Origin of the sequence: Candidatus Hydrogenedens sp. (assembly GCA_035361075.1) — a bacterium.
Lineage (GTDB): Bacteria > Hydrogenedentota > Hydrogenedentia > Hydrogenedentales > Hydrogenedentaceae > Hydrogenedens.
In genome coordinates, this window is the sequence record DAOSBX010000016.1 from 1 (window position 1) to 57,671 (window position 57,671).

Annotated in this window: 49 protein-coding genes (1 of these 49 running past the window's edge); 26 read left to right on the forward strand and 23 right to left on the reverse strand. The window is 36.9% G+C overall.

Annotated features, from left to right (window positions below):
• The first annotated feature begins 57 nt into the window (after nucleotides 1-57).
• The 5 genes from PLJ10_06555 (at nucleotide 58) to PLJ10_06575 (ending at nucleotide 5,546) form a co-directional block, all read left to right on the forward strand.
• Nucleotides 58-657: a hypothetical protein gene (locus tag PLJ10_06555; GenBank protein ID HOK09306.1), complete on the forward strand. Its 600-nt coding sequence runs from the start codon at nucleotides 58-60 to the stop codon at nucleotides 655-657.
• A 1-nt stretch (nucleotide 658) separates the two neighbouring features.
• Complete coding sequence (gene pilO / locus PLJ10_06560) at nucleotides 659-1,246, forward strand: type 4a pilus biogenesis protein PilO (GenBank protein HOK09307.1); 588 nt, start codon at nucleotides 659-661, stop codon at nucleotides 1,244-1,246.
• Nucleotides 1,247-1,248: 2 nt separating this feature from the next.
• Complete coding sequence (locus PLJ10_06565; protein HOK09308.1) at nucleotides 1,249-1,821, forward strand: hypothetical protein; 573 nt, start codon at nucleotides 1,249-1,251, stop codon at nucleotides 1,819-1,821.
• A 1-nt stretch (nucleotide 1,822) separates the two neighbouring features.
• Entirely contained in the window at nucleotides 1,823-4,483 is a 2,661-nt protein-coding gene (locus PLJ10_06570) for a secretin N-terminal domain-containing protein (protein ID HOK09309.1), read from the forward strand.
• A 190-nt stretch (nucleotides 4,484-4,673) separates the two neighbouring features.
• Entirely contained in the window at nucleotides 4,674-5,546 is an 873-nt protein-coding gene (locus PLJ10_06575; GenBank protein HOK09310.1) for a MaoC/PaaZ C-terminal domain-containing protein, read from the forward strand.
• Between the two features lie 99 nt (nucleotides 5,547-5,645).
• Here PLJ10_06575 and PLJ10_06580 read toward each other — a convergent pair whose 3' ends face one another.
• The 3 genes from PLJ10_06580 to acpP form a co-directional block, all read right to left on the reverse strand.
• Entirely contained in the window at nucleotides 5,646-7,703 is a 2,058-nt protein-coding gene (locus tag PLJ10_06580; protein HOK09311.1) for a sodium-translocating pyrophosphatase, read from the reverse strand.
• 40 nt (nucleotides 7,704-7,743) lie between these two features.
• Nucleotides 7,744-8,535 carry a ribonuclease III gene (gene rnc, locus PLJ10_06585; GenBank protein ID HOK09312.1) on the reverse strand — a complete coding sequence of 264 codons (792 nt, stop codon included), beginning with the start codon at nucleotides 8,533-8,535 and terminating at the stop codon, nucleotides 7,744-7,746.
• 147 nt (nucleotides 8,536-8,682) lie between these two features.
• Complete coding sequence (acpP, locus tag PLJ10_06590) at nucleotides 8,683-8,925, reverse strand: acyl carrier protein (GenBank protein ID HOK09313.1); 243 nt, start codon at nucleotides 8,923-8,925, stop codon at nucleotides 8,683-8,685.
• Between the two features lie 305 nt (nucleotides 8,926-9,230).
• Between acpP and PLJ10_06595 the strand changes: the two genes are divergently transcribed.
• The 11 genes from PLJ10_06595 to PLJ10_06645 all read left to right on the forward strand — a co-directional run bounded on the left by PLJ10_06595 (nucleotide 9,231) and on the right by PLJ10_06645 (nucleotide 20,104).
• A complete protein-coding gene (locus PLJ10_06595; GenBank protein HOK09314.1) occupies nucleotides 9,231-10,481 on the forward strand; it encodes a Gfo/Idh/MocA family oxidoreductase in 1,251 nt (416 codons plus the stop codon).
• 356 nt (nucleotides 10,482-10,837) lie between these two features.
• Nucleotides 10,838-11,458: a lysophospholipid acyltransferase family protein gene (locus tag PLJ10_06600; GenBank protein ID HOK09315.1), complete on the forward strand. Its 621-nt coding sequence runs from the start codon at nucleotides 10,838-10,840 to the stop codon at nucleotides 11,456-11,458.
• 106 nt (nucleotides 11,459-11,564) lie between these two features.
• Nucleotides 11,565-12,368, forward strand: a complete 804-nt coding sequence (locus tag PLJ10_06605) for a hypothetical protein (protein ID HOK09316.1) — start codon at nucleotides 11,565-11,567, stop codon at nucleotides 12,366-12,368.
• A 20-nt stretch (nucleotides 12,369-12,388) separates the two neighbouring features.
• A complete protein-coding gene (locus tag PLJ10_06610) occupies nucleotides 12,389-13,627 on the forward strand; it encodes an aminotransferase class III-fold pyridoxal phosphate-dependent enzyme (GenBank protein ID HOK09317.1) in 1,239 nt (412 codons plus the stop codon).
• Nucleotides 13,628-13,659: 32 nt separating this feature from the next.
• Nucleotides 13,660-14,505 carry a transketolase gene (locus tag PLJ10_06615; GenBank protein HOK09318.1) on the forward strand — a complete coding sequence of 282 codons (846 nt, stop codon included), beginning with the start codon at nucleotides 13,660-13,662 and terminating at the stop codon, nucleotides 14,503-14,505.
• Nucleotides 14,506-14,535: 30 nt separating this feature from the next.
• A complete protein-coding gene (locus tag PLJ10_06620; protein HOK09319.1) occupies nucleotides 14,536-15,552 on the forward strand; it encodes a transketolase C-terminal domain-containing protein in 1,017 nt (338 codons plus the stop codon).
• Nucleotides 15,552-16,331: a hypothetical protein gene (locus PLJ10_06625; protein ID HOK09320.1), complete on the forward strand. Its 780-nt coding sequence runs from the start codon at nucleotides 15,552-15,554 to the stop codon at nucleotides 16,329-16,331. The genes PLJ10_06620 and PLJ10_06625 overlap by 1 nt, the downstream gene beginning before the upstream one ends.
• 135 nt (nucleotides 16,332-16,466) lie before the next feature.
• Nucleotides 16,467-17,948, forward strand: coding sequence for a Na+/H+ antiporter NhaC (nhaC, locus tag PLJ10_06630; protein ID HOK09321.1), 1,482 nt, complete (start codon nucleotides 16,467-16,469; stop codon nucleotides 17,946-17,948).
• A gap of 6 nt (nucleotides 17,949-17,954) precedes the next feature.
• Nucleotides 17,955-18,938, forward strand: coding sequence for a polyprenyl synthetase family protein (locus PLJ10_06635; protein ID HOK09322.1), 984 nt, complete (start codon nucleotides 17,955-17,957; stop codon nucleotides 18,936-18,938).
• Nucleotides 18,939-18,966: 28 nt separating this feature from the next.
• Nucleotides 18,967-19,557: an RNA polymerase sigma factor gene (locus PLJ10_06640; protein ID HOK09323.1), complete on the forward strand. Its 591-nt coding sequence runs from the start codon at nucleotides 18,967-18,969 to the stop codon at nucleotides 19,555-19,557.
• Between the two features lie 55 nt (nucleotides 19,558-19,612).
• Nucleotides 19,613-20,104 carry a hypothetical protein gene (locus PLJ10_06645; protein HOK09324.1) on the forward strand — a complete coding sequence of 164 codons (492 nt, stop codon included), beginning with the start codon at nucleotides 19,613-19,615 and terminating at the stop codon, nucleotides 20,102-20,104.
• A 31-nt stretch (nucleotides 20,105-20,135) separates the two neighbouring features.
• Here PLJ10_06645 and PLJ10_06650 read toward each other — a convergent pair whose 3' ends face one another.
• Nucleotides 20,136-21,044 carry a metallophosphoesterase gene (locus PLJ10_06650; protein ID HOK09325.1) on the reverse strand — a complete coding sequence of 303 codons (909 nt, stop codon included), beginning with the start codon at nucleotides 21,042-21,044 and terminating at the stop codon, nucleotides 20,136-20,138.
• A 48-nt stretch (nucleotides 21,045-21,092) separates the two neighbouring features.
• Nucleotides 21,093-21,269, reverse strand: coding sequence for a hypothetical protein (locus PLJ10_06655; protein ID HOK09326.1), 177 nt, complete (start codon nucleotides 21,267-21,269; stop codon nucleotides 21,093-21,095).
• A 132-nt stretch (nucleotides 21,270-21,401) separates the two neighbouring features.
• Between PLJ10_06655 and PLJ10_06660 the strand changes: the two genes are divergently transcribed.
• The 4 genes from PLJ10_06660 to PLJ10_06675 all read left to right on the forward strand — a co-directional run bounded on the left by PLJ10_06660 (nucleotide 21,402) and on the right by PLJ10_06675 (nucleotide 29,113).
• A complete protein-coding gene (locus PLJ10_06660; GenBank protein ID HOK09327.1) occupies nucleotides 21,402-23,942 on the forward strand; it encodes a DUF2339 domain-containing protein in 2,541 nt (846 codons plus the stop codon).
• A 10-nt stretch (nucleotides 23,943-23,952) separates the two neighbouring features.
• Nucleotides 23,953-25,284: a CCA tRNA nucleotidyltransferase gene (locus tag PLJ10_06665; GenBank protein HOK09328.1), complete on the forward strand. Its 1,332-nt coding sequence runs from the start codon at nucleotides 23,953-23,955 to the stop codon at nucleotides 25,282-25,284.
• A gap of 115 nt (nucleotides 25,285-25,399) precedes the next feature.
• Nucleotides 25,400-27,712 (forward strand): DEAD/DEAH box helicase, encoded by a 2,313-nt coding sequence (locus tag PLJ10_06670; GenBank protein ID HOK09329.1) that lies wholly within the window; start codon nucleotides 25,400-25,402, stop codon nucleotides 27,710-27,712.
• A gap of 3 nt (nucleotides 27,713-27,715) precedes the next feature.
• Nucleotides 27,716-29,113, forward strand: a complete 1,398-nt coding sequence (locus tag PLJ10_06675) for a ribonuclease H-like domain-containing protein (protein ID HOK09330.1) — start codon at nucleotides 27,716-27,718, stop codon at nucleotides 29,111-29,113.
• Between the two features lie 16 nt (nucleotides 29,114-29,129).
• Here the strand turns inward: PLJ10_06675 and PLJ10_06680 are convergent, their stop codons facing one another.
• The 3 genes from PLJ10_06680 to ilvD are packed head-to-tail and all read right to left on the reverse strand — an operon-like array spanning nucleotide 29,130 to nucleotide 33,118.
• Nucleotides 29,130-30,557: a DUF2851 family protein gene (locus PLJ10_06680; protein HOK09331.1), complete on the reverse strand. Its 1,428-nt coding sequence runs from the start codon at nucleotides 30,555-30,557 to the stop codon at nucleotides 29,130-29,132.
• Entirely contained in the window at nucleotides 30,518-31,414 is an 897-nt protein-coding gene (locus PLJ10_06685; GenBank protein ID HOK09332.1) for a metallophosphoesterase, read from the reverse strand. The genes PLJ10_06680 and PLJ10_06685 overlap by 40 nt, the downstream gene beginning before the upstream one ends.
• Nucleotides 31,415-31,444: 30 nt before the next feature.
• The gene (gene ilvD / locus PLJ10_06690; protein HOK09333.1) at nucleotides 31,445-33,118 is read right to left on the reverse strand and encodes a dihydroxy-acid dehydratase; all 1,674 of its coding nucleotides are present in this window, start codon (nucleotides 33,116-33,118) and stop codon (nucleotides 31,445-31,447) included.
• A gap of 298 nt (nucleotides 33,119-33,416) precedes the next feature.
• Between ilvD and PLJ10_06695 the strand changes: the two genes are divergently transcribed.
• Nucleotides 33,417-34,361 (forward strand): hypothetical protein, encoded by a 945-nt coding sequence (locus PLJ10_06695; GenBank protein HOK09334.1) that lies wholly within the window; start codon nucleotides 33,417-33,419, stop codon nucleotides 34,359-34,361.
• A gap of 87 nt (nucleotides 34,362-34,448) precedes the next feature.
• Complete coding sequence (locus PLJ10_06700) at nucleotides 34,449-35,450, forward strand: hypothetical protein (protein ID HOK09335.1); 1,002 nt, start codon at nucleotides 34,449-34,451, stop codon at nucleotides 35,448-35,450.
• A 16-nt stretch (nucleotides 35,451-35,466) separates the two neighbouring features.
• On the opposite strand, the gene recR is transcribed toward PLJ10_06700, so the two are convergent.
• The 5 genes from recR to dinB form a co-directional block, all read right to left on the reverse strand.
• Nucleotides 35,467-36,069 carry a recombination mediator RecR gene (recR, locus tag PLJ10_06705; GenBank protein HOK09336.1) on the reverse strand — a complete coding sequence of 201 codons (603 nt, stop codon included), beginning with the start codon at nucleotides 36,067-36,069 and terminating at the stop codon, nucleotides 35,467-35,469.
• Nucleotides 36,070-36,111: 42 nt separating this feature from the next.
• Nucleotides 36,112-36,627, reverse strand: coding sequence for a peptide deformylase (gene def, locus PLJ10_06710; protein HOK09337.1), 516 nt, complete (start codon nucleotides 36,625-36,627; stop codon nucleotides 36,112-36,114).
• A 167-nt stretch (nucleotides 36,628-36,794) separates the two neighbouring features.
• On the reverse strand, nucleotides 36,795-38,174 hold the full coding sequence (gene dnaA, locus PLJ10_06715; GenBank protein ID HOK09338.1) for a chromosomal replication initiator protein DnaA: 1,380 nt from the start codon (nucleotides 38,172-38,174) through the stop codon (nucleotides 36,795-36,797).
• A gap of 52 nt (nucleotides 38,175-38,226) precedes the next feature.
• Nucleotides 38,227-38,637, reverse strand: a complete 411-nt coding sequence (locus PLJ10_06720; protein HOK09339.1) for a MazG nucleotide pyrophosphohydrolase domain-containing protein — start codon at nucleotides 38,635-38,637, stop codon at nucleotides 38,227-38,229.
• A 526-nt stretch (nucleotides 38,638-39,163) separates the two neighbouring features.
• Nucleotides 39,164-40,330: a DNA polymerase IV gene (gene dinB, locus PLJ10_06725; protein HOK09340.1), complete on the reverse strand. Its 1,167-nt coding sequence runs from the start codon at nucleotides 40,328-40,330 to the stop codon at nucleotides 39,164-39,166.
• A gap of 457 nt (nucleotides 40,331-40,787) precedes the next feature.
• On the opposite strand from dinB, the gene PLJ10_06730 reads away from it, so the two are divergent.
• Nucleotides 40,788-41,168, forward strand: a complete 381-nt coding sequence (locus tag PLJ10_06730) for a hypothetical protein (GenBank protein HOK09341.1) — start codon at nucleotides 40,788-40,790, stop codon at nucleotides 41,166-41,168.
• Between the two features lie 51 nt (nucleotides 41,169-41,219).
• On the opposite strand, the gene PLJ10_06735 is transcribed toward PLJ10_06730, so the two are convergent.
• From PLJ10_06735 to PLJ10_06750, 4 genes are all read right to left on the reverse strand, one after another.
• Nucleotides 41,220-42,524, reverse strand: a complete 1,305-nt coding sequence (locus tag PLJ10_06735) for a hypothetical protein (GenBank protein ID HOK09342.1) — start codon at nucleotides 42,522-42,524, stop codon at nucleotides 41,220-41,222.
• Nucleotides 42,525-42,966: 442 nt separating this feature from the next.
• Nucleotides 42,967-43,104, reverse strand: coding sequence for a hypothetical protein (locus tag PLJ10_06740; protein ID HOK09343.1), 138 nt, complete (start codon nucleotides 43,102-43,104; stop codon nucleotides 42,967-42,969).
• A gap of 61 nt (nucleotides 43,105-43,165) precedes the next feature.
• On the reverse strand, nucleotides 43,166-45,568 hold the full coding sequence (locus tag PLJ10_06745; protein HOK09344.1) for a hypothetical protein: 2,403 nt from the start codon (nucleotides 45,566-45,568) through the stop codon (nucleotides 43,166-43,168).
• Between the two features lie 430 nt (nucleotides 45,569-45,998).
• Nucleotides 45,999-46,514 carry a hypothetical protein gene (locus PLJ10_06750; GenBank protein ID HOK09345.1) on the reverse strand — a complete coding sequence of 172 codons (516 nt, stop codon included), beginning with the start codon at nucleotides 46,512-46,514 and terminating at the stop codon, nucleotides 45,999-46,001.
• A gap of 188 nt (nucleotides 46,515-46,702) precedes the next feature.
• On the opposite strand from PLJ10_06750, the gene PLJ10_06755 reads away from it, so the two are divergent.
• Nucleotides 46,703-46,837 (forward strand): hypothetical protein, encoded by a 135-nt coding sequence (locus PLJ10_06755; GenBank protein HOK09346.1) that lies wholly within the window; start codon nucleotides 46,703-46,705, stop codon nucleotides 46,835-46,837.
• 11 nt (nucleotides 46,838-46,848) lie between these two features.
• On the opposite strand, the gene PLJ10_06760 is transcribed toward PLJ10_06755, so the two are convergent.
• The 3 genes from PLJ10_06760 to PLJ10_06770 form a co-directional block, all read right to left on the reverse strand.
• Nucleotides 46,849-49,392 carry a hypothetical protein gene (locus tag PLJ10_06760; GenBank protein ID HOK09347.1) on the reverse strand — a complete coding sequence of 848 codons (2,544 nt, stop codon included), beginning with the start codon at nucleotides 49,390-49,392 and terminating at the stop codon, nucleotides 46,849-46,851.
• A 53-nt stretch (nucleotides 49,393-49,445) separates the two neighbouring features.
• Complete coding sequence (locus PLJ10_06765) at nucleotides 49,446-50,576, reverse strand: cellulase family glycosylhydrolase (GenBank protein ID HOK09348.1); 1,131 nt, start codon at nucleotides 50,574-50,576, stop codon at nucleotides 49,446-49,448.
• Between the two features lie 73 nt (nucleotides 50,577-50,649).
• Nucleotides 50,650-50,775, reverse strand: coding sequence for a hypothetical protein (locus PLJ10_06770; protein ID HOK09349.1), 126 nt, complete (start codon nucleotides 50,773-50,775; stop codon nucleotides 50,650-50,652).
• Nucleotides 50,776-51,380: 605 nt separating this feature from the next.
• Between PLJ10_06770 and PLJ10_06775 the strand changes: the two genes are divergently transcribed.
• A complete protein-coding gene (locus PLJ10_06775; protein ID HOK09350.1) occupies nucleotides 51,381-53,378 on the forward strand; it encodes a family 1 glycosylhydrolase in 1,998 nt (665 codons plus the stop codon).
• Here PLJ10_06775 and nadE read toward each other — a convergent pair.
• From nadE to PLJ10_06790, 3 genes are read right to left on the reverse strand one after another with little or no spacing between them, the layout of a single operon-like run.
• Nucleotides 53,375-55,306, reverse strand: a complete 1,932-nt coding sequence (gene nadE, locus PLJ10_06780; GenBank protein ID HOK09351.1) for an NAD(+) synthase — start codon at nucleotides 55,304-55,306, stop codon at nucleotides 53,375-53,377. The two genes, PLJ10_06775 and nadE, sit on opposite strands and share 4 nt — an antisense overlap.
• Before the next feature lie 10 nt (nucleotides 55,307-55,316).
• Nucleotides 55,317-56,798 carry a nicotinate phosphoribosyltransferase gene (locus tag PLJ10_06785; protein ID HOK09352.1) on the reverse strand — a complete coding sequence of 494 codons (1,482 nt, stop codon included), beginning with the start codon at nucleotides 56,796-56,798 and terminating at the stop codon, nucleotides 55,317-55,319.
• A gap of 36 nt (nucleotides 56,799-56,834) precedes the next feature.
• Nucleotides 56,835-57,302: an NUDIX hydrolase gene (locus PLJ10_06790; protein ID HOK09353.1), complete on the reverse strand. Its 468-nt coding sequence runs from the start codon at nucleotides 57,300-57,302 to the stop codon at nucleotides 56,835-56,837.
• A gap of 103 nt (nucleotides 57,303-57,405) precedes the next feature.
• Between PLJ10_06790 and PLJ10_06795 the strand changes: the two genes are divergently transcribed.
• Nucleotides 57,406-57,671, forward strand: partial view of a hypothetical protein gene (locus PLJ10_06795; protein HOK09354.1) — the beginning only. 1,075 nt of this gene lie beyond the right edge of the window; only the first 266 of its 1,341 coding nucleotides appear in the window; the start codon lies at nucleotides 57,406-57,408; its stop codon lies off the right edge, out of view.

Sequence of the window (57,671 nt, forward strand, 5' to 3'; positions counted from 1 at the left end):
TGTGTATAATTTATATAAAAACCCCTCACTCCTCTTGTTCAGAGGTCTCATATATCAATGTATCGCAAAACTGCCATATTACTCGCTCAAAAAAATAGTCTCCAAAAGGAATATGATTCTCCCACAGAACTAAAAAATGAGGATGGCGAATTTATTACCTTATCAGGAATTGTAAATGAATATAGAAAATTAGACAAGAAAAAACAATTACTTGAAAAAAGAGTTGCTGTTATTCAGGAAATATTAAGCGACCGTATTATCTGGTCTGAAAATCTTTTCCAGCTTGCGAATTTAACCCCTGAGAACGTTTGGTACGATCGTATACGTGTAACATTTCAAACATTTCGCGAAAAAGTTATAAAGACCGACCCCAAAACGGGCAAACCTATCCTTGACCCTAAAACAAAAGAACCTCTATCAGAACAAAAAAATGTAAAAAAACCTATTCTTGAGATTACTGGTTATGTTATCAGTGGAGAACAAGGTGAACGACAAATTTCTCCACTCATAGAAAACACAACAGACCCACAAAAAGCACCCGATTTTGTAAAACAGTTTTCATTATTGCGTCCCAAAATTGAAGATACTGAATTTAATGGATTTGCTGTTCGTAAATTTACTCTTGAATATTTAATCGAAACAACACCAGGAGTATAGAATGATAGACCTATTTCGAGGCAAAATAACGTTAAAAGACTGGGCGGTATTAGGTATAGCCATTGCCATAGTCATTGGACTGAGTATTGGTGCATATCTCTTTCTATTTATCCCACAACAAAATAAAATTACTACAATACAAAATGAAATCAAAGATTTAGAAAAGAAAATTAGGGATGCGAAAGAGACAGTCAAAAACTATGACAAATTACAAAATCAAGCCAAAAAAATGGATAATTTAGTTACCCTGTTTAATGAACGACTGCCCGAAAAGCGAGAAGTCCCGAAACTTATGAAACAATTTGAAAATATGGGAGATAGTTTAGGATTAAAAACACAACTTACACCGTTACCAACAACGGTTGATGCATCCAAAGAAGTCATCCCTTATCAGGTTGTTGCTAAAGGCTCATTCCATCAAATAGTGGCATTTATAAATTTATTAGAAAAAGACCAACGATACCTAAAAATTTCCGACCTTGATATTGGACCCGAAAAAGAAGGTATTTGTGAAGCAAAATTTGTGCTAAGCACATTTCGTTTTGTTGAACAAGAAGATAAAGGAACCCAAGAACAGAAGAAGTCATAAATATGCAAAACAGACAACAAATTATTATTGCTGGTGTATTACTTGTGGCACTCATAGGTGTACTCTTTTATCAATTTGTATTGAATAAACCAAAGCCACCAACCACATCTACAACCCCAACCACATCACAAACAAAAACAGAATCAACTCCTGTTACCACACAGCAAAAAACCACAATTACAGGAGAAATTAATCCGTCAATACAGACATTAGAACAAGATGTTGATAAAGTTATCGAAGATTTATTATCTGCTATTAGAATAGTTCAATTTGATTATCAACAAACTCCTCCATTAAGAAATCCTATGACACCTTTAGTAGGGGTGATAAAGAAATCAATATTTGAATCTGAAGTTCCTATACCTTCATCAGAAGTGACTCCAGGTCAAGTATTAAACAAAAAAATCTCTGCAATTATCTGGGATGAGTATCAACCTTTAGCCATCATCGATGGAAAAATAGTTCCTGAAGGTTATACATTCCCAGACAGAATACAGGTGTTTAGTATTGAACCAAACCGGATACTTTTCAAACTGGAAGACACTATTTTCCCAGTAAGATTAAAGGAGCAATAACATGCAAAAAAGGCTTTTCTATTCACCAAATTGTCAAAAAATTATTATTCATTACCATTTTAGAAATAAGATAAAATTGGTAAGTATTCTTTTCTGCATTTTACTCTTAAATATATTATCTTATTCACAAAATAATTATGCTAACTATATCTATTGGGTTGAACAGGATAATAGTTCAATATTTAAGATTAGCCCAAATACAGATATATCGTATTTTATATCTGAAAATAAAGAGGCAAATGAAATTAAACTTAAACTCATTTTCCCTGAAAAAACAGATATAACAAACATAACTAATGAAATACTTTCTCATACACCCAATTCAGTTCGCGCTACATGTACTAATGTTGATTCTGAAAGTTTAGAATATACATTTACCTGTCAAAACACACAAAGTTATGAAATCCAAAAAGGGGAAACAGGATTATCTATAATTTTCAAAAAAGATCACAATCCAAACACAGAAACACACACTGATATTAATCGTGTAATTGAAGATATCCAGCTCCTAATAGCAAAAAATAAACCTCTACAAGATGAAAAGTTGAACACACTCAACAATACTATTTCAAAATTAAGAGTAGAAAATGAATTAAAACTATCAAAGCAGGTCTCCCCTGCCCTTCTTCTACATGAACCACAACAAGCATTTGCTCAAGATACAGATGTAACAGGAACCCAATCACTTTCAGTAGGAAATGTAGGGAACCCCGAGAGAAAAATAGAAATCCGTGAAGCAGAAGCTGTTGAAGAACAGAAACCTGCCCCAGCACAAGAGCAAGAAGAACCTGAAGTAAAAAATGCCACAGAAGAAGAACAGAAAGAAGAGACCCCAAAACAGGAACAAAAAACAGAAGAAGCCAAACCTGAAGAAGAATCTGTTACACCTCCAATGCCCAGAGAGGAAGCTCCCAAACAATCCATAGACACTACTGCTCAAATTACACGGGAATTAAGACAGTTAGAGTCTGCGGAAGAGGACACAACTAATCAAATTGTCTCGATAGAACAAAAAGAAAAACCATCACAAGAAATAGCAAAAACACCGGAAACAAAACCTATAGAAGAAAAATCTTTGTCCGCTGAAGATGTGAAAATAAAGCCATCGCCTAAGGGATTAGATACGATTACGGACTTTCAATGCGAAGAAATGCCATTATCAAAATTGGTTCCTCTTTTAGCCTATAAGGCTGGTATTAACGTAATTGCAGGTACCGACCTTAAAGGAAATGTTACAATGAGCCTTAAACAGGTAACCCTTCGCAAAGCAATCGAAGCGGCTCTTAGAATGAATGGATTAGGATTACTTCAAGAAGAAAATATTTATAGAATTGTACCTTATGAAGATGCTATCGCAGGAGACAGAAGTACAACTATCGTTCGTTTACAAAATGCAAAAGCAACAGAAATAAAAAAAGTATTAGATGAAATATCCAAAGGTACAAAATGGAGTGAATTTATAACAATTAGTGCTAATGATACTACCAATGTTGTTATTGTTTCTGGTCCTGAAGAACATATTCAGGGACTTGCTCAAATGGCAAAAGAATTAGATATAGAAAAACCAGTTATCCCAACACAAACTGTTACCATTAAACTTAATTATGCTGACCCAGAAGAGTTAGCGAAATCCCTCCAAAAAATCCTTACTCCCAAAACGGGAAATGTATCTGCTGACCCAAGAGCAAGAAATATCATTGTAACAGATATTCCTGTTGTTATCGAACAAGTAAAGGAAATTGTAAAAGACCTTGATATGCCTGTCAAACAAGTTCTCATCGACACAATGGTTGTCGATGCTACACTAAATGATGAAGCACAAACAGGTATTGATTGGCTTTTAAAATCAGTTAGAGACCAAAGTTGGCGTGACTTCGTAATGTATGGTCCTGAAGGTCGTAAAATAGGAAATCTACAACAACTTGATTTAGCTGGTACTGCAACCACAAGTGACATGATAGGAAATTTAACCTTTAATATTTTAACAAACGAAATTGATTGGAAAGGCGTGATAAAGGCACAAATCCAGAACAGAAATGGTCACCTCATCTCAAATCCTGTTGTTGCAACAATTGAAAATAAACCTGCAACTATTACTATATCTCAGGAAATACCATACATTGACCTATCACAAACAAGTCAGGGTGGTGCTTTAACAAATACCCGATTCAAACAGATAGGAACTGTACTTGAAGTGACACCACGTGTTACTCATGATAACCACGTCATAGTGGATATAAAGGGTAAAGAAAGTACAATTGTCGGCGAATTTAATGGTGTACCGATTGAAGATCTGAGACAGGTCTCAAGTACACTCCATATTAATAGCGGACAAACCATATTTGTGGGGGGATTAAGAAAACGAAATGATAGTACAACTGTACAAAAAATGCCTATTCTCGGTGATATTCCCGTCCTGAATGTGGTCTTCAGAACAAATCAAAGAAAAGCACAAATCAATGAACTACTCATTTTCTTGACATGTTCGGTTTTAGAACAAGAATTGCCAGAATTAACACCTGAACAAAAAGAGACGTATGACGGTGCAAAAGAAGCCCCTATGAACGCCAATATTGGCAAATATATAGGCAACGACATTATACGACCCAACGAGTCATCAATCCCACCATATAAATGGAAGAGGGTTAAAAAAGAACAATAATTTCCTAATTAAAGTTTCCTGTTACTGTAATATAAAAAAGCCTATTTTTGTTCTCACCAATCAATAATTTTCACAAATAAGTTCAAGTAATTTGACGTCCAGTATTAAAGTAAAATTGAAACAAGTTTATTTGATATTATATAATTTATTGTATTTATTGAATATTAACTAAAAAGGGCACATTTCTTCTATGGAAACTATTCATCTTTATAACTTCAATCCTACATTAAAACTCTTTTTATTAATGAGAAAAAAGTCAGACTTAAAAAGTCTTTTAAAACCACCTCCTATTCAGATTTATGCATCACAATTAAATCTTTCAATAGCAAAATTGGATAAGTATTTGAAATTATTTGACTTACCTTCATCAGACTTTTTACCAATAAGTTATCCGTTTATTTTAACAATGCCTATGCAAATACAATTATTTAGCCATCCTTCCATACTTATTAATCCATTAGGTTTCCTTCATGTTAGTAATCATATAACATTAAATAAACCTATCCCTAAAGATAGTGTTATGGAAGCCTTTTGTTATATAGATTCCACCCAATTAGCAAAAAAAGGTATTGAAATCACGGTAAAAATAGTAATTAAAGTAAATTCCGAACCATCATGGGAATGTAAAAGCACCTATCTTAAATTTTCGAAAAAATATAGAGATGAAGCGGGCAATGGAAAGAAACTATTTTCTTTTGAATCGTATGATAAATATGATGAAGAACATCATTGGTATGTATCGAGAAAAGACGCATTTTCATATGCTCGTGTCTCTGGAGATTACAATTTAATCCATCTTTCTAAAATATTTGCCCGTATTACAGGATTACCCAAACCTATTATTCATGGGATGTTTTCAATTGGAAAGTGTCTCCATTATTTAAAATTAAATAGTCCAGATAAATTGCATTTTTACCATATATTCAAAGGACCTATTCCCTTAAATTCTAACTGCATTCTATGTATAAAGAACCTTCCACATGGTAAAAGATTTGACTTGTTTGCCGAAAACAATCCACGTCCCTGCATTCAAGGAATATTATCAGAATCCCCACTCGAATAGTAAAATCTTATCTCATAATTTCTCTTTTACAAATTTAAAAAATTAAAGGCACAGGAAAATGTTTCCTGTGCCTGACTTTATCTCAACCAATATTTTTTACTATATGAACAACGGGGCTAACACCAAAGCAATAACGCACATTAACTTAATCAAAATATTAATAGAAGGTCCGGCAGTGTCTTTTAATGGGTCACCATAAGTATCACCGACAACTGCTGCTTTATGTGCTTCAGAACCTTTACCACCGAAATGACCTTCTTCGATGTATTTCTTTGCGTTATCCATGGCGCCACCACTGTTTGCCATTTGAATACCTAACATCACACCCGTTGTAATAGCACCGACAAGGAAACCTGCCAGAGCAGGGGCTCCTAAACCGAATCCAATAACAACAGGGATTACAATGGCTAAAATACCGGGGACCATCATACCTTTAATAGCGGACTGTGTAGCAATATCTACACATTTCTTGCTATCAGGCATAACATCTTCTTTACCTTCTTTTAGTCCCGGTATTTCTTTAAATTGCCGTCTTACTTCAGCGATTATCGCATAAGCATTTTTACTTACAGCCCCGAATAATAACGAGCAAAAGACGAAAGGTATCATACCTCCAATCAAGCATCCTGCAAGGATTTTCGGGTCAATCAAGGATACTTTTGAAGGGTCTAATTTAGCAGATAACATAAACGCACTTAATAAACCAATAGCTGCAAATGCAGCACTACCAATAGCGAAACCTTTCCCGATAGCGGCTGTAGTATTTCCGACAGCATCTAAGTTATCTGTAATTTTACGGACACTGGGGTCAAGGCCTGACATTTCCGCAATACCACCTGCATTGTCTGCGATGGGTCCATAAGCATCTACGGATAAAACCATTCCTGTTGTTGCAAGCATACCTAAGGAAGCAAGGGCTACACCATACATACCACCCACTTTGTATGCAAGGATAACAGCAAGAGCAAGAACAACCGTAGGAATAGCAGTGCTTAACATACCTATAGAAGTTCCACCGACCACTGCAACAGCCGGACCAGATTGTGCTTCTTCTGCTAATTTCTGGACAGGTTTATATTTCCCAGAGGTAAAATATTCACTTGTAAATCCAACAATAACTCCTGAAATAATACCGAGAATACACGCTATTGGAGGTCCCCACCATTGATATGAAGTTCCATCTAATGTAAATTTTGTTCCAATCATATAACCCAATAAAAGAACACCGATAATTGTAAGTCCAGCACTTACATAGGTTCCCCACATCAAGGCACTTTGAGGGTCATTTTTAGCAAAGAATTTAACATAAAACACACCTATAACAGAGGCAACAATACCAACTGCTGCGGTAAGGAATGGGAACGAAGTAACATACATCGATTCACTCGCAGAGGCTTTAATAGTAATTATACTTGCTACCGCTAAACTCGCAATGATTGATTCAACATACGATTCTAATAAGTCGGCACCCAAACCGGCAACATCGCCTACATTATCACCCACATTATCTGCGATAACCGCAGGATTACGTGGGTCATCTTCAGGAATACCTGCTTCTACTTTACCGACAAGGTCAGCACCCATATCCGCACCTTTGGTATAAATACCACCACCAGACCGTGCAAAAAGTGCTACTAATGAGGCACCCATTGCATATCCATTAACAATTTGTGCTTGTCCATTAAATAATTTGTAAACGACAACTAAAAGAAAGGTCGCAATCCCAACTACACCTAATCCCATAACGGAACCACCACTGACAGCCACATCAATAGCCGCTTTTACGCCACCGGCACGAGCCGCTTCTGTGGTTCTGGCATTGGAACGGGTAGCAATAAACATACCTAAGAAACCCGCCATTGCACTGGCTACCGCACCTATGATAAATGCGATAGAAGTTTTCCACCCTAATGGCAAATCGGGTCTCATCTCACCCACAATGGCAATTAATACCGCTATTATCAACACAGTAGCCATCACATAGCGATATTCGCGTAACAGGAAAGCGAGGGCACCTTCCTGAACCGCTTTTGAAATTCGCGCCATTTTTTCATTGCCCTGTGATTTTGTCAGTACATACTGAATCATATAGGCAACGACTAACAATGCAAGAACTGACGCCGCTCCTGCAATTTTTAAATAACCTAATCCCATCATACAATATACTCCTTTCATCGTTTGTGTTTTTGTTTATACTTTATCTACGTTCTTTAAAAGACTTTCCTACTTTATCTCTATATTTTTCTTCATCCTTTTTTATTACTTTTTTATTATTTAGTGTCATTTGGTAAAGAGCCATCGCATTCTGGGCTGCATTATGAGATGCTATCTTCTTTGACTTACCTTCTCCAAAAGCAATCGGCTCATTATTTATAAAAACAACGACCTTAAATAATTTCTGATGTTCGGGTCCTTCTTCTTCAATAACCCTGTATTCAGGATTAGAAAAGTGATATTTATGACAGAATTCTTGAAGAACCGTTTTTGAATCTTTCTGCACCTCCAAAACCTTTTCTAACTGACTACGAAAAATTTTGTAAATAAACTTTTTAACCCGTGCCCAGCCTTGATCAATATATAAAGCTCCAACAAATGCCTCTAATGCATCTTCAAGGATAGAATCCTTATTTCTCCCACCTGAAGATTCTTCTCCCTTACTCATCAGGATAATATCCGAAAGTTTAATCTCTCTGGCTATATTACTTAAGGATTGACTTTTAATAATTGCAGTGTGCATCAAAGTCAATTCACCAGGAGATGAATTGGGTTTTAGTTTATAAATATATTCTGCAATTGCTAATCCCAAAACGGCATCACCTAAAAATTCTAATGATTCAAACATACATCTACCTGATAGATTTTTATTTGCATATAAAGAACTATGTGTAAGTGCCATCTTAAATAAGTTTACATCCTTGGGTTTGAATCTCAATTTTCTTGCCCAAGATAAAAATAAAGATTCCCAATTACCCTCGTTCTCTATTTCCATAATATTAATACTTATGAGATTAAAAACATAACTTCTATATTTTATCAGATTTAGATACACATATCCAACTTGGAAAACGAATACAAAATAAAATTGCCTGTGAATATCTATTCACAGGCAATTTACTTAACGTAAGATATATAACTTTTACTTCATTCTGGATTGAACATATCTAATCGCATCACCTACTGTAATAATCTGATTAGCATCATCATCCAATTGGATGTTAAATTCTTCTTCCAGTGTCATTAATAATTCAGTCAAATCGAGCGAATCCGCTCCAAGGTCTTCTATGAAACGCGCCTCATCCGTGACCTCGTCAAGTGAACGGTTCAAACGGTTGGCGATAATTTCCTTTATCTTACCAATCAAAATAGTTGTATCCGCCATCCTTACACCTCCTTTCATACTCTTTTAAGTTAAATAGGTTTAATCATAAATGCCCGTAACTATTCTAACATGGATATATGTTAAATGTCAAACATTTTAGTTTCTAACAATAATAATATTCATCACCTATTTGAACCTCAAATAAACAAAAAGGTTTCATTAAAATTCTGCTGATTGCTCGTTATTTTGTGTTATAACCGACTCTTATAAAACAATTAGGAGAGAGAGGTTGCATATTCACTTATTATTTAGTATTATTGTAATAACAAATTTAATTTAAACCCTCAAAAAATAAGGAGAATTTTATGAGCAATTTCAAATTAGGGTTTATCGGTGCAGGTTTTATTGCCCGTTTTCAGACAAAAGCATTACAAAGCGTTCGCGATGTTGAACTTGCTGGAGTTTATGCATTAAAAGGTGCCTCTGAACTTTCTACATTATCAAAAAGACTCGGAGTCGGAGATTGTAAAGTATATAAAAATATAAAAGACCTCTGCTTTAATGCAGATGCGGTGGCTATTTTTGCCCCCAATTTTGCAAGGTTAGAAATTATGGGCAACATTGCCGAAGCTGTAAAAGCGGGCGCACCCATTAAAGGAATTATCTGCGAAAAACCATTAGGAAGAACGGTCAAAGAGGCTGTGGAGTTAGTATCTATTGCTAAATCAACCAAATTACCGACTGCTTACTTTGAAAATCAACTACATATGAAAGCAATCCGTAGTCAAAAATCACAATTAGCCCATGTAGAATCTGTAATGGGACCTATTGCCTTAGCACGTTCATCTGAAGAACATTCTGGACCTCATGAAGGATGGTTCTGGGACCCAACAAGACAGGGTGGTGGTGTCCTTTGTGATATGGGTTGTCACAGCATTGCTTGCTGTTGGTATGTTTTAACACCTCAAGGAAAACCTGTTACATATCTTAAACCCATTAGCGTCTCCGCAGAGGTAGGTTTACTTAAATGGGGTTTGCCTTATTGGCGTAAACAATTACTAAAAAAGACAGGCGTTGATTACAGCAAAACACCTGGCGAAGATTTTGCAACAGGCATTATTACCTTCCAAAATCCAAAAACAGGTCAATTAGTTAAAGGGCAATTTACGAATTCCTGGATGTATGACAAACAAGGGTTAAGACTTATGATGGACGGTTTAGGTCCAGGATATGCTTTTGAATTTAATTCACAAATGTCATCTTTGCAAGTATTCATTGGAGACTCTGCAGCAGAAGCAGTGGCAGATGCAGAATCAGCCCTTGAAAAATCCACTGCAAGCCGAGGCCTATTAATTGTAGAACCCAATGAACCCGACTTATACGGATATGTAGACGAAATTTGTGACGCTGTAAATGCATTTCAAAAAGGAAAGGACGCCTTCTTAAATTTCGAGTATGGATTAGAAATAACTAAGCTTTGCCAAGCGGCCTATATGTCTGCAGAACAAAAACGAGTCATCGACCTTACAGATAAAAATACCCAAAAAGACCTACAAAATTACGTCTCACTTATCGCACAGGGAAAAGGTAAAGAAGTGTTACCTATCATTGATTAAAATATTTCTTATTTAATCACTAACTCTAAAAATAATAATTTAAAAAATTATCGATATAAGACATCAACATACAACCCAATAAGTAATAGAAGATTTACATTTTTTTGTGTTCATTCGTTTGTTACGAATAAAGCTATATATCCAAAGTTTACAAATGTTTTTAACATTGATAAACAAATCGTAGTTTAGTTCCATATATTCCTAAAATCCTTACAAAGATGTAATTTAAACTACAAATAAAAACAGGCATTCAACAGTGAGGATGTATCTATTTAATAGTTGAAATGTTAAGAAATTGATTGTTTATAATATAACTGTTAGGTGTCAAACTATTGTTAATTTATAAAGGATATGTTATGGTCAAGGCACGTACGGGAAAAGTGAATATCATATTATGTCTTGGTGCACGGTTTATATTGTGGTGTTTAGGTTGGAAAGCTCAAGGTCCTCCACCTCCCTATCCAAAATATGTCGCTATTTTTGCACCACATACATCAAATTGGGATGGTATTGTAGGAATTTTGTGCACATTTGCGTTACGAGTTCGTGGCAACTGGTTAGGAAAAGGTTCCCTGTTTAAAGGTGTATTTGGATGGTTTCTTAAAAAAATAGGTGGAATTCCTGTTGAACGTTCTTCTCCTCATCGGCTGGTAGAGGTTGCAGTAGAATTGTTTAATAACAATGATAATTTTGTTTTAGGTATTGCACCAGAAGGAACCCGTTTTTTTAGTGACCATTGGAAAAGTGGATTTTATCAAATAGCATACCAGGCAAAGGTTCCTATTGTATTAGGCTTCTGGGATTACCGAACAAAACGAGTAGGAAATTCTGGCATTGCATTCATTCCAACAGGAAACGTTGAAGAAGACCTAAAAATTATCCGCGAGACATATGACAAATTTCTTCCTAAATATCCAGAACATCGAAGTATTATTCAATTCAAAGACATTTCAAAAGATAAGCCAAAAGAAACGTAGTCTTATTTTCCACAAACTAAAAACTCAATAAAAACTTGTAAAATTAGTTATAAATTTGTAATATTATTACTCTGTAAAACCAATTTTAATTAAAAGGAATCAGATTATGAGTGTGACCACCTGCCCTTTTTGCAATACTGATTCACAGAAACTTAATACGGACAGTATAAAAGCATCTCTTTATTTAAGGGCTATATTTCCTGGCTTATCTGACCTTGTTAATCTCGACAGTAAAGCAAAAGAGATTATTGCCAATGCAAATCAAAAAATTTTATTTTCCCTTCGTACCGGTGAAAAGGCATTTTTAAAAATTAAAGATGGGACTGTAACATATTCACCCGAGAAAGATGAGAGTCCGACCATTCATCTCCTCCTTCTCAATCCGACGCATGCAGTTCAAGTTTTTGAACAGGGTAAAATACCTATTCCCTTAAAAGGTTTCACCCATATTTCATTTCTCAAAAAGGGCTTTGATGCTCTAACAAAAAGATTAGAATATTATCTAAAAAGTGGACAAAATTATTCAGAAGAGGAACGGAAAATATATGCGATACTTCAATTAAAAACCGCATTAAGAGCAGCAGAAGTTCTTGCTGAAAAAGATGACATTTCAAAGAAAATTCTTGCAGGCACTCCCGCAGGGATACTTAAAATTTCCATTGAAAGTATTGGTTTTTCTGCTTATTTTGGATATATTCAAGGTCGCTGGCAATTTATAGATGAAATATCTCCTCAAGGAGTTACATCAACATTAAGTTTAAACGACTTAGAGACTGCCGAGCTTCTACTCAACAACAAATTAGACACCTTTGCAGGATTAGGTCTTGGAAAGATTCATATTTCAGGGATAATCCCAATTATTGACAATGTTGGTCTTGTATTAGGAAGAATCACAGAATACATTTCATAGATGGATAAGGAGCCTGATTTATGCAAGTATATGAATATCATCAAAATCAAACGTGGTTTGAACGAGCAGTTCGTGTTATTCCATGCGGTGTTTATGGGCATTTCAGCCCTGCACCCTGTGTTCCCACCAATGCCTATCCCTTTTTTAGTACGAAAGCTGATGGCTGTCGTTTTTGGGACGTAGATGGAAATGAATTTATTGATTATATGTGTGCTTATGGTCCTATGATTCTTGGCTACCACAACCCCGTAGTAGACGAGGCATTCATTAACCAATTAAAGCAAGCAGATGTAAATAGTATTGCCTCAACCAAAATGGTCGAGTTAGCCGAACTTTTGGTTGATTTAATACCCGTTGCAGATTGGGCATTCTTTGCCAAGAATGGTGCGGATGTAACAAACTATGCTGTAATGATAGCACGTGCTGCTACTGGTAGAAAGAAAATCATTGCTATTAAAGGTGGCTACCACGGAACCGCACCATGGATGCAAGGCATAGGACATCCTGGCGTTACGGAGGAAGATGTGGCAAATGTGATTCGTATTCCATGGAATGATATTAAAGCGTTGGAGCAGGTATTAGAAGAAAATTATGGTCAAGTGGCAGGTTTTATATCATCTCCTTATCATCACCCAGTTTTTGCGGATAATGAATATCCTGCAGAAGGATATTGGTCTGCTGTACAAAATCTACTCCGAAAACATGGTGTTATTCTAATATGTGATGATGTTCGGGCAGGTTTCCGTCTCCATTTAGGAGGTTCCAATGAATTTTTCAAATTTAAGCCCGACCTTATCTGTTTCTGCAAAGCCATCGCAAATGGCTATCCTATCTCCGCATTGGTCGGCAAAGAAGAACTAAGGGTTACCGCATCCAAAGTCTTTCATACAGGTAGTTACTGGTATTCTGCGGCATATATGTCGGCAGCTATTGCTAATTTACAAGAGTTAAAACGATTGAATACACCAGAACATTTGTATAACCTCGGTGTAAAATTTAATGATGGTTTGATTAAAATAGCAAAAGACCATGGCTTTAACTTAAAAGTTACTGGGCATCCTGCAATGGCATATTATCGCATAACAGATGACCCAACATTTCAACTTCACCAAAAATGGTGTGCAGAATGCACGAAACGAGGTGCCTTCTTTACATCTCATCACAATTGGTTCTTATCTATGGCTCATACTGAAAGTGATATTCAAAAGACATGGGAAATTTGTGATGACGCTTTCAAATCCATAAAATCATCTATGTAAAATAAACCATAAATAATAAGGAGTTGTAATCTATGCCTTTATCGGAACATGAACATAATGAACTACGTAAGATTGCAAAAAAAATTAGAAAAGATATTGTAGATGTCACACACTGGTCGGGTGGCTCTCATATTGGTGGGTCTTTAAGTATGGTTGATTTTATGGTGGTATTATATTGGAAATATCTCCGTATTGACCCTAAAAATCCGAATTGGGAAGACCGGGATCGCTTGGTTCTAAGCAAAGGGCATGGTGGTGTTGGCCATGCAGTTATTTTAGCGAATCGTGGTTACTTTGATTTTGAACTTCTTAAAGAATTTAACCAATTTGGTTCCCCTTTTGGTATGCATTTGGATTCTAAAAAAGCCATTGGTGTTGAGGCTTCTACGGGCTCTATGGGACATGGTCTTTCACAGGCGTTAGGGATGGCATTAGGAGCAAAGGTATTGAAAAAAGATTGGAGAATATATGCAGTTTTAGGTGATGGTGAATGCAATGAAGGTTCCATCTGGGAAGCGGCAATGGCTGGAAATCACTATAAAGTAAATAATCTTATTGCATTTTTAGACCGCAATCACATGATGATTGATGGACCTACCGAATCTGTAATGAGTTTAGAGCCGTTAGATAAAAAATGGGAAGCCTTTGGGTGGTTTACTCAAGTCATAGATGGGCATAATATGCCTCAAATTTGTGAAGCCATCGATAAAGCACTCGCCTATACTAATGGCCCATCAATGATTATTTGCGATACTGTCAAAGGCAAAGGTGTAGATTTTATGGAAAACAACCCTGCATGGCACTATGGTGGCTTGAATGCGGAGTTGGCAGAAAAAGCCAAAGCGTCAATAGATAAAATGTATGAAGATTTAACATAAACATAACCTTAACATGATAGGAGAAAAACGATGAGCCCTGTGGGAGGACTTACATGGACAGTATATGATGCGGATAAAATGACCCAAGCAGAAACATATGGACTTATTTTGAGTGAGTTAGGCAAAATTAATCCTAAAATTGTAGGCTTGTCCGCAGATCTGGCAAAGTCGACCAAAATAGGCAAATTTGGAGAAAAGTTTCCAGACCGATTTTTCAACTTAGGTATAGCAGAGCAAAACATGTTTGGCGTAGCAGCAGGTTTGGCAAAAGTGGGGTTATTACCTTTTGTCTCTACATTCTCAGTATTTGCCTCGATGCGTGCGGTAGAATTTCTCAGAACCGACGTCTGCTACCAAAATTTGAATGTCAAAATCATTGCTACTCATGGAGGTACCTCTTTTGGCTCTGCTGGTACAACCCACCATTCCATTGAAGACCTTTCAATTATTCGTGCGATTCCCAATATACAATTAATTGTTCCTGCGGATGCGGTCGAAACTGCTTTAGCGGTACAAGCCTGTGTAGAAGTGGAAGGACCTGTTTATATACGTATTGGTCGTAGTTTTGAACCTCGTGTATACGAAACAGACCAATATGGTTTCACCATTGGCAAAGCGGTAGAAATGGCATCAGGAACAGACGTAACAGTTATCGCCTGTGGTGCGGTAGTTTATCATGCAGTGGAAGCGGCTAAAATATTAGGACGTGAAGATGGAATTTCAGTTCGAGTCCTCAATATGCACACCATAAAGCCAATTGACCGCGAAGCTATTATTAAAGCGATAACTGAGACACGACGAATTGTAACATTTGAAGACCACAATGTAATTGGAGGTTTAGGTAGTGCGGTAGCCGAAGTTATTGCAGAAAGTGGGAAAGCTTGTGCCTTTACCAAGGTTGGCATACCTGACCAATTTACACCCCATGGTTATCCAGAAGATTTGATGCATTACTATAAAATTGATACAGATGGTATTGTAGAAAAAGTAAGAGAATTATTGGGCAAAGAATTTGAAAAAGAAGAGGACTGGGAGGACGAATACTAATGACCACGAATGAAAAAGAACTGCTGATTTCTCAGATTATCTTTCGTGCTGTTTTACCCGTGATTAAGGTTCTATTAGAAGACCATCCTACGTTCCGTAAACGTTTTGAAAATATTCAGGGAACGGTACAGTTTACAGCACAAAATGGCAACCAGAAAATTGGTGCTCATATTAAATTTGATAATCTTGATTTTCAAGTAATTCAGGAGATAATAGATAATCCTGATATTACATTCCATTTCTCTTCTCTCAAAAAAATGATAAATTTTTTTACAGGGAAATTAGTATTACCCAAAATAAAAGGTTTAAAAAACGTCTCTTTACTTTGGAGAGTATTTAGCGTATTGTTAGCCATGAAACTTCTTATGCCCGATGCAAAACCTAAAAATGAGATAGATAAAAAAGTAAAGGTAAAAATGACGTTGTATATGGTATCAACTGCATTAAGTCAATTGAATAAAGCGGGCGACCCAGATATGGTAAAATGGACATCCAAACAACCCGAACGGATCTACCAATGGTCTGTAGATAATGAAGATATAGCATGCTGGTTAAAGATTAAGGCAGGCCAAACGAAAGCAGGTAGAGGTATGTATACATTACGAAAACCTTTTGTGCATATGCGATTCCCTGATATTGATTCCGCTTTGCCTGTTTTGACAAATTCTATAGATACGGTACAAGCAATGGCACAAGGCTTAGTTATCACAGAGGGGTCGCCAGAATACGCAGCCAAATTAGGGGATTTTATGTTAAAAATAGCCGAACTCCTTACATAAAACACTTGATTATTAAAAGACAAATCACATACTCCGTATTATTCCCCTCTTTTTCAAGTTGTAAATTTATCTAAAAAAACACTACTATAAATACACTTTTTTATCAAAAGATGTAATTAAACATAATAAAGTCTCATGAAAGAAAATGCAGTAACATTAAAATTAGCACTCCTACCCTGTATTTTATTGATTGTCCTTTTGGTAATTAACGTCTGGCTGTTTGGAGATGAAGCCACTTCAGGTCCCTGTCAAGTAGCCTTGCTAATTTCCTCTATCATAGGAGGAATTATTGGACATACAAAATTAGGTTTATCCTATCGAGACATCGAAAAAAAGGCAATTCACTCTATCGTACTGGCAATGGAGGCAATCATTATTCTATTAATTGTCGGGGCAACTATTGCATTATGGATACAGGGAGGTATTGTACCCACGGTCATTTACTATGGAGTAAAAATACTTACGACAAAATCGTTCCCTATTGTGGCGTGTATCATTTGTTCTATTGTCTCTTTAGCAATTGGTAGTAGTTGGTCTACGATGGGAACTATAGGTGTGGCGCTAATGGGGATTGGCAAGGCTTTAGGATATTCCGAACCACTAATCGCAGGGGCAATCATTTCAGGTGCTTACCTCGGAGATAAGATGTCTCCCCTATCTGACACGACCAATCTTGCGCCAGCAGTAAGTGGGACAAATCTTTTTGTACACGTAAAGAATATGTTAAATACAACGGTTCCTTCTTATATCATCACTTTAATTGTTTTTTTAGTTATTGGCTTACTTTATAATGCAGGTAATCAAGATATACATCAAACAGATGCTATCATCAAAGGATTGGAGCAAAATTTTACAATTCACTGGGCATTCTTTGCAGTCCCTATTACGGTTATTTTTTTAGCGATGAGAAAAACCCCAGCCATACCTGCGTTAACTATAGGTTGTATTTTAGGTGGAATTTTATCATTTATTTTCCAAAATGGCACACCTAAAGAGTTATCACAACTTCCCATCTTCGTATCCCAGAACTATCAGAGAATTATTCATGTTGCCTATCATGGATATGTCTTACAAAGTGGTATTCCCGTATTAGATGACTTATTATCCACAGGGGGTATGGAAAAGATGTTTTCAACCATTTCCTTAATTATTATGGCAATGCTTTTTGGAGGTGTTATGGAGGCAACAGGAATGCTCCAGAAAATAGCCGAGACCATGTTACACTATGTGCATTCCGCAGGGCAATTAATGGCATCTACCGTTGTAACCTGTGTTATTTTCAATGTCTTTGCTGCAGAGCAGTATTTAGCCATAATCATTCCGGGGCGTATGTTTCGTGCCTCCTATGTGGCAAGGGATTTGGATATGCGTAATTTATCACGTGTATTGGAGGATGGTGCAACAGTTACATCTGTATTAGTTCCTTGGAACACATGTGGAGCCTTCGCAAGTTCTGTATTGGGCGTTTCAACCTTTCACTACCTTCCCTTTTGCTTCTTCAACTGGATTACACCTTTAATATCTATTTTTATGTCCTTAATCAATTATAATATTATTCCTGCAAAACCACAGGAAAAAGAAGATATAAATGCACAATCAACAAACCAACAATCCTAATTAAATATGAAAACAGAAGCAGGAATAAGTTTATCAGAAATATATGAACCTATTCAGAGTCCAATAAAAAAAGTGGAACAAGAAGTCCAGTCGATATGGGAAGAAGCACTAAACTTAGTGGAAATAGACCCAGCAACAGCCCCAAAGGCAAAAGGGAAATTATTACGTCCAGCAGTATGTTTGCTATGTGCAGGTGCCATAGGTAAAGAGGATTTGGATTCCTTTGTATATCTAGGCACTTCCTTTGAATTACTCCATTTAGCATCCCTCACTCATGATGATGTAATTGACCGTGCAATATTACGAAGAGGTGGGCAATCATTAAACACGTTGTGGGACAATCACGCTGCTGTTTTAGGGGGCGATTATTTAGTGGCTCGAGCCATAGAACTTTTAGGGAGTTATAAAAATTATGAGATTATCCTTCACTCTGTCCGCTGTGTTCGGGAAATGGCAGAAGGGGAATTAAAATTCTTTGCAAAACCCATTGAATCATTTTCAATAGAAGATTGCACTGAATTAGCCCGTAATAAAACAGCAATGTTGTTTGCTCGTTCCGCTTCTTCACCTGCATTTATTAACAACCTACCAGAAAAAGATGCCTTGTTTTCTTTTGGAGAAAATATAGGGATTGCATTTCAATTTATTGATGATTTATTAGACCTTACTCAGGACACAACTATATTAGGAAAACCACGATATAGCGATATTACTGAACAAAAAGTGACATTGCCTATCTTATTGCTATGGGACAATTTAAATACTGATGAGAAAAGATTCTTCAAGGATATATTCGGAAAAACATTGTCATTAGAAGAACAATGTTGGATTCAAAACATGTTGGAAAAGTATAAAATTGAAAAAAGTGTACTTGATTATGCAGAACGGTTGGGAGTTACAGCGATAGACCAAATAAAAGAACTTCCAGAAACGAAATTCAAAAAGTCATTAATAAAACTTTGTAAATTTATTATTTATCGACAAAATTAATTGAATAAATAATATGGATTCTTCGTCTATGTTAAATAGAGATAATAATCCGATCTCACATGAGATATCGGATAAAAAACTCATTGAACAGATAAAAAACGGCGACGAACAAGCATTCGTCACTATTATGAATCGGTACTACAATATGGTATTTTATGCATGTCTAAAAAGATTACATAACAAAGAGATTGCTAAAGAGGCAGTTCAGGAAGTTTTTTTGAAAGTATGGAAAAATATCAACAGCTGTTCAGAAGAAACTTTTTTTACGTCATGGTTGCTTACAATCACACAGAACCATTGTATTGACTTAATACGGAAAGATAAAAGTCGGAGAAACCACGAGCAGTCCATGGAAGAAATAGAGAATATAGATAGTTTTTTATCAAAACACGATGCGATTCAAAATAAACTTGAAACAGAATATATATATCACCTCATTGAACAACTTCCTGAACCACAACGTTTCGTGCTTAAAAAAAGATTAGAAGGCTGGAGCGTTCAAGAAATTGCAGAACATTTAAATTGCCCATTAGGCACCGTTTTAAGCCGTTTTTCATTGGGAAAAAGGAAAATTTACGAACTTATGAAAATATCAAATATAACATTGAAAGATTTGTAAAAGATGGATATACTTTAAAGAAGAACAAAGATATTATGATAATAAAGGATAGAATATGAAAAAGTTGAAAATAATTACTCCTTCAGTCAATCAATGCCCTCTGTTTGAGTCTGTATGTGAGCATATCGAAACCAATGGAGGCAACATATCAGAGGAAATAGCTACACATATAAAATCATGCCCCTCATGTAGAGAATATTATGAGTTTTGGCAGGAGTTTGAACTGTTCATTGAAGCCTCACCTAAGGAAACCGATGAAGACGTTATATCAGAATGGGAAAAACAAATTTCAATACAAAAAGTTCGACACCAAATACATCATAGGGCAAAACAGAAAAAAATAATAGTGTGGGGTCTTTTAACAGCAGTAGCAGGGATAGTGTTTTTAATCTTGGCATTATTCTACTTCATCCCTTCAACTCAGGCACCATCTGTTCAGGCAATCGAACAACCCTCAATAATAGAGAAACCAAGTTCTGATTATTCAGGGAACTCCATACCTTATAACACGACCCCTGAAAAAAGACTTCCCGACAAAGATATGTAATCTATAAATAAATTTGTAACCCCTTAAACATTTATACAAGTGGAATTGTAAAATGTCGGTCTTCGGGAGCACCTCTTACCATCTCTCTACCGTGAATAAGTGATTTTTCTGCAAAGCTTTTATCTGACAAACCTAATGTCTCAACTTCCATGTATTCTGGGCTAACAATTATCCTGCGAAATTCTATCGGATACTCACACAAAGCAGACGTGGTTATTTGAACTACATTTTTATTCTGGACGATATAATTCATGTGCATATGACCAGATAAAACGACACAGGTTTTGGGATGTTGATAAAGTATATCCAAGACCTCTTCTGCATTGGTCAAAATTCCGCTGTCTCGATATCCATCATATTTGCATCGATCTGGAATAGGAAATAGAGGACAATGAATAGATACAACGACAGGTTTATCCCTGCATGTTTTAAGTTCCTCTTTTAGCCATTCCGCATGTTCCTCAGCCAGAACCCACTGGATACCGCTATGGGTTTCCTTCATATTCTTAATTTGAGAAGGGTCCCGAATTGCGTGCACCGTCAAATCATCCCAAACCCAACTTACTTCTAACATACAAAAGTGAAGATTCTTATATGTGAATGAGTAGGTAAATCGAGAGGTTGGAAAATGTTTATCAAAATATTTTAAAACACGAGATCGTGATTGATGTGTTTTTAAATCATGATTTCCACCCAAAAGATAGAATGGAATATTGATTGTATCAAATATTTTACGTATTTCCTTTTCCAACGATTCATCTTCGCAAGAACATACATCACCAGTAACAATAATAAAATCGGGATGATATTGAACAACATCTTTAAGAAAACATCTCAGAATATCAAATGAAATAGATGTTAAAATACGATTATTCCAAATCCCGTCGGGGTCATAACCAAGATGAAAATCCGAACTGTGTATTAAATTCCATTTCTTCATATTGAAACTCAGTATAAAAATGTAAAATACATTCCTCAAAAAGTATGTTTAGTCATGGGGTCTTCTATTTAAGTATGCCATCACTGCACCCACAATACCAACGGCAAAATAAATCCATAGGGGTTGTTTCGTAAGAGCACTCATAGACTCTGGCAAAATCCCCATAAACACAGCAATGCCAAAACCAAATCCCAAAATCATTAGCAACAAAGCTATTATCGTCATATATTATTCCTTAATAATATATTTACATATAGAAAATCATAAACATTATAAAATACAATATTTGTTAGTTCAATTTACAAATTACTATAAAATTATTTATCTATAAAATTACTATTTCCTGAGGTAACCAGAGTGGGTAGAAACGATAAACGGATTAAAGAGTTAGAAGAACAGATACGTCAATTGACAGAACAGTTAGAATTCCTAATTCGGAATAAAGAAGAAACGACTGACGAGCCAGCAAATATAAATAACAACGAAACGCAGGTATCATCTGATTTTGATATTCGTTCTTCACCGTCTCCAGATAGAGCACATATTTTTCCTTCAATTCAACCACTCATCTCTGCGATAAAGACGGCATTAAAAATAAATTCACACCAAGATTTAGAGCAAAAAATAGGTTCTATTTGGGCAAGTCGCATTGGGGCTATATTAGTAATAACAGCTGTTGTATTAGGTGCACGAACAACATTTTATACCTCAGGAATCAATGAGTGGGAAAAAATCGGAATAGGATATTGTTTTTCTGTAATCCTTATTCTATGGGAAAGAATAAGCCGAAAAAAAAATATCTTCACAGATGTCATTTTAAGTTCTGGCTTAACTGGAATTTACTTTACCACCTACGCAGCTCTTTTCATTAATGAGACTAAGTTATTACCCATCTTTAATAACAACACCCTTCTTTTCTGGGTAGGATTGCCTGCCTTACTTTTATGCCTTGTTCCTATGATTATGATCGCTCATAAAAGAGAAAGCACTACTATAGCGGGAGTAGGTTTATTCCTCACCTATTATAGTGTGGCTCTTAGCTGTTATAACGAACCTAACATAACGACGCTCATCCATGCCCTTTTTACAAGTATTACCATTGCCATCATTACTTTTATTTTCTATCTTCTTCACAATTGGCTTTTACTTTCATGGTCAAGCGTTCTTGCTTCGTATGCCACTTATTTATACGTTTTTTTATATCTCAATCCTCACACCTATTTTCAGATTCCCGAAAAAATATATTTCTGGATATCTTTCATATTTTTAACCACGTGCTTCGTCCTATTTTCTATCACATGTATTCTTGATGCACGAAAACGGGGAGAATATCGTAAAGGAATCGCACCTCTTGTTGGTTGTAATTCTGCTATTTATTTTTGTCTAACTTTTTATGCAGTTCGAACGTATTACCTTCCTTATGAATATTTGTTTCGCTCAGGCTTTGCATTAATGCTACTTCTTTTTACAATACTCTCCCATCTTTTAGGCCCTCGCAATAATTACATATTTAAAATTTTTATTATTAAAACCATCATCATGAGCACACTTGCTATTCAAGCATATTTCTCAGGTGAAAAGCTTCTAATAGCTCTCAGTATTGAATGTCTTGCATTGGCATTAGCACATAAAAGAAGTGGGTATCTTGTTTATCGAGTTATGAATTTTTTCTTATTATGGGTCACTTTCTTCTGGGGCATTTTTTATTTAGGTTTACGTGGAGAAATTTTTCTGTTTGGGATGAATATCCCAACCAAATGGTTCGCTATTTATGGGACTGCTCTATTCCTTTTTGTTGTTTCATGGTTCTATGAGCATTTTGTCACCTCTAATCATGGGCATTCTGAAATCGACCTTTCATTGTCAGTTCGTTGGCAGTTTCCACCCCTGATGATGTCCATATTGCATGCCTGTATTGCTTCAATCCTCATATTATTAATAACCCTCGTAGACTTTATGGATGACCCACGATTGCCTCTTATCTTAACAACAGAATTGCTTTTCATCTTAGCATTAGGCATCATTACATCGACACCTGCTATTGATTTTAGTAGTGTATTATTACTTCTCTCAGCCCAAGTATGTTATTTACTTTACTATTTTACTCAACGTGACATCATTATAAACGTTCCCTATTTTCTCTCTACAAGCCTCCCTCTGGCTTTTATATCCTTTATCGGGGCTTACGCATGGGAACAGTATTTAGAACACATTCGGCACCATAAACAGGACCTAACTCACTTTATTCTTTCGTTGTTTCCCTATATAACAAGTGTATTCATTACCATCATTGTTATAAATGAAGTTCTATCTCCATTAAAGGTTATAACGATTACTTCGTTATTAGGACTTGCTATATATACCTTTGGAGGTGCGAGCCGACTGCCATCCTTTTCCATCTCAGGAATTATTTTTATCGTTATTGCCTCATTAAATTATATGTTATACTTATCAAAAATACCTCAAAATCAATACAATCTTCCCGTCCTTTCACTTTCAATCGCTCTATTTCTTATCGGGATCTTTGCAGAAAGGATTACCTACATAACACAAAAAAATGTATTTGGGACAGGTACGCCCAATATGCTTATACGGATATTGTTTTTACTCATAATAGCAAATACGGCTCTCTTTGCTGGCTACACATGTTTGCCAAAAAATATGATTATTTTTTATTGGCTAACTGTCTCTCTTTTTATCATCCTATTGGGGATTCTACTACACGAGCCACTGTACCGATGGACTGGTTTTTACATTCTTTTCATTACCTTAATGCGAACCTTCTTTGCTTTCCAATATATTTCTTCTGAAATATATCGTGTTTTAAGTTTTGCCGTTTCAGCGGTTGTACTTCTTCTAATAGGTTGGATATATTCTCGAAATCAAAGTTCTATATAATGGGCTTGTTATGATAAAAACACATAAAAAAAATAACGATTTATTAGAAAAAGGGGCACGAAAAATCTGCCATATTTTAAGTAATAATGGCTATATTGCTTATTTTGCTGGTGGTTGTGTTCGAGATTTAATCATGAAGAGAACTCCCATAGACTATGACATCGCAACCAATGCTGTTCCAGATAAGGTTGGCACATTATTCCCACATTCCATAACCTTATGGAAAAATTATGGGGTTGTCCGTGTCCTTCTTCCCGAAGGCGAATTTGAAGTGACAACCTTTCGTTCTGACGCTCCTTATTTTGATGGGAGACATCCTTCATCTGTCACATTTTCAACACCAGAAGAAGATGCTAAACGAAGAGATTTCACTATTAATGCCCTGTTTTACGACCCAATACACGAGAAAATTATTGATTACGTAGGAGGTCAAGAAGATATTAAGAAAAGAGTTATAAGGACGGTAGGTAACCCTTACCAACGTTTTTCTGAAGATTATCTTCGCTTACTTAGGGCAGTCCGATTTTCTGCTCGCTTTAACTTTGATATCGAAGAAGAAACATTACAAGCCATGAAAGCACTTCATGAAAATATAAAAAACGTATCTGCGGAACGGATTCGTGATGAAATAACAAAAATTCTAACGGAGGGAAATCCAAAATTAGCATTTGAAATTTTAAGTCAAACGGAATTACTACGGGAAATACTTCCTGAAATAGCAGATTTGCAAGGGGTTCAACAAGATAATGAGTTTCACCCCGAAGGGGATGTTTGGACACATACGCTTTTAGCCTTACAAGAATTAAAGCAACCACCAATTGAATTAGCGATGGCAGTGCTATTACACGACGTAGGCAAAAAAGAAACATTTACTGTTGCGGACCGTTTTCGTTTCCCAAAACACGAATCCGTAGGCGCACATATTACAAAAAACATATTAGAACGGTTACGATTTTCCAACATTGAGACAGAACATATCGTTTGGTTAGTAAAAAACCACATGACCTTACTTCAATATCCACAAATGAAAGAAAGTACTCGAAAAAAACTATTTAGAAATCCGATTTTTCCATTGTTATTAGAATTGGTTAAAACAGATATTAAAGCAAGCCATGGCGACATGTCCCCTCTTTTACAAATTGAAACAGACTATAAAGCCTTTTTAAAAGAGCTACCAAAACTAAAACCGTTACTATGTGGAAAAGATTTGATTGCTTTAGGTTATACCCCTGGACCTGTATTTAAAACGATTTTATCTGAAATTGAAAATGCTCAATTGGAAGGAACTTTAAAAACAAAAGAAGAAGCAGTTCAATACGTTCTAAAACATTGGCACAAATAACGTATCCCCTACACGATGGGAGTATTGGTTTAACATATCTTTTTAAAAACTCGTTTTCCAGATTCCTTCCATCTAATTTTGATAAAATTAATAGAAGTAAGGAATATATGCGATTATGAATGTAGCACAGATAATAGACCAACTCCAAAAAAACAAGCAATTTAAACAGAATCTAACCGCGTGGAACGTTATACCAGCAGAGCCTGCCCGTTATGCCAGTTTCCCTCCTGAATTAGATAAACGCTTGATACATGCCCTGTCAAAAAATGGTATTTATCAACTCTATACACATCAAGCAGAGGCTGTTGAATCTGCTTTTCGTGGAGAGAATTTATGCATTGTAACGCCAACAGCCTCTGGAAAAACTCTTTGTTATAATCTTCCCGTCCTGCAGGAAATCTTAAAAAATCCATCCTCACGTGCTCTTTATTTATTTCCTACCAAAGCATTGTCTCAGGACCAAGTCCACGAACTGAAAGACATAAGTGAAAAATTAGAAATAGGGATAAGAACATACACCTTTGATGGGGATACCCCTACCACAGCACGCCAAGCCATTCGTAGTGCTGGACAAATAGTTGTTACGAATCCCGATATGCTCCACACAGGCATTTTACCTCATCATACCATCTGGATTCATTTATTTGAAAACTTGAAATATGTTGTTATTGACGAAATCCATTACTATCGGGGTGTATTAGGTAGCCATTTAGCAAACATTCTGCGCCGATTAAAACGTATTGCATCATTTTACGGTTCCAACCCGCAATACATTTGCTGTAGTGCCACAATTGCCAACCCAAAAGAATTAGCAGAAAAACTAATTGAAGCACCTGTAACCCTTATTGACAAAAACGGGGCACCTCGTTCAGAAAAACATTTTTTATTTTATAACCCCCCCGTCATCGACCGCGATTTAGGTATCCGCAAATCCTCAACAAAAGAAGCAACTCGTATCGCTTCTGAACTTATCTCAAAAGACATTCAGACCATTATTTTTGCAAGAAGTCGTCTTCAGGTAGAAATTGTAACCACGTATTTAAAGGACATGGCACGACATAAAAATATTGCAGAGCATCGGGTATGTGGGTATCGTGGTGGATATTTACCAACAGAACGTCGAGCCATCGAGGAGGGACTTCGCAAAGGAGACATCCTATCCGTGGTCAGTACCAATGCTCTGGAATTAGGCATTGATATTGGCTCGTTGGACGCATGTATTATGGTAGGTTACTCTGGAAGTATATCCAGCACATGGCAACAGGCAGGTAGAGCGGGTAGAAGACAAGGAACGTCCTTGGTTATCTTAGTTGCTTCCAGCTCTCCATTAGACCAATTTATCGTAACCCATCCCGAATATTTCTTCAGCCAAACCGCAGAAAACGCAACTCTGGATCCCAATAACCTTTATATCCTTACAAGCCACTTAAAATGTGCAGCCTTTGAACTTCCCTTTATGGAAGGTGAAATATTTGGCTTGGATGAACATTCAACTCAGGCTATTTTAGAGTTCTTAGAAGAACAACACATTTTACATAAAGTCAAAAAGCAATGGCATTGGAGTGCAGAGTCATATCCAGCCCAAGACATTAGCCTTCGCACAGCAGCCCCTGGAAATGTTGTCATTCTTGACAGTCAGAATCAGGGAAGGGTTATAGGAGAGGTAGATTATTTCTCCGCACCATCCGAAGTTTTCGAGAATGCCATCTATATTCATCAAAGCGAAACCTACACCATTGAACATCTTGACTTAGAAGACCGCAAAGCATACGCACGAGCAGTAGAAACAGACTACTACACCGATGCAGAACTTAAGGTAGATTTGGGCATTTTGAATCCTTGTGAAGAAAGGGAAGAACCTCTTCATACCTGTATTTGGGGTGAACTCAAGGTAACATGGCTACCAACCATTTATAAAAAAATTAAATTTGGTACTCATGAAAATGTAGGCTGGGGGGAAATTCATCTTCCAGAACAAACCATGCATACCCTCGGGTACTGGATAGAATTATCCGACACACTTATTCAAGAAGCCCGTATACCAGAAGAACATTTAAGCGATGCCTTGGTTTCGCTCGTTAATACGCTTCGTCAGGTGGCTCCAGTACAGGTGTTGTGTGACCCTGCTGATATTCGTGCACATGCCATGCTAAAAGCACCCATCTCACAAAAGCCAACGCTCTTCCTTTATGAGAGGTATCCTGGCGGTGTTGGACTAAGCGAAAAATTATTTCATCACCACTACGAACTCATCAAAGCCAGCCTTTCACTTCTTGAAAGCTGTCCATGTAGAAATGGTTGTCCAAGTTGTGTAGGTCCAGCCATTGAGATAGGAAGCCTTGGAAAACAACATGCTTTACAGTTAGCCCAAGCCTTACGTCATGCCCAAGAGCAACGAAATGTAATCCCTTTTCAAAAACGGAGTTAAGACGTGGAGAAAAAGCCATTATCGATAGAACAACTCGCTGAAAAGTTAGGATTAAAAAAAGCATCTCTTTTATCACCACCTAATGTTCCCAAAAAAGAATCCAAACAAGATGATACCCCAAAAGATTCAATTCTGAGTGAAGAAACTGTTAAAAACCCGTCTTCCGCCCCATCATCAATAATTCAAAAATTACGTGAAAAATTGAATGAAACAGTCTCTATCACTTCTTCACCGATATCCCACGGAGTAAAGGGGAAGAGAGACACGGATTTCTCCAGTGGAACTATTATCGGGACAGAAGACAGCCAATGTTTATGGTTTTCTGAAATATATCCACACCCCTATACCTATGGTGAGGTTGTGCTTTCTGATGCCTTACATTTTTCAACCCATGAATTAAAAATTTCTTCTGCAGGTACAGAATCTTTAGATTTCGAGGTTGAAAAAGCCCTTTTTATAGATACCGAAACAACCTCATGCTTTGGAGGTACGGGAACTGTTGCCTTTTTAGTCGGAATTGGATATTTCAAAGATAACGATTTTTATTTAGAACAGTTTTTTATGAGAGATTATGATGACGAACCCGCCCTTCTCTTAGCATTGGATGAACGGATTAAGAATGCCTCGCTTTTTATAGGTTATAATAGTAAATGTTTCGACCTACCTCTGATTCGAAACCGCTATCGTATGAACCGCCTTCCTTTCCATGGCGAACATCTTTTTCATTTCGACCTTATGCATGTAGCACGTCGTTTTTGGAATCGAAGACTTCGTGATTGTTCTCTAAATACAGTTGAAAAAAATATCTTAAAAATTAGAAGATATGGCGATATCCCAGGCGCTGTAATTCCACGTCTCTGGTTAAATTTTATAGAGACAGGAAGAACCCACTACATTCCTCAAATATTAGAGCATAATCGAAGAGACATTCTTTCCCTGGCAGGCCTTATGGCTTGGCTGGCACAACGTGTCCAAATTCCAAAAGGACAAGGATTCGAAGAGTTCTTAGACCGGTGTGCCTTAATTCGTTTGCAGATGAAATGTAATCAACACCTTCAAGCAGTAGAAATAGCAGAAGACTTACTCCAACAGACAGACTACCCTCCCATTCGTTCTGAATGTTGGAAAGCCCTTTCTGATATTTATCGAAAAATAGAAAAACCAGAAGAACGGCTACACATCCTTCTTCAATGGGCAAAAGAAGATAAAGAGGTAATTTATCCACGAATTGAATTAGCTAAAATCTATGAACATCAGCAAAAAGATATTGAACAGGCACTATATTGGACCAACCAAGCTTTAGCTATCGAACCTACCAACATTGAACTTTCAAAACGAAAAAAAAGATTAGAGAAAAAAATGGAAACCATTAAAAATCGTGAATCGTCAGATTGGTTCTAATACGTTTACCCTATTCTCACCACGTCTCCTCATCTTCTTTTTTCAATGGACAATCCAAACACTCAGGATGGGTTGCACAACCGTTTTTATACCATTGAATCAAAGCTTGCTGTTCATAAAACATTAATCTTTTATGTGGAAATAGAAATTCGGTATGGGTTTTCATCCTCCTTAAAATCCAATGGGTATTTTCTCCTGGCAGTAAATAAAAGAAATTCCACAATTGTCCTTCTCGCATGCCCCATAAACCTTCTTGTATACAAAAAATACAGAAAGGAATTACAATATTGCCTAATAAGGAATATATCCGTTCTTTCCCGAGAAGTTTTTTCGGGTACTGTTCCCTTTTCATCTCCCATGTTGTGTAATATGACCAATAAAAATGATAAACAGACAAGAAAGATTCCCATAGAGACCATGGTTGGTCTAATCGTATACTTTTCTCAGCTATAGAAAGAAAGGTATCTGTAAGAGAATCCATTAGTTTGCACAAAATACCCGTTAACCACGCTAACTTAATAGGGGGTAACGCCGATGGATAGACAGAAGACACACAGGATGAGGTGCTTTCTAATTCTACATCATGCTTTATTACAGAACCTAAATATTCAATAAGGGTTTGTTCCAAAAGTAATGCGTATGGATTTTTTAATTGAATCCCTTTTTGCAAATACCCTGTCTGAGCCAAAAATACAGCCTCGGGAATTCGAGGGTCTTCTTGAACCCACTTTTTTATCATAGAATATGGGAACCGTCGACCCAACTCCATATACATCGGTCCATACTTAGAACCTGCTCCTAAACCGTATAACATAAATTCATATAGGACCTGATCTAAAGAAACATTTTTAAATCGTGAACGTATCTGTTCTATCCGTTGCATCACTCGTTGCTGGGCTAACATTTTAATTACAGATTGGTAATCAAAAGATATCTGCGAAACACATGGAGGTATACTCATGTTATTGCTTTTTTTAAAACTCTTCCCTGCTGTAAGGGGTAGAGTTTTCACCGTTTCTCGGCTCAACAATAACGTGGGTATGGTATTACCAAGAGAATTTACAGCCCCTGTAAATCCAATATCTACAGTTTCAACGATATGCAATAAAACACGATTATACCGTGCATCTAAGTGATGTCCATGGTGATACCATTCCTTTCCATCACGATGTATTTCTATATCCCCACGAAAAGGAACTCCATTAATTTCAATCAATGCATCCTTAAAATCAGGTCCACTATATGGATTTTTATACCCCTGTGTTAAAATATTTATTCTCTGTCCTTCAAGAGTTACCCATTGTTTTTTTATATTTAATGTCTCAAGCCAAAGGTTTTGGAGTTCATATTCTGAAGATGTTTCGTGAAGGATATCGTGAATAGGTTCGAACCCCTTCGTTCTTCTTACATAACTAAAATCCTGTTCCACTGCCCTTGTCGCCATTCCACTCTCTCGCATTGTATTTGTTTAGAGGTTATTTCATACAGCAAATAATGATGAACCTGACTTTCTTCCGATAAACGTTGTTCTAATCGTGCACCACCACCTGCTGTTATTGTATATCTTACTCCATCTATGTTCCTTGAAACAAACCCATGTACATGCCCCATAAAAACCTCTGTGACATGATACTCTTTCATAAGAGCATAAAACGTTTTCGTTCTCCAACGTACCCCTCTACCTTCTTCTGTTTTTACAAAACTTGGCAGGTCTTCAGGTGGCTTATGCATAATGACAAAACGATAACTTACCCCTTGTTTCTGTAATGAATCTTTAAGAAATGTAAGTTGTGCATTGGTAAACGACCAAAATGAGTTATTATTTATCCCAACAAACCGTGCAGGACCAAAATCAAATGTAAAGGTATCCACCCCATATATCTTTAAAAAAGCAGTATACTTTCGGTCTGGACCTTCTTCATGATTGCCTGGCACAGGAATAACAGGGATAGGTTGAGCCAATTCTGCCATGCGTAAATGATGTGCCAAATATTCCTCTACCCTTCCTCTACGCACGATATCCCCTGTCATTAGAATAAAAGCAGGTTGGTCCTTTACTACGGAAAGAATGATATCCCGTGCTACTCTATAATCACCACGTGTATCACCAAATACAACAAATCGAAACCGTTTCCCTTGTGCTACTGATAAATTTTGCAACCGTTTTATCACATTTGGAATATTATGTCGGGACACATAGGGTTCTAATTTCTTCAAATCAACATCTGTCAAGGGTTCCTTTTTTCTACTCCACGGGAACCCCCTTCTAAAGAAATCTGTCCATCTTGACCATCTGTCCACGTAGATATTGCCTTTGTCGGATGTTACCTATCAATCTTCAAAGACAGCGCCTGTATCTGCACTGGTAACAAATTTTTGATACCGTTTTAACCAACCTGTAAGTTTGCGGTCTGGAGGAGGGGGTAAGCTTGCTTTTCGCCGTTGCAACTCCACATCATCTACCAATAAGGTTAACCTTCGAGCTGGAATATCAATTTCAATCATATCCCCGTCCTTCACCAGGGCTATCGGTCCTCCTGCTGCTGCCTCAGGGCTCACATGCCCAATACAGGCACCTCGAGTCCCTCCTGAAAATCTACCGTCGGTAATTAAACTTACCGAAGTTCCCAACCCTTTGCCCATAATCGCAGACGTAGGGGCTAACATTTCACGCATTCCTGGACCACCTTTAGGCCCTTCGTATCGTATCACAACAACATCCCCAGGTTTTACCTTATCCCCTAAAATACCCATCATTGCCTCTTCTTCACTCTCAAACACAACTGCTGGACCTTTATGCCGAAGGATAGATGGGTCTACTCCAGCCTCTTTTACAACAGCACCTCGGGGTGCAAGATTTCCAAATAAAATTGCCAACCCACCCGTATTGCTATATGCGTTTTCTAACGTGCGTATTACTTCTGTATCTTTTGAATGGCACCCCTGAATATTTTCTCCTATCGTCTTTAACGTCACTGTTTTACAGTTCAGATGAAGCGTTCCCTCCTTCCTTGATAATTCGCCTAAAATAGCAGAAATTCCACCTGCTCTATCTACATCTTCCATGTGATACTTCGAAGATGGCGATACTTTACAGAGATTGGGAACCCGTGCTGACACCTCATTCAAACGCTCTAAGGGATATTGAACCCCTGCTTCATGAGCCACAGCTAAGGTATGTAAAACGGTATTGGTTGACCCACCCATAGCCATATCCAATGCAAATGCATTATCTATAGACTCAGGAGTAATAATATCCCTGGGCTTCAGATCTGCCTCTATAAGTTTTAAAATTTGAGCCCCGGCTTTCCGGACCAATTCTCTCCGTTCCGGAGTATCGGCAAGAACTGTTCCATTTCCTGGTAGTGCAATACCAATCGCCTCACACAAACAATTCATAGAGTTCGCTGTGAACATTCCTGAACATGAACCACATCCTGGACAGGCAGAACGTTCTAACACCTCTAACTCTTCATCTGTTAATTTCCCTTGCTTATATGTGCCTACCCCTTCAAACACACTTATAAGGTCTACTACTCGTCCATCCTTTAACCGACCCGCTCTCATTGGACCACCAGAGACAAAAATAGTTGGAATATTACACCGCACAGCCCCCATAAGCATTCCAGGTACAATCTTGTCGCAATTCGGAATACATACCAAACCATCAAATGGGTGTGCCTTGACCATCGTCTCCAACGAATCCGCAATTAATTCGCGGGAAGGAAGACTGTACTTCATACCTGCATGTCCCATGGCTATTCCATCATCGACACCTATCATATTAAATTCAAACGGAATGCCTCCAGCCTGTTCTATCGCCTCTTTCACAAGTCGACCAAGTTCATTCAGATGAACATGTCCAGGAATAATTTCCACAAAGCTGTTACAAACACCAATAAAAGGCTTATTAAAATCAGATGGAGATTTAATTTTACCTGTTGCCCATAACAAGGAACGGTGAGGTGCTCTTTCAAATCCCTTCTTAAAAATATCACTACGCATAACTATTTTCCTTATTTTTAATTACTCTTTGACTTTACAATGTTCAAATTTTATCATATACAGGAACCCCAAATAAATTGTCGCTTCTATCTCTATTAAATAGATGCTACAGATATACACCTAAAACCTCTGATTAAATTTTTGAAATACATTCCTCTGTTCTAACTATAAATAGCAAATAGAAACTTAAATTAAGTAAATACAAAAAAAAGAACTTAAGTATAATAATGTCAGATTAAAAAGATTCAACAAACATGATATTATAAATGCATATCAAATAAAAGGTAAATATGTATTGGTGCTAAAAAATATTAAACCTTCTCATATCTTAATTATCTGTGGACTTATCCTTTCGTTGTCTCTTTCTTTCTATCTATACGTTTATTCATCTTTTTCAAAGGCAACAGGATATAAATATTTCGTTCAGGATAATACCGTCGGCTATGTAATTACTCAACCTTCTCATATTCAGGCTTATATTCGAAAATTGGCTCCTTCAGCTACTCGATGGATAAAACAAGTTCCAAGATTCACATCCCTCCAACCTGTACCGATACGACTGGACTGGTTCCATAACCTACCTCGAGAAGCCTCTTTAGTATTCCATTACATCCCGTCCATGGGCTTTGAAACGCGCTTTATTATTCGAGAAAAACGAAATAGTTCCGCCTTCATTGAAGAACTTCATGCCTCTCATTTCGTAAAAGAGCTACGATTTATCCAATGGAAAAGCCATCAGTTTGCTAATATCCAAAGAGACATATGGCTCAACGAAGGCTTTATCTATGGGAAACCGCCATATGCTCAGGATGTATCAATACAAACCTATACTTTGCCTTTACAAAACAATCATCTTGTCGAGATTTTTTGGTTAAACACAGACCAGAACTTATCTATTCTATTAGACCAGATATATCAGTCCTTCCCATCTCTACTCCGAAACTACTTGATAGATTGGCAAACAGCCATCGAAAACATATATTGGATTCACAGCACCTTAGATTTAAAAGAGGACAATTTATGTCAAGGTGTACTAAATATTCAGGCAACCAATCCCATAAAAATCGATGAAATTCGACAAGGAGTTCAGTCCTTTAATGAATGGCTTCAATCCCAACTCCCGTCATCAATGAAGTTTGAACTTACAGAGGAAAACAATTTTGAAACTTTAACATGGAATATCCGTTTCTATGATTTCGAACCCCAATTAAAACGAGCATTAGGGAACTTCTCCAATGAATAGAATATTCCAAGTTGGATTAAAACAAATTTCTTATGTAAAATGTATCATCAAAATAGACAATGAAATAAAAAAATAAGGAACAAAACAATGTCACCAAACATTAAGAAGGGTTGTTTAATTTCTTTTCTTCTATTTCTCGTAGTTGTTATTGTGGTAATCCTTATTGTAACATGGCACGTTAGTAAAAGTTATGGACTTACTAAAGCACCGTATATCCCTATTCCAACTAAAATACCACCCAATGCAAACTGTCAAATTGTTTTGCGAACTGACCCTGCCCTGCCTATTTTGGAAAGAGTTCTCCCTTGGGAACAACTAAAGAGTCAAACACCTATTCCTGCTCCTCAAACAACCATACCCATGGCTTTACCTTATGAATTGGGTTTCTGGGCTGTTACAGAATTCGCCCGAAGTCACGTTTCCTTTTCGTTAATTATTAATGAAAAACGTTTAGGTCCAATTGCTTATGAGATACTTCAAACTGAGCGACCCTGGGAAAACATCAAACAAATCATCTGGGATAAAGAAGGCTTAACATTCCCACAAAGAGGCTTACTTTCCATCACAGGAGCCCTAAAAATTCCAGAAGGTGTTGAGGAACAAGTTATTAAAGACTGGGGAACTCAACAAAAAGGAATATCTGCACGTCTTTCTTCGGAATCAAAGCATTTATTAGAGGCATACCTCGACCTTAAGAATGGAGAGATATTAGTATGGACTGCAAGTATCCTCAATGCTCAAGGCGTTGCTTGGGAAGAAGAGCTAAGAAACAATAAATTTGCAGGCATGGCATATGAAATCGCCAAGAAATTAGAACAATTACATATCCAGGCAGACCCATCAACCAAACCCGACGAACTCATCTTGAAAGCAGTGTTACAAGCCCGTCCTGATGCACAAGGTGCCCTCGAATTCTTCATTAAAGGGATGGGCTTACCAATGGCTCAGGATTATTTAAAAACTCAATTTGGAATCCTTCTCGAAGGAAATTTTGCTTGGGATAGTAATCAAAGTGCTCTCGTTGGAGATTTTGTACTGAAAAATTACGAAGGCTTTCTAAAAACAAAATTAGCCACTCTCATTAAATAGATACCAATTTCAATCATCAATCCAAAGGTTTACGCCATTCCAATGCTTGTCGTAAGGTGTATTCATCTGTGAGTTCCAACCCTGCTCCCATAGGTACACCATGGGCAATACGGCTGACTTTTATCCCTAATGGCTTTAATTGATGTGCAATATATAAAGCGGTTGCTTCCCCTTCACTTGTTGCACCCGTAGCAATAATCACCTCACGAACACCTCCTGATTTTACACGATGGAACAATCGCGATAAGCCTAACTCTTCCGGACCAATTCCATCCAACGGACTTACTAATCCATTTAACACATAATATTTCCCCCGATAACCCCCTGAACGTTCAATTGCAACAACTCCAGATGGTTTTTCGACAACACAAAGTAATTGTCCATCTCTATCTGTGGATAAACAAATAGAACATGGGTCGGTCTCACTAAAATCCTGGCATTCTGAACACCGTTTTATCTTGCTACGGACATCCGAAACGACCCTTACAAATTCAGACACATCTTCTTCACCAGAAGACAGAATATATAAAGCATAACGCTCTGCTGTTTTTTTACCTACCCCAGGTAATCGGCGGAATGTATTCACTAAGTCTTCAAAAAGTTTATTATGGAGTAACATGAACTATAACTTTGAAATATGTTAACTACAACATAAGCCTATTTAATCTTGTTGTATCTCGGAGAAAAGTTTCTTCCGAATCTCAAACCATTCCTGATACTTTTCTTCACGGGTAATAATGTCAACTCGGTCAAGGAACATTAGCCCCTGTAGATGGTCATACTCATGCTGGATAATCCGAGCTAAAAAATCCTCCGCTTCAAACTCTAATTTTTTCCCTCGAGGGCTATATGCTTTGACTTTAATACGGGATGCTCGAGGAACTACAGCATATATCTTCGGAAGACTAAGGCAACCTTCTTCACTTTCAATCCGTTCCCCTTGAATAATAAGAGACGGATTAATTAGACACATAGGCTTACTTTCGGGCTCATGAACAACAATAATCTGTTTCGAAATACCTACCTGTGGACCCGCAAGCCCAACTCCTTCATACGCCACCATTGTCTCAAACATGTCTTGGGCTAAGTCCATAACTTCTGAGTTAATACGGTCAAATGGTTCCGCAACAGATGTTAAAGGCTCATCAGGGTATAAAACTAAATCTAAAATCGCCATCTTCGCTCACCTCTTCATTAATTTATTAAACCATTGTTCAATTGACTATATATCTCTATCAAAAAATTCCATATATTATACCAAAATTAAACTCTAAATTCAATAACCTTAAATTTTTTTTGTTTATTTCGTTTTTTAAGAATTTTTATTCTTTTTTTATTGAATTTTCACTCACCTTTTAATTTCTTTAATAACGATTCAACAGCCTTCCAAGTTTCACCTTTCTTTTGGAGTTCTTGTTCAACCCGTTCACATGAATGAAGTACCGTTGTATGGTCTTTGCCACCAAATAACTCGCCAATATAACTTAAAGACATACTTGGAATGAGCAATCTACATAAATACATCCCAACTTGCCTCGGTAATACATACTGTTTCTTACGACACCTTCCTTTTAAATCTACTAATCGCACATCAAACGTCTCTGCCACCGCACGAAGAACCGATTCTGGTGTTATACACTGTGTTCTGGTACGGTCTTCTATATCACGAACAACTTGTTCTGCTTGTTCTAAAGTAATTCGATCCTTTCCCCGTAATTTCATCAAAGCAATCACACCCGTTAACGCACCTTCCAATTGACGAACATTAGAGGTCACCGACCGTGCAATATATTCCAATATTTCGTCCTCTAATTCATACCCCTTCTGAATTAGTTTACTCCTCAAAATTGCAACACGGGTCTCAAAATCTGGAGGCTGAATATCCGTAACTAATCCCCACTCAAACCGTGAAACCAATCGACTTTCTACACCTCGAATTTCTTTAGGACTACGGTCTGATGAAAGTACAATCTGCTTATGCTGGTCAAACAATTCATTAAATGTATGGAAAAACTCTACCTGCGTCGCCTCCTTCTCCGCTATGAAATGAATATCATCAATAAGCAATACATCCACTTTCCGATATTTCCCCCGAAACTTAGACTGGCTTCCCTCAGTAATACTCATAATTAATTCGTTTGTAAATTCTTCCGAAGTAACATACATCACTTTCTTTGAGGCGTCCTTCCGTAACAACTGATGTCCAATTCCTTGCATTAAATGTGTTTTACCTAATCCCGTCATTCCATAAATAAAAAGTGGGTTGTAATTTTTCCCTGGACTCTCTGAAACCGCCTTCGCTGCTGCATAAGCAAACTCATTTCCATGTCCCACTACAAAATTTTCGAAGGTATATCTCGGATTCAAACGGACAGTGTTATGAGATACATTATCTCTCTTTTCTACTCTCTTCTCTTGAATATCCAAATCCAGCGTCATTCCATCTCTCGGAGGCTGTTTCCTTCTCTCCTCTGGCCGAACCAAAAAATCAATAGTGATATCTCTTTGTAAAACTTGCCGTGCAACTACACCTAATACCTCTCCATAACGTTCTCGAAACCATGAAAGGAAAAACTCATTGGGCACCGTAAGAACCAGCCGATTCCCATCAAAGCTCTTAAATGTAACGAAAGAAAACCAGTGCTCACAAACATGAGGTTCCAAAACCTTCTCTAAACAACTTAACATCTGCGTCCACAACGTCTCTTCCGTTTGAAAAGCCATATAATTTCCTCCTTAAACTCAATCTTCAATTTATAATTACTTTAATTTATACTCAGAAAAAATCCGTCTCCTCCTGCTTCACCTGTGACCATAGCCGTTCCAAATATTCAAGTCTTTCCTCCGGCACCTCCGGAACATCCGTAGCCAACAATTGCACTTTTTCCCAGCGACGCCGAAACGTTTCATAAGAAATATAAAGACATTCTAAAGGGTCTATTCCCAAAAATTGGGCAAGATGCAAAGACACTAAATACAAATCTCCTACCTCCTTCTTCACCCGCTCTATATCCCGCCGAGAAATCTCTTTTTCTATCTCCTTTACCTCCTCACGAATCTTCTCTAATATCCCTCCTACCTCAAGCCACTCAAATCCAAACTTACTTGCCTGGCTCTGTATATTCAATGCATTACACAAAAGAGAAACACACTCCTCACTATTTTCAAATTTTTTATATGAAGTCATCTAAAAGTACCTTTCTTCCCGATTCTAAAATCGTTACTCTGTCTTTTGCTTTACCCATCATTGAAAGTTCCCCAAAACCCAAAACGTTCAATTAAAAATCAACATATTTAATACCTCAAATATACCATGTCAAATTCCAAAATTCAAGACTCCCTTTTTTTTAACCATAAATATTTGCTTAACAATAACTTACGAAATCCACTCCCAAACAACTCAAAAAAGAGACTATATTGCAAAATACAGATAATTATCGATATATATAATAAATAACAAATATATAACATTACAAACAAATAAGTATAATTAAATAAATATGTCGCTTTGTATCTGTTAACGACTGTTTATGTTATATACACCTAACACATAACCTGTAACTATAAATACATATGTGTATACATATAGAAAAAAATTTTGTGCCACGAACAATATGAATAAGACAGAGATATAATACTGAAAACATATAGCTACATGTAATCACTGATATCTTACATTTACTTCCAATCTACAAATTTACTGTTTTTTTGTCTTATTCTTGTAAAGCAGAAGCATGACATATTGATGAAAATCCATAACGTTCCCTTATCTTATCAATACTCCTTAATCGTCTTTTTTCCTTTATCTCATCAGAAGAATAAAAAAGTTCCAATTGTTCATTTATAGGTCGTAATTCAGATAACATGACTCCGACCAATCGCACCCTGTATTTCCGCGTCTGTGCCTTAGTTAATAATACAAATAATGCAGATAGAAACTTTGCATCGGAAAAGGTAGGTTCAAAGAAGGAATAAGAAAACGTTGGTGTAATAAAATCGGCATAACGCACTTTCAAAGTCAACCTTCGTGCTTCCATGCCTTTTTGCCTCAGCTCGTAGGTGCATGCTTCTAACAATCGCACAACACGGGGCGTTATCTCTCTCCAGTAAATCAAATCATTTTCAAACGTAATCTCTCTTGAAATAACCCTCGGCATGTCAAAACGAGGAGACCATTCCACATCCCTCCCACGTGCCCATTGAAATAAATGATATGCATAAGGCTTTCCAAAAATCTGTTCTAACTGTACCAAAGAAAATTTTTGAAGCTGACCTACGGTATAAACTCCCAAGGAATGAAATATTTTCTCCGCATTAGAACCTATCCCTGGAATACTTCTTATAGGCAACGGAGAAAGAAATTCCAACTCCTTTCCCGATGTCACAGAACAATATCCATTCGGTTTCTTCTGTTTAACTGCAATTTTTGAAACAATATATGTCGAGGCAATCCCCACGGTACATGGTAAACCTAATTTCTCATGAATCTCCTTTTTTAATCCCAGTGCCAATCTCTCTTCTGAACCGAATAATCCAACACAACCCGTAATATCTAAAAAAGACTCATCTATGGATGCTACTTCTACAGAAGGTGAAAACTGATGCAATAATGAAACTACCTTCTCCGAAACATACACATACTTTTCGTAAACCCCAGCAATTAAAATAATATTTGGACATCGTCTCCGAACTTCACCAATCGACATTCCCGCAGTAACTCCATAATACCGTGCTTCATAAGAAGCGGAAGATACCACACCACGTGGACTATCTACCTTTGTAACTACAGCCACAGGCTTGCCTTGATATTCCGGATGCTCTACCAGTTCCACTGACACGAAAAAGGAATCCATATCCACATGAAGAATTCTCGTTCCCATAAAGCATCTCCTTATATAGTGAAAATATTTTCACTATATAATTATAGCCTCTTCCTCTTCCCTACTGTCAACCCAAAATTATCTCACAAAAAATTAAAATAGGATTAGGCTATCGCCTCATTGTGATGTATGGTATTTGTTTATAAATAGAGTCATCAGAGTTAGGTGGTAAAACGGAATACACATTACCTCTATAAATCATTAATACAGGCACTACTGTATATGTTAAATAATATCGCCAGCGTTTCTACTAATGAAACAAAATAAGTACAATACGTGGAAAAATTCTCTGGAGAATATGATTTTAATTTGGTTTTTAAGTAAGACGATATTTCTTAAAAAAATTTTCCCCTTTGCAAGGTTGAAAATGACCCCTCCGTTGCGATATTCTTTTCGCTACTTTACAAAAATAATTTGTTAGAAAATTGAAACAAACATCAGGAAAGAGTTTAATTCTATGCCGACTATTAAATATTATTGTCCTAATTGTGGAAAAAAATTTGTAGAGTGGGGGGCTCAAAAATTCAATTTTAAATGTCCTCATTGCCGTGATGTTCAACTTGAACGAATTGGGATCAGTAGTGACCAAATTATTTCCACTCCAAAAACACGTAGAAAGCCACGAATAAGTGAAGATGATGTAGATATCGAATTTCCGGAAGGTTATGGGCAGGAAGATGAATTAGACGATTTTGGTGGTGTTCCTGATGTCCCGATTCTTGAGGAAGAAGAACTACCTCTTGATGAAGAAATGCCACCGGATGAAACCCTTGCCGATACAGAACTCGGTGAAGATGCCTTACCTCCAGATGAAGAACTGGACATCGAGGAAGAATAACTTAACTATTCCGTTAAAACAACCTCCAAATTTCAAAGAATATTTTAAGGGCTATTCTTTTAGGTGCAATTCTGGATGAAGGTATAATGTTTGAGCAGGGTCTAAACGAACAGATTTCTGCCGTTTTACCCATCCAACAATAAGTACAGATAGCCATTCCGCTCCATACTTAAAACCAAATCGTTCCCATACAATTACGACCCCATGCCAGAAAAGAAGTACAAGCAAAATGAAGGGAATAATATACAATGGATGTTTTGGAAATTCTGAAGGTGAACCTATAACCCATAAATAAACACGCCCTAAACTCACTGCCACAGGTCCTTCCAATAAAAATATTGTTAACGCAACCATACTGATACGACGAATCGCCGTTGTATGTTTCATCCACCACATCCTTCTCTCTGAATCTGTGTATTCCATAACACCTATTAAAAATGCTGAAACAATGAGCATCAAACCGACATCCAGAAAGTGGATTTTAATTGGCAACGGTGATTGTGCAAATTCAATTGGTTTCAAACCGTATTGAATCATAAGCCATACCGCTAACGAAACAAAGGCAACACCTAAACCATATCCATAACCACGTATTTTATCTAATGACACCTGTTCTGATAAGGCTATACCAAATACCGCCCCCAAATAGCCATACGCCATATTGGGTAAAGGAGCTAACAAAAACTTAAGTAGCCACGCAAGACCCCATTTCTCTTCTTGAATGGCTTGGTAAAATACTCCATCCAACCCCTTATGAATAGACGGCGAAATAAACAGCAATGTCAACGCTATTCCTGTAAGAATACGAAATGTGTAACGACGGTCAAAGAGCTCTCCTGAACGCCATAAAGCGTACAAGGTAATATGAAGGAAAAACAAACTGATACCGATATTCCCTAACGCATCTGTGTAAAACAAAATGTCAAATGAAAAATCAGGGAAAGAACCTTTTTGAATAAACCCAGTTATCAATGTTTCATAAAAACGGCCATTAAATGGCATACGATGGTGAAAGAACATCATATTCATAAAAGAAAAACAGATTAATAAAAATGAATTAACTAACCCTCCTAAAAGCAGTCTATTTAATTCCGGAGTAATTTTGGTCACTCCTTTATACTTAAGCAAGCTCCGATGCATAGTATACGCATGAGCGGTTCCAGATAATAAAACAAAAATAGGTGCCCACGTCGCCAAAATAATCAACGGAGCAAAAATAATAAAAATCCATGGATTGGCTTTCTCAATAGACTGCGGATTATTTTGATAAACCACTGCATTAAAAGCATGCAACCAAAGAATGTACCCAATAAAAAACCCTCTGAGGCAATCTACGTATAGTAATCTCTTCTTCACTTCTTTTATTCCTTTCTCTTCCTGGTTTACTTACTTTCAAAAAAACCATATATAACTACAACTTATTTCCTATTTCATAACAAAAATTTATAAAAAATCTTGGCTATTTTAATATTAAGAATCTGTGTCATTTTCCTCTTAATCTTTTAAACCTTAGGTTCTCTTGTGTTGTTCATGTCTAAAAAATACTCACCGATATTAAACAAATTTTTGTGGATAAACAAAACCTCTCCCCTATGTCTATCTCAATTTGAGTTATACTACCCCCATGACTGTTTCTTCCGTTTTTTTACTACAAAGATACCCTCATTAGATAATAGTTATAAAATTTAAGAAGAACCTTTAATGACAACAAATCCAACAACAATTTAAAAACTTAATAAAGTAATAAATAAGAACCCTTCCTCCTTGTCGGATTACAATAGAAACTCAAAAACCAAAATTAAAAGAATTCATTAACCGCTGCAAAAACAATCAGAAAAAGTCCTACAAACCACATAAAAACCGTCGTAGGTGTTATTATCAAGTAATCATCCAAATCATCATTTGTCTGTTTAAATAAATTTTTTAACTCCTCCATATATATCTCCTTTCATTCAGAATTCATTATTTCATACTTTATTAATACCTAAAATTAGCTTTCAGTTCAATTGTTTTAATAACCACATTTCACAAATCCTTGACTGTTGCCTCCAATTCTTCCGTAAATCTTCAGGGGGTAGACTCCATCGTATTGTAATTTCCCTATCTGAAACACACTCTTTCGGGACAACATACTCCTTCAATTCTCCCAATTCTTTCATACCTTCCCCCGAATCAGAAATTTTCTTTCCGTCAATCACAATCTGGGGTTTTCCATATCCTGAAATACGTAATACATACTCCCCATTCGGTTCTAACCCTTGATACAACACTTCCCCTTTATCTAACGAACTTAACCATGAGGTGCGTTTTCGGCTCTTACCATTATCAAACCACCATAAGGTAGGTTCAGGCCATGCTTCTTCCGCAGGATTTGTATATGGGGCTTCACAACGTCTCACATGAGGCGATTTTGCAGTATTTCCAATATCATCATAAAAAGAACCATACCCTGGTTCTTCCCATGTTCCGAGCTCCTTTAATCGGGTTATTTTTTCATTCTCATTACTTAATTTCTGTATTTCACTAAGCCTATCCTCTAACCACCACCGATTATTCAACGGTATATCTATATAGTCAAGCGAGGCTCCACGTTCGCCACCACTCGCACCATATTTCTCGACACTGGATTGAAGCCCGATACTATGGAATAATTGGTCATACAACATTATCACCTTATCTTTTAAATCCTGTGCGATCGATTCTGTAACACCCCTATTCAGGATCGCTAATACCTCTTGAATAGTATGTTCTGAGCCTAACTTATTGGAATTGCATAACACTTGATTTGCTTTGTGCTCCAATTCCTGTTCATAAATAAGTTTCCTTCGAATATATGCATCGTAATAAGCACGAACCAAACACATTTGCCATCGCCAATTTTCTTTAAGTTGAGGTGATTGCTGTTCCAATTCCTGCCATAATTTTAACGTCCCCTCAATGCCACCATTATCAACAACACTACCTCGCCAGTTCCTCTCCAGGGCTAAAATTCCATCTGCCGAAGCAACTGCCACATCTGTTGCAAAAAACACATTTGCATACTCAATGAGAATATCACGAACGTTTTGCTCTGGATCCCAGCTTAATACACTCCAAATTATTTTATTTACATCATCATGAATTCCATCTGAATAAGAAATAAACCCATCACAATAAGGTTGAAACCAGTTGTGAATGTATGCATATTGGACAGGCCGAGGATTAATGGCTTCTCTACCCAGGACAGAAGCAAAAGCGATATCCCACCAAGGTACTGGGTATTGACATAACTTATTATGTGTAATATCAGGATACATTCTGAGTTTATACTCTGCTGGCAAATTCTGTCGCAAATATGCTATTGGTGGACTGGAGGGACCTTCACAAAGACCACCAAGCCATTTCGGTTTCTCATCTTTCAGATAGTTAAAAACATACCTCGCTTGCTCAAGAGAAAAGCCTTGAAGGGATAACCATATCTTTGCCTCCGGGTGCAATGGCATAAGCCGTTTCGATAACTCCTCCAAAAAGGGTAGAACTAATTCAGGTGGATTATCCCCAGGGTCACCACCAGGGAAGAACACACCTGTTAATACAGGACAATCCCGATATAACGCTTCATGCTTACTAATTAAATCTGCCTTTTTGGTCTCATCCCTTAAATCAAAGTCTGCAGGTGTCCATACCCAATAATCCAAACCATATTTTTTACATATTTGACTTAAACCTTTATTTATCTCATCACGAGAAAGCCGAAAATGTGGAGATGGTCGGTTATCTTGAAACGGTATATTTTCAATACTATTAACTCCAAAAAACGTTAATTCTCGAATATATTTTTCATATTGGGCTAAATCCCAAGCATCATATGAATTCGCCTGTGCTCGATATCCTAATTGATGTCCCCGAATCGGAGAAATTGGAGAGGTCACAATTTGTATTGGTACTGATATACTCAAAAAACCCTGTGAATATCTTAATATACGAAGCAATTTTCCTACACCATAGAGTAATCCTCTATTATCATTACCTATAATCCAAACATTTTGTGGTTGTTTAGAACTTTCTTTCGTAAAAATAGCAAATCCTTCCGACCTTAATTGCTGTTCTATCTCATCATAGGAATATCCATTCACATATTGCCTTAACCCCGAATGTTTTAAATAATCTTTCATTGTAAGAATAATATAATTTCCATTTTTATCAAACGTGTTCTCTCTTTTTAGTTTTATACCTGTTCGCTGGGCTATTTCCTCTATTAACATGGATATTACAATTTCTTGAACCTCATTAACGGGCTCACATGCAAGGTAAACTTTAAACCTACTTATATCCAAAAAATTAGCATTTTCAGCCGAATTAGATGAAACATTCAGAATTAAAAAACCAATCAGAAAAATTAACAAACCTCTATTTGTCATATTTAACAACTCCCTAAATAATACTAAGTTTTATTTATTATCATCTATAATTAAACTGTTTTGTCAATCCCTTTTTAAATCCTGTTTTCGGCTTTTCGATATAAAGTATACACCCAACAAAAGTCCCCCTAAGAGTATACAAGGGATAGAGAATAAATTCACACTTAAACCATAGTGAACATTCAAATAAACCTTTTGTGTCTCAACGACATAAAAATCATCGGATACCTGACACCAATACCAACCAGAATCTTCATATTGTAATTACTTAATCCATTTAGATATAAAAGATCGAGAAAACGTCAAAACGCCATGCTATATTACAGAAAATAATTATGCCGTTTCCAGTTGCCATTGTACGAGATGTACCCAAATTTAATAAAAAAATCGGATCCCATTTAATAGTGGGAGCCCTTTATTCCTAATGTTTTCACTCAATGACGCCGATTTTTTTTAAGGTCTTAATTCTAGTGGCAATAGAATTACCATCAGACTTATGACCGAGACTAATAATGGGATGGTTTTTATCCATTCCGCAGTAAATCCAAGGTCCCCATGTACAATTATGTTTCTTAACCTGACAGTCATCTTTAACAAAGTAAGGTAAAGTAAATTCATAAAGATCAAGTGGTTGATCTAGTTGCATACAAATAACCTCGTTGTCGTCTAGAAAAATTTTATAATGAGCAATTTTAATTCTAGCTTTTGGCTGTTTAACTGCTTTAATCTGACTGACTGGAATGGGTTTAGCTATGAACACAAGCTCTGGTCCCCAAACCGGCGGAAGTTCACACGGATTCCTGCCACTGTAACGCAGTTTCACCGTACCTGTCTGCAGTACGGGAAACTCTTTGTTAAATAAGCTAACTGTCATTTTACTACTAGTCTGGCAACTTAAATCAAGTGCGACTATTAATATAAAGATAATAGTTATAAAGTACTTCATGATTCGTCCTTTCGCGGCGCGGCCGCAGTTTCAGTTGTTTGTTATACTTCAATTTTTACACATATACCTCTACATGTTCAATTACTAAAATGGCTACCGCATGCTCTTCCCTACAGGACTACGGTTGGATAATACGGTAAACATAGCCTATCCCATGAAGCTCCGTAGGAGCGAAATTATGGTAGATTATGATTCCATCAAGCATAGCCTATCCCATGAAGCTCCGTAGGAGCGAAATTATGATAACAGGCCATCCCTACGGGATTATTATATGGTTGGTGGCAATAATATCTACTTACGGTGCGGTGATGGCTAACATATAGCTACTGTTTTGTCAATCCCTTTTTAAATCCTGTTTTCGGCTTTTCGATATAAAGTATACACCCAACAAAAGTCCCCCTAAGAGTATACAAGGGATAGAGAATAAATTCACACTTAAACCATAGTGAACATTCAAATAAACCTTTTGTGTCTCAACGACATAAAAATCATCGGATACCTGACACCAATACCAACCAGAATCTTCCACCTCTACATGTTCAATTACTAAAGACTGAGATGCAATATCATGGAATATTACAGGAGACGAACAATTGAACTCCTTACAATAATACCATTGATAATTGATAAGTCCATGTGCATCCTTTATCTGAACTGAAAAGACACAATCTTCCCCTACAACCTTGTTTATATAATCCCCTTCCTCAATCCATGCGGAAAGCATAGGTTCTCCTTCATTACAACCTTCCCCTTCAACATTCCCTTCTTGTCCCTCAGTATTTCCCTCATGATAACCTTCCATTGACCCTTCTCCCTCATCAACTCCTTCTTGAAAGCCTTCTATAAGACCTTCCCCTTCGACAATCCCTTCCATTACCCCTTCTATCACTCCTTCTGATGTGCCTTCCATGGTCCCCTCTGAAAATCCCTCCACCATTCCTTCTAAATAACCTTCAACGACACCTTCTCCTTCAACAGTTCCTTCTTGAGAACCTTCTACCAACCCTTCCCCCTCAACAAGACCTTCTCCTTCAATGACCCCTTCCGAAACCCCTTCCGTTATACCTTCTCCCTCATTTATACCTTCACTTATTAAAATAAAATATGCTGTATAATCTCTACTCTCCGTTACATTTAATTCACTTCTATTGGATGTTAATACTCCATCGGACCAATGGTCAAAAATATAACCTGAATCAGGAACTGCTACAACCTCTGTTCCATTATCACCCCGCATTATAATTTGCGTTTCATCTCCAGAAATACTACCCCCTATCCCTGTAAAATAATGAATTGTATATGAGGGTGGTTTTTTGAGTTTGCCTATTTTATAACTCTCTATTCCACCAACAGTATAAAAATTTCCGCCCACATATAAATTTTCAGAAGAATCAACTGCTAAACCTTTTATATAATGAGAACCTCCACTTACTCCAGAGGTTATACTACGCCAATCACTGTCATACCACCATGCCAACGAATTCGATGGGATACTCCCTCCTGCAAAGGTAAAATCTCCACCCACGAAAATAGAACCCTCTGATGGGGTAACAATTGAATATACAATCCCGTTGATACCTCCATTTAAAGGTTCCCAGATGGAACCATCCCAGACTGCGATTTTACCAGCACTTACACCCCCTGCAATTGTAAAATTACCACCTGCATAAACTTTACCTGCTGAGCTTACCGCTAAAGCATTTACAGGTCCATTCACGCCACTACCCATTGCATGCCAATTAGTCCCGTCCCAATAAGCTATGTTAGATACAGAAAGGCTCCCTGCACTTTGAAACTCCCCTCCAACATATACATTCCCATTAGAATCTGTAGCAAGAGCAGTTACACTCGGGTTGCTACCTCCACTTACTCCAAAGTAAGGCTCACTCCAAACTGACCCATTCCAAAAAGCAATTCGACTAAAATACATAACTGGTGACCCTCCTGATTGTGTAAACTTACCACCTGCAAACAACCTACCATCACTCGTTACTGCAACCGCATAAACAACATCGTTAAACCCATTTCCAAGAGTCGTCCAATTTGAACCTGTCCACTTTGCAATACGGTTAAAGTATGTCGTCCCAGAACGAGTAAACGACCCACCTGCATAAATAACTCCACCCTGACCTAAAACCATCTTTTCTACCGCACCATCGTCAAATCCATTCCCCATTTGTTGCCATTGAGTTCCATTCCATTTTGCCACTCTCTTTGCAGGAATATTATTAATCGATGTAAAACTACCTCCACAATAAATGTTACCATTGGTATCAGCCACAATTGATGTTACAACTCCATCAGTCCAGTTGGAACTCAAAGATTCCCAATCTCCATCCAAGTAAGTAGGGTCGACATACAATGGATAACAAGCTTCATTGTCCTCAATTTCAATACTCACCATACCAGCATCATCATTCATAACGAACTTAGCAGGAAGTTTACGCCCAAACACATCAAAGACATAAAGCCTTGAGTACATAGTATTTTTACAATTAAGAATAGCCACTGTTCCAGAATTGGTTTCTACTTTCTGATTTAACGTTAACAAGTTTAACCTAAGAGGTCCCTCTCCATAAATTCTTTCATAAATAACAAAATCTTGACGAATCCCGTCCATTGTAGAAAACACAAATTCGCTTATGCCGAAATACTTTCTGACGAAAAAATGACCATTGACATTATTTATGTCTCTACATTGAAATTTAAATTCGGCATTGGCACGGGATAAGGAAAAAGGCAAAAAAACATCAAATTGCCTATCTAATTTGCCTTTATAAAATTCTTCACTACCTGCAAACAAACAAAAATTAAAAAAGAGAGCAAAAAGTAAGAACGGCAGATATATTATCCTATTAACATATAAGAAATAAAACATCTCCTTCCTTCCTCTTATATTAATTTTTATTTCGCTTAAAAACATTCCTCAAACTACTTGACTTTCTTCTTATTTCCATATATTATTTGTAATAAATTAAGCATTTGTCTATCCAACTTATGTCCTTCCCAATCCTCATACTGCACATCTTCCCTTCCAGAATCAACAGGACCAAATGGACCTATAAAATTCCATAACGACCAACCCCATCCTGCCTCGTGAAATAAAGAAAGGCAATCCTCCATCCATTTTAATACCGCTTTATGAGGTGTCTTATTATATGCCCCAAATTCACCTACAAATATAGGTATGCCTTTTTCTTCTAAAGATTTCCATGGCTTTATTATCTTCTCTCTTAATCTATCTTTATCCCAAACAATCTCACCTTCTTTATATGGATAATCAGGAACTGGAACCCCATCCCATTGTCCAGCCCAAGAAGCCTTATAGTGCGTAATTGTAAAAGGTTGGTACATATGTAAATTGGCAACAATACCAAAATCAGCCAGTTCAACAGGAGGAAATGCTCCCCATAACCTACCATCACAATGAATAGGTCGAGTTTCATTTACTTTACGAATTTCTTCAATTAATTTACCGACCACCTTTTTATGTTTTTCAGCAGACACATTACCTGGTTCATTAAAAAGATTAAAACTCAATTCATTGGAGGGAATATCCTTATACCTTTCCGCAAAAATACGCCAGTGATAAGCACATAGATTTAACGCCTCTTCCTCCTCCCATAAATTTAATTTTTCCTCTGGTTTTGCTACAGTCCACCCTGGCGCCCGATGAAAATTTAAACATACATGAATCCCATAGTTCTTACCAAATTCTATCGCTTTATCTATCCCCTGCAATACTTCCTCTTTAATATTATAGGGAGAATTCTCCTCTGTCCAACAACGATAATCCATAGGCAAACGAACAAAGTTAAAACCCAATTTATGTATTGCTAAAAACTCTTCCTCCTTAAATGGCGTCATTCCATGAACCATAAAATAATTTAACAAATTAAAACCGTGATATTTACCCCATTGACCTGAGATAGATTTATTCGATACCAACAAATCTTTTTTTTCTACATCCCCACTTCTTTCCGCAAATAACAGGTTTCTCGTCCCTATCAAAAAAGTAGGGAAACACACAGATATACTCTTTAAAAATGTTCTTCTATTCACTTTTATACCCATTAAAAAATGGCTTGTAGAAAATTTTCTCTACAAGCCATATAATAATATTACCTTAAAAAAACTACTCTTTTTCAGGTTCTTTACCCGTTAAACCAGAAAAGAAACCTGTCAATATTTTGGTAACTAATCCTGTGAAATATTCCACAACTTTTACAATAATTTGTTTTAATAATAAATTAAAATCCATAATTTTACCCTCCTATGGTTTATTTTTATGAACTACTTGAAACACCAAACAAAGACAAAAGCTGTTGTGTGAGCCAGCTGGCAAAAAACTTTATCACCACGCCGACAATAATATTAATTAAATCAGCCAAAATCATTTTTTACTCCTTTCATTTACGGATGAAAACACATTTATAAAATAACTCCTCACCTTGGAGTTAAAAAATACCTTACTAACAAAATTATATAAACTCAATAATTGTTCGCAAATTATATATCACCTCTCTCTTAAAATGCAAATAACAAATTTTTACAAAATTAATTTAAAATAAAAATTTATTATTTTACACATAATATTTAATATTTTTAGTGCATTCCTAAATTTCTATATAGCTGCCTTTACATATGATATTTTGTTATAGTAGGTTAAATTAAAGTATATTTTTTAATTAAATATCGTTTAATTATGAATTAGCAGAACATATTAGTAAATTTTTGCTTTTATATTTATATTAATCGCATTATAGCACGCTTATTGAATGAAACTTATAAATTGATACACATAAAATAACCTTAGAATCAAAGTGTAATCAAAACCTTTAATATTCTTAAAGAAAGGGTCAAAGAATGAGAAGCATAAAAGTAAAAATAACTATTTTTTTCTTATTCCTATTTTTATCTCTCTGTGAAATATGTTTGGCAGATGCTCCATCGAAAACAATACAATATGAACCCATAAAATTTTTACCCGACAATCCGCCTCTTTACTTTTCAAATACAAACTTTAAAGACCCTTATTGGGAAATAGATTTCTCTAAAACGGACATCGCTGTCTTTAACCATCCATCTTTATCTTTGTTTGGTTCACCAAAAAAATTCATACTACATCTGTGGTCAAGTTCTTCTGGAAGCGAATTAAACTTTATTTTTGCTTCACATTTTCAGTTTTTCCAAAAAAGCATAGGTCCTCTACGTTTTGGCGAACAGATAATAGAATTCAATGCTCCCCCTGAGGGATGGAATTTTCACTCTGGTGAGAACGACGGCAGGGTACGTCTACCCCTAAGATTCTTAAGTTTAGAAATAAGAAAATCAGCATGCCCAAGCGATATATTACATCTACAAATATTAGATTTCAAATGTGAGACAGAAATTACGCCTAATCAAGAATGTGTTCTTATTCCCAAAAATGAGGAGAACAACAAAGACAGCATTTTCTCTTCATGCACTTTTATAAATCTTCTACCTCAAAATGTTTGTGGCAAATTAACTGTCCATTTAACAGATTGGGAACAAAATATTATCTCCTCATATTCGCAAGACCTAACATTACCCCCGAATGCTCAACCTATAAATATAAAAATACCAGCACACATTCCCATCGAAAAAAATGTCATCGAAATAAACTGGATTTTTGAAAGAAACGATTTGCAAAGTTTCAATGTGAATACAACATACTGCAGAAACCTCGATTATCCAATTAATAGAAAAATAGCCCCAGATTCCCCATGGGGCATGGGATTATATTTACTTCGTTACGGTTCTGACCAAAAAAGCCGTGAATTATCCGCAGAAATTGCTTCCAGAGCAGGCATCAAATGGACAAGAGAAGATTTTGTGTGGGCTCATATAGAACCTGAACCCGGAAAATTTCAATTTGATTATTATGACAATCTTGTAAATACAGCATTAAATTATGGCATTAGTGTGTATGGCATTCTTTGTTATTGGTCAAACTGGACAGAACCCTATACTCTCAAAGGGATTGAAGATTTCGTTCGCTATACTGAAGCTACAGTAGAGCATTTTAAGGACAGAGTTAAGTTTTGGGAAATTTATAATGAACCCAATATATTCTTCTGGCAGGGACCCAAAGAACTTTATCCAGAATTAGTAAAAAGGTGTTATGAAACCATCAAGAGAGTTGACCCTTCAGCACAGGTCCTTGCAATTTCTACATCAGGAATTGATTTCAATTTTATAGATTTCTGTATGAAAGCTGGTACTCCGTTTGATATTCTAACCATACATCCTTATCGAAGAGTTCTTGATGAAGAAAAATTTATATTCGAATTAAAAAGGGTGGCAAATCAAGTTCAAAACCGCCCTGTATGGATAACTGAAATGGGATGGAGTAGCCATCTATGGCAAAACGGTGTAACTGAACGAGAACAAGCATTACTCCTGGCACGTTCTTACCTATCAGCCATTGCTTCAGGTGCCGTTCAAAATATCAGCTGGTATGATTTCCGAAATGATGGTGATGACCCATTTTATTTTGAATCCAACTTCGGGATCATCAAAAATAACTTTGCACCCAAACCTGCATTACATGCATGTGCTAATATATGTAATTTACTGCCTGATAATAAAATAAACAATTGTGATAATCTTGGAAATAACATCATCGCATTTAAACAAGGTGAAACCATTGTCCTCTGGCCTACAAAAGAAGACACACACTTAACCGCCAGAATTATCTCCCCTCCTGTAAAAATTCAAAATCTCATGGGTGAAACAATGTCAGAATACAACAAAAAAGCAATTATAACATTAAATCTACGCAAGGGCTATCCAATATTCATACTCGGTGGCTCTGTAAAGTTCCTCAAACCTAAAAATTAGAGCTTCGCCTTTTTAAGTTCTTCAATCTCACTATCAATACTTTGAATAACTGGAAAACGAAATCCTGTTTTGGGGTCAAAATCAGGTTCAAGCACCTTTAATGAAACGGGATGCTGGTCACGTTTCCATTGATTTGCAACAAACCTCTTTGCAAAGTCTTCTGTCCATTTTTTCAATTGTCCCGATGTATATTCTGGAAATCTTATACATATAACCCGCCAACAGTCTACAAGCGAGAATCTCTGCTTTGCAAACAAATATATTAATTCATCTAAAACCCTATACGGCATAAGGTCACCCTCATCTGTCTGATTTGGGGCTAATTCTGCCGTCGGTGGAATCTTAAGAATTTTTTCTAATGACTTAATGCCTCTTGTCTCCGCAAGATACTCAAGTAGTGAAGATATAACCGTCTTTGGCACGTTTGCAATTGGAGAAAATCCTCCTTCGTTATCTCCACCCGTTGTGGTATATCCCACCGCCGACTCACTTAAATTAGATGTAACCAATAATAACCCATTCACATTATTAGCCCAATTAAGCATCATAGCACCACGAATACGCGCTTGAAGATTCTGTCGTGTTAACGGTTTGATATTCTTACCAGAACCTACAATTTCTTCCGCCTTTTTAAGGGCTATCTCCGCCTCCTCATGAATAGAAACCAACTTAAATGGCACTTCTAATTCCTTAGCTAACGCTTCTGCGGATTCCCTTGTTGCTGTGCTACTATATTCTTTATGTGGCAAATAAATACACGCAACCTTCTCTCTATACTTCTCTGGATGTTTACCTTCATTTAAATTCTTTCCCGCCTCAACAGCAAGAAGCAAACATAATGCACTATCTCTACCCCCTGAAAGAGCGACCAAAAACGTTTCAAATATGCCTACCTTCTCATAATAATCCCGCAATCCTAATGATAACGCCTTATACAATTGCTCAAAATAATTATTACTTATTGATTTGTCATCCTCTTCTGCTTTTTCTATAACATAAAAACTTTTCGGCAATTCCTTAACCCATTCTTTTAAAGGAGACGGTTTATATTGAGATAATCCTACAATAACCTTCTTTGACTCCCCTTGCTTCTCATATTGAAGGGATTCCATTTTCCATGTTGAATTCTCTTTACGAACTCGTGTAACTTCATCCAAATCTATAACAGTTGATGTTAAAACCCATCTCCGATTCGATAAAATAGCCCCCTCGACCACATGCCCCTCAGGAGTAGCAATTATACCTCCCCCATCAAAAACAAGACGGCTATTATCACAGCCTAACAAATTAGAATAAATATATATCACTTTTAGTCGCATTGCATTTGCAAGTATTAACTGCTTCCTCAATTGGTTCTTCAGCGGATTAAAAGGAGATGCACTCAAATTACAAATAATTTCCGCACCATGAATAGCACGATCCACAGACGGAGAATATGATGACCATACATCTTCACAAATTTCAGCAGAAACTTTTCCAAAAGGTAATTCAAAAATTAAATCCCCAGCAGGCAAATCATAAATTTCTGTAATTCCTGAATCCCACGAAGACCAATACCTCGCCTCATAAAATACTTGATATGTCGGCAAATATTTCTTCAGCACAAATCCATGTATCAAACCATCACATAAAAAAGCACCTGCATTAAATAAATGCGATTCCTTCTTCACAGGCAAACCCACGAAAACACCTATCCCTCTGGTATGCTCTGCAACCCTTTTTAGCTCATCCCAACTCCGTACTACAATTTCATCCCAGAATAAACGGTCTTCCAAACTATACCCGCTTACCGCCAACTCCGGCGTAACAAGCAAATGAACACCTTCCTTTTTAGCAGTTTCGATAACTTCACATAACGTATCCGCATTCCTCTTAAAATCACCAACTTTAACCGATACAGAAGCGGTTGCAACACGAATTAATCTCATATCCGGTCTCCTATTGTAAAACAACACCTGCTTCAGGATTTTGCCACAAGTGATTCTTTAATTCACCTAATTGTTTAGAAAGAAGAACTCGATATACTTCGGGATTCCGAAGTCGTTTATATTCCTCAGGGAGTGCTTGCATTTGCTTTCTAACTCTCTCCCTAATAACATGAACAGAATCCAGCGGTATAATAATCTCGCCGTCTCGGAATACCTCCTTCAATAACGGTTCAGCATAATATATTCCTTCTATCTTCTGTCCAATATGTGGAAAAAGTCTTGACCGTGCATCTACTGTTCCACCCTTCGGATAATCTTCTCCTTCCAAATACATAACATCGCCTAGTAAATACCCATCCTCATTATAATACCTAACAGGAACTTTTCTTCCAGGGTCTGTACTTTTTTCAATATTCCCTGTTATTTTTATCCGAGACTCCCATGCTCCTTCCCTTAAAACAGCCACAAGTTTATACACACCATTTAAAGCTGGACAATCATAAGAAGTAATTAAATGGGTTCCTACACCCCACGCATTAATCCTCGCCCCCTGTCTCCTTAAATCCGCTATCAAATCCTCATTAAGGTCATTTGAACCTATAATAGTAGGATTTTCAAAACCCGCTTCCAACATCATTTTATATGCAACCTTGCTTATCCTCGCTAAATCACCCGAATCAATTCGAATAGCAGGCTTTACATCGAACCCTTGTTCACGTAATTCTTTAAACACCTGTATTGCGTTAGGAATACCACTTTTTATCGGGTCATACGTATCGACCAATAGCACACACCTTTGCGGATAGAGACGGGCAAAAGCACGAAATGCCTCCAACTCTGATTGATAACTCATCACCCAACTATGTGCATGAGTACCCGTTACTGGAATGCCATATATCTTCCCTGCCATTACATTTGAACTCGCAACACATCCCCCAATATACGCAGAACGCGAAGCAATCGTACCCCCATCCGGTCCATGTGCCCTACGCAGTCCAAACTCAATCACTGGATCAGGCTCCGCTGACAAACAAACACGGGCAGATTTGCTCGCGATTAGTGTTTGATAATTCAAAAAATTTAAAAGGGCTGTTTCCACCAATTGTGCTTCTAATAACGGTCCTTCTACTTGAACAATAGGCTCAAATGGAAAAACAAGCGTTCCCTCCGGAACGGATGTTATCTTTAAGTGCACCCTAAACTCTTTTAAAAATGCCAAAAAATCTTCATCAAACAATTTAAGGCTTCGTAAGTAATCTATATCATCTTTCGTAAACTTCAAATTTTTTAAATATAGTAAAAACGATTCTAAACCCGTAAAAATAGCAAAACCCGAATGAGGTGGCAAACTACGGAAAAAGTAATCAAATGTCACCGGAATTTGCCCCCGACCTTCTTTAAAATATCCTGCCATCATTGTTAATTGATACAAATCCGTTAACAATGCAAGATTCTTTCTCTCAAACCACGGTGCAATATCGAATGTGTCCATATATCTATTCTTCCACTTAATAATAAACCAAAATCGCTATTTCCTCTCAGATAGAACCTCTTTCTGTAACCATTCTTCAGCACAATCAATAATCTCGGCATGGTCAAACGCCAAATCTGGAAGTTCATCCAATACAAACCAATTAACATCTCCTGCATCATCTGACGGACGCACAGCCATATCTGTTTTTCCGAGTACCCCTACAAATGCAATACTTATCGTTCTACCTCTTGGGTCTCGTCTTGGATTACTAAATGCCTTTAGTTGTGATAACTTCACTCCTTTCAAACCTGTCTCTTCAAAAAGTTCTCTCTCAACAGCCTGTTCTAACGTCTCTTCCTCGTCCACAAAACCCCCAGGCAACGCCCAATAACCTTCAAAAGGAGAATTAACACGTTTAACTAATAATACTTCCCAATCCGTATCTCGTTTTCGAAACACTACTGCGTCCACAGTTACCGCAGGTCTTGGATATTCATAGATAAAATGTCCTTTATGTTTCATACATATCTCCTTTTCATAAAAGGTTAACACTTATGATATACTATTTCACAACTTCGGAAAATAACCTCTATATAATCATTATAAACCTTCAAAGGAATTTCCAATGAACTATCCTTCTATCATCAAAAAAACTATTAAATGGACTTTATATAGTATATCAATCATTATAGTCCTTATTTTAATTGGATTTTTATACCTCTTTCGAACTGCTATTCATCATAGGTTTATAGATTTCCCACGTGAAAAGAAAGCATGGGAAGAATTGCGGAAACAATATCAACAACCTGTATATGACGACGGTTGGAATGATTACGCTGGTGTCTGTCATAGCCATTCCGAACTGTCGCATGACAGTATGGTTCCATTCCC

Bases quoted from the DNA above. Each gene is read 5' to 3' on its own strand.
- rnc (HOK09312.1), bottom strand. From the start codon at position 8,535: ATGGAAATAGAGAACGAGGGTAATTGGGAATCTTTATTTTTATCTTGG.
- PLJ10_06665 (HOK09328.1), top strand. From the start codon at position 23,953: ATGATAAAAACACATAAAAAAAATAACGATTTATTAGAAAAAGGGGCA.
- nhaC (HOK09321.1), top strand. From the start codon at position 16,467: ATGAAAGAAAATGCAGTAACATTAAAATTAGCACTCCTACCCTGTATT.
- PLJ10_06745 (HOK09344.1), bottom strand. From the start codon at position 45,568: ATGACAAATAGAGGTTTGTTAATTTTTCTGATTGGTTTTTTAATTCTG.
- PLJ10_06785 (HOK09352.1), bottom strand. From the start codon at position 56,798: ATGGACACATTCGATATTGCACCGTGGTTTGAGAGAAAGAATCTTGCA.
- def (HOK09337.1), bottom strand. From the start codon at position 36,627: ATGGCGATTTTAGATTTAGTTTTATACCCTGATGAGCCTTTAACATCT.
- PLJ10_06740 (HOK09343.1), bottom strand. From the start codon at position 43,104: ATGGAGGAGTTAAAAAATTTATTTAAACAGACAAATGATGATTTGGAT.
- PLJ10_06770 (HOK09349.1), bottom strand. From the start codon at position 50,775: ATGGATTTTAATTTATTATTAAAACAAATTATTGTAAAAGTTGTGGAA.
- pilO (HOK09307.1), top strand. From the start codon at position 659: ATGATAGACCTATTTCGAGGCAAAATAACGTTAAAAGACTGGGCGGTA.
- PLJ10_06620 (HOK09319.1), top strand. From the start codon at position 14,536: ATGAGCCCTGTGGGAGGACTTACATGGACAGTATATGATGCGGATAAA.
- recR (HOK09336.1), bottom strand. From the start codon at position 36,069: ATGTTACTCCATAATAAACTTTTTGAAGACTTAGTGAATACATTCCGC.
- acpP (HOK09313.1), bottom strand. From the start codon at position 8,925: ATGGCGGATACAACTATTTTGATTGGTAAGATAAAGGAAATTATCGCC.
- PLJ10_06775 (HOK09350.1), top strand. From the start codon at position 51,381: ATGAGAAGCATAAAAGTAAAAATAACTATTTTTTTCTTATTCCTATTT.
- PLJ10_06655 (HOK09326.1), bottom strand. From the start codon at position 21,269: ATGACGATAATAGCTTTGTTGCTAATGATTTTGGGATTTGGTTTTGGC.
- PLJ10_06615 (HOK09318.1), top strand. From the start codon at position 13,660: ATGCCTTTATCGGAACATGAACATAATGAACTACGTAAGATTGCAAAA.
- PLJ10_06755 (HOK09346.1), top strand. From the start codon at position 46,703: ATGATTCCATCAAGCATAGCCTATCCCATGAAGCTCCGTAGGAGCGAA.
- PLJ10_06600 (HOK09315.1), top strand. From the start codon at position 10,838: ATGGTCAAGGCACGTACGGGAAAAGTGAATATCATATTATGTCTTGGT.
- PLJ10_06750 (HOK09345.1), bottom strand. From the start codon at position 46,514: ATGAAGTACTTTATAACTATTATCTTTATATTAATAGTCGCACTTGAT.
- nadE (HOK09351.1), bottom strand. From the start codon at position 55,306: ATGAGATTAATTCGTGTTGCAACCGCTTCTGTATCGGTTAAAGTTGGT.
- PLJ10_06760 (HOK09347.1), bottom strand. From the start codon at position 49,392: ATGTTTTATTTCTTATATGTTAATAGGATAATATATCTGCCGTTCTTA.
- PLJ10_06645 (HOK09324.1), top strand. From the start codon at position 19,613: ATGAAAAAGTTGAAAATAATTACTCCTTCAGTCAATCAATGCCCTCTG.
- PLJ10_06580 (HOK09311.1), bottom strand. From the start codon at position 7,703: ATGATGGGATTAGGTTATTTAAAAATTGCAGGAGCGGCGTCAGTTCTT.
- PLJ10_06730 (HOK09341.1), top strand. From the start codon at position 40,788: ATGCCGACTATTAAATATTATTGTCCTAATTGTGGAAAAAAATTTGTA.
- PLJ10_06650 (HOK09325.1), bottom strand. From the start codon at position 21,044: ATGAAGAAATGGAATTTAATACACAGTTCGGATTTTCATCTTGGTTAT.
- PLJ10_06790 (HOK09353.1), bottom strand. From the start codon at position 57,302: ATGAAACATAAAGGACATTTTATCTATGAATATCCAAGACCTGCGGTA.
- PLJ10_06680 (HOK09331.1), bottom strand. From the start codon at position 30,557: ATGGCGACAAGGGCAGTGGAACAGGATTTTAGTTATGTAAGAAGAACG.
- PLJ10_06625 (HOK09320.1), top strand. From the start codon at position 15,552: ATGACCACGAATGAAAAAGAACTGCTGATTTCTCAGATTATCTTTCGT.
- PLJ10_06670 (HOK09329.1), top strand. From the start codon at position 25,400: ATGAATGTAGCACAGATAATAGACCAACTCCAAAAAAACAAGCAATTT.
- dnaA (HOK09338.1), bottom strand. From the start codon at position 38,174: ATGGCTTTTCAAACGGAAGAGACGTTGTGGACGCAGATGTTAAGTTGT.
- PLJ10_06640 (HOK09323.1), top strand. From the start codon at position 18,967: ATGTTAAATAGAGATAATAATCCGATCTCACATGAGATATCGGATAAA.
- PLJ10_06720 (HOK09339.1), bottom strand. From the start codon at position 38,637: ATGACTTCATATAAAAAATTTGAAAATAGTGAGGAGTGTGTTTCTCTT.
- PLJ10_06610 (HOK09317.1), top strand. From the start codon at position 12,389: ATGCAAGTATATGAATATCATCAAAATCAAACGTGGTTTGAACGAGCA.
- PLJ10_06555 (HOK09306.1), top strand. From the start codon at position 58: ATGTATCGCAAAACTGCCATATTACTCGCTCAAAAAAATAGTCTCCAA.
- PLJ10_06575 (HOK09310.1), top strand. From the start codon at position 4,674: ATGGAAACTATTCATCTTTATAACTTCAATCCTACATTAAAACTCTTT.
- PLJ10_06605 (HOK09316.1), top strand. From the start codon at position 11,565: ATGAGTGTGACCACCTGCCCTTTTTGCAATACTGATTCACAGAAACTT.
- PLJ10_06565 (HOK09308.1), top strand. From the start codon at position 1,249: ATGCAAAACAGACAACAAATTATTATTGCTGGTGTATTACTTGTGGCA.
- dinB (HOK09340.1), bottom strand. From the start codon at position 40,330: ATGGGAACGAGAATTCTTCATGTGGATATGGATTCCTTTTTCGTGTCA.
- PLJ10_06700 (HOK09335.1), top strand. From the start codon at position 34,449: ATGTCACCAAACATTAAGAAGGGTTGTTTAATTTCTTTTCTTCTATTT.
- PLJ10_06570 (HOK09309.1), top strand. From the start codon at position 1,823: ATGCAAAAAAGGCTTTTCTATTCACCAAATTGTCAAAAAATTATTATT.
- PLJ10_06635 (HOK09322.1), top strand. From the start codon at position 17,955: ATGAAAACAGAAGCAGGAATAAGTTTATCAGAAATATATGAACCTATT.
- ilvD (HOK09333.1), bottom strand. From the start codon at position 33,118: ATGCGTAGTGATATTTTTAAGAAGGGATTTGAAAGAGCACCTCACCGT.
- PLJ10_06595 (HOK09314.1), top strand. From the start codon at position 9,231: ATGAGCAATTTCAAATTAGGGTTTATCGGTGCAGGTTTTATTGCCCGT.